General features: G+C 55.9%; 55 protein-coding genes (1 of these 55 only partly in view). 29 read left to right on the top strand and 26 right to left on the bottom strand.

The genetic code is table 11. The annotated features are described in order from the left end of the window. The 5 genes from WFL93_RS00270 to WFL93_RS00250 all read left to right on the top strand — a co-directional run. Positions 1–86, top strand: partial view of a PTS sugar transporter subunit IIC gene (locus tag WFL93_RS00270; protein WP_008110085.1) — the end only. 1288 nt of this gene lie to the left of the window's left edge; only the last 86 of its 1374 coding nucleotides appear in the window; its start codon lies beyond the left edge, outside the window; its stop codon occupies positions 84–86. Beyond that, positions 73–915, top strand: coding sequence for a class II fructose-bisphosphate aldolase (locus tag WFL93_RS00265; RefSeq protein WP_009128201.1), 843 nt, complete (start codon positions 73–75; stop codon positions 913–915). The genes WFL93_RS00270 and WFL93_RS00265 overlap by 14 nt, the downstream gene beginning before the upstream one ends. Positions 916–977: 62 nt before the next feature. Beyond that, positions 978–1247 carry a hypothetical protein gene (locus tag WFL93_RS00260; RefSeq protein ID WP_336777036.1) on the top strand — a complete coding sequence of 90 codons (270 nt, stop codon included), beginning with the start codon at positions 978–980 and terminating at the stop codon, positions 1245–1247. An 8-nt stretch (positions 1248–1255) separates the two neighbouring features. Further along, positions 1256–1693 (top strand): PTS sugar transporter subunit IIA, encoded by a 438-nt coding sequence (locus tag WFL93_RS00255; protein WP_336777035.1) that lies wholly within the window; start codon positions 1256–1258, stop codon positions 1691–1693. Next, positions 1690–2274, top strand: a complete 585-nt coding sequence (locus tag WFL93_RS00250) for an AAA family ATPase (protein WP_049851766.1) — start codon at positions 1690–1692, stop codon at positions 2272–2274. Before WFL93_RS00255 ends, WFL93_RS00250 begins: the two co-directional genes overlap by 4 nt. On the opposite strand, the gene WFL93_RS00245 is transcribed toward WFL93_RS00250, so the two are convergent. Then, on the bottom strand, positions 2223–3152 hold the full coding sequence (locus tag WFL93_RS00245; protein ID WP_336777034.1) for a LysR family transcriptional regulator: 930 nt from the start codon (positions 3150–3152) through the stop codon (positions 2223–2225). The genes WFL93_RS00250 and WFL93_RS00245 overlap by 52 nt on opposite strands. A 181-nt stretch (positions 3153–3333) precedes the next feature. On the opposite strand from WFL93_RS00245, the gene WFL93_RS00240 reads away from it, so the two are divergent. From WFL93_RS00240 to WFL93_RS00215, 6 genes are all read left to right on the top strand, one after another. Further along, on the top strand, positions 3334–4503 hold the full coding sequence (locus WFL93_RS00240; protein ID WP_336777033.1) for an MFS transporter: 1170 nt from the start codon (positions 3334–3336) through the stop codon (positions 4501–4503). A 79-nt stretch (positions 4504–4582) separates the two neighbouring features. Next, complete coding sequence (locus WFL93_RS00235) at positions 4583–5377, top strand: SDR family NAD(P)-dependent oxidoreductase (protein ID WP_336777032.1); 795 nt, start codon at positions 4583–4585, stop codon at positions 5375–5377. A gap of 275 nt (positions 5378–5652) precedes the next feature. Then, entirely contained in the window at positions 5653–6009 is a 357-nt protein-coding gene (locus WFL93_RS00230; RefSeq protein WP_336777031.1) for a hypothetical protein, read from the top strand. A gap of 49 nt (positions 6010–6058) precedes the next feature. Then, positions 6059–8059 (top strand): protein-disulfide reductase DsbD family protein, encoded by a 2001-nt coding sequence (locus WFL93_RS00225; RefSeq protein WP_336777030.1) that lies wholly within the window; start codon positions 6059–6061, stop codon positions 8057–8059. Next, positions 8059–8781, top strand: coding sequence for a DsbA family protein (locus WFL93_RS00220; protein ID WP_336777029.1), 723 nt, complete (start codon positions 8059–8061; stop codon positions 8779–8781). The genes WFL93_RS00225 and WFL93_RS00220 overlap by 1 nt, the downstream gene beginning before the upstream one ends. Then, positions 8778–9275, top strand: coding sequence for a protein disulfide oxidoreductase (locus WFL93_RS00215; RefSeq protein WP_049851760.1), 498 nt, complete (start codon positions 8778–8780; stop codon positions 9273–9275). Before WFL93_RS00220 ends, WFL93_RS00215 begins: the two co-directional genes overlap by 4 nt. Positions 9276–9291: 16 nt before the next feature. On the opposite strand, the gene WFL93_RS00210 is transcribed toward WFL93_RS00215, so the two are convergent. After that, complete coding sequence (locus WFL93_RS00210; protein ID WP_336777028.1) at positions 9292–9621, bottom strand: cupin domain-containing protein; 330 nt, start codon at positions 9619–9621, stop codon at positions 9292–9294. A gap of 128 nt (positions 9622–9749) precedes the next feature. Between WFL93_RS00210 and WFL93_RS00205 the strand changes: the two genes are divergently transcribed. Further along, positions 9750–10388 carry an RpiB/LacA/LacB family sugar-phosphate isomerase gene (locus WFL93_RS00205; RefSeq protein ID WP_180823554.1) on the top strand — a complete coding sequence of 213 codons (639 nt, stop codon included), beginning with the start codon at positions 9750–9752 and terminating at the stop codon, positions 10386–10388. Between the two features lie 52 nt (positions 10389–10440). Here WFL93_RS00205 and WFL93_RS00200 read toward each other — a convergent pair whose 3' ends face one another. The 6 genes from WFL93_RS00200 to WFL93_RS00175 are packed head-to-tail and all read right to left on the bottom strand — an operon-like array spanning position 10441 to position 16841. Then, positions 10441–11196: an ABC transporter ATP-binding protein gene (locus WFL93_RS00200; RefSeq protein ID WP_161804877.1), complete on the bottom strand. Its 756-nt coding sequence runs from the start codon at positions 11194–11196 to the stop codon at positions 10441–10443. Positions 11197–11214: 18 nt separating this feature from the next. Next, positions 11215–12081 carry an ABC transporter ATP-binding protein gene (locus WFL93_RS00195; RefSeq protein ID WP_049851755.1) on the bottom strand — a complete coding sequence of 289 codons (867 nt, stop codon included), beginning with the start codon at positions 12079–12081 and terminating at the stop codon, positions 11215–11217. After that, complete coding sequence (locus tag WFL93_RS00190; RefSeq protein ID WP_176972282.1) at positions 12053–12958, bottom strand: ABC transporter permease; 906 nt, start codon at positions 12956–12958, stop codon at positions 12053–12055. Before WFL93_RS00190 ends, WFL93_RS00195 begins: the two co-directional genes overlap by 29 nt. After that, positions 12955–13980, bottom strand: a complete 1026-nt coding sequence (locus tag WFL93_RS00185; RefSeq protein ID WP_336777027.1) for an ABC transporter permease — start codon at positions 13978–13980, stop codon at positions 12955–12957. The genes WFL93_RS00190 and WFL93_RS00185 overlap by 4 nt, the downstream gene beginning before the upstream one ends. Next, a complete protein-coding gene (locus WFL93_RS00180; protein WP_336777026.1) occupies positions 13977–15608 on the bottom strand; it encodes an ABC transporter substrate-binding protein in 1632 nt (543 codons plus the stop codon). Before WFL93_RS00180 ends, WFL93_RS00185 begins: the two co-directional genes overlap by 4 nt. A 60-nt stretch (positions 15609–15668) precedes the next feature. After that, positions 15669–16841: a mandelate racemase family protein gene (locus tag WFL93_RS00175; protein WP_442955873.1), complete on the bottom strand. Its 1173-nt coding sequence runs from the start codon at positions 16839–16841 to the stop codon at positions 15669–15671. Between the two features lie 306 nt (positions 16842–17147). Between WFL93_RS00175 and WFL93_RS00170 the strand changes: the two genes are divergently transcribed. The 4 genes from WFL93_RS00170 to WFL93_RS00155 all read left to right on the top strand — a co-directional run bounded on the left by WFL93_RS00170 (position 17148) and on the right by WFL93_RS00155 (position 22082). Next, positions 17148–18263, top strand: coding sequence for an ABC transporter substrate-binding protein (locus tag WFL93_RS00170; protein ID WP_336777024.1), 1116 nt, complete (start codon positions 17148–17150; stop codon positions 18261–18263). A gap of 131 nt (positions 18264–18394) precedes the next feature. Next, on the top strand, positions 18395–18817 hold the full coding sequence (locus tag WFL93_RS00165) for a DUF2231 domain-containing protein (protein WP_049851752.1): 423 nt from the start codon (positions 18395–18397) through the stop codon (positions 18815–18817). Beyond that, complete coding sequence (locus tag WFL93_RS00160) at positions 18814–20106, top strand: PQQ-dependent sugar dehydrogenase (RefSeq protein WP_336777023.1); 1293 nt, start codon at positions 18814–18816, stop codon at positions 20104–20106. Before WFL93_RS00165 ends, WFL93_RS00160 begins: the two co-directional genes overlap by 4 nt. A gap of 593 nt (positions 20107–20699) precedes the next feature. Beyond that, positions 20700–22082 (top strand): M24 family metallopeptidase, encoded by a 1383-nt coding sequence (locus WFL93_RS00155; RefSeq protein WP_336777022.1) that lies wholly within the window; start codon positions 20700–20702, stop codon positions 22080–22082. A gap of 19 nt (positions 22083–22101) precedes the next feature. On the opposite strand, the gene WFL93_RS00150 is transcribed toward WFL93_RS00155, so the two are convergent. From WFL93_RS00150 to uxuA, 4 genes are all read right to left on the bottom strand, one after another. Further along, positions 22102–22995, bottom strand: a complete 894-nt coding sequence (locus WFL93_RS00150) for a LysR family transcriptional regulator (RefSeq protein ID WP_009128253.1) — start codon at positions 22993–22995, stop codon at positions 22102–22104. A 26-nt stretch (positions 22996–23021) separates the two neighbouring features. Continuing rightward, the gene (gene uxuR / locus WFL93_RS00145; RefSeq protein ID WP_336777021.1) at positions 23022–23798 is read right to left on the bottom strand and encodes a Uxu operon transcriptional regulator; all 777 of its coding nucleotides are present in this window, start codon (positions 23796–23798) and stop codon (positions 23022–23024) included. A gap of 121 nt (positions 23799–23919) precedes the next feature. Continuing rightward, positions 23920–25335 (bottom strand): glucuronate isomerase, encoded by a 1416-nt coding sequence (gene uxaC, locus WFL93_RS00140; RefSeq protein ID WP_336777020.1) that lies wholly within the window; start codon positions 25333–25335, stop codon positions 23920–23922. Next, entirely contained in the window at positions 25335–26537 is a 1203-nt protein-coding gene (gene uxuA, locus WFL93_RS00135; protein ID WP_336777019.1) for a mannonate dehydratase, read from the bottom strand. The genes uxaC and uxuA overlap by 1 nt, the downstream gene beginning before the upstream one ends. A gap of 229 nt (positions 26538–26766) precedes the next feature. On the opposite strand from uxuA, the gene WFL93_RS00130 reads away from it, so the two are divergent. Continuing rightward, positions 26767–28068, top strand: a complete 1302-nt coding sequence (locus tag WFL93_RS00130) for an MFS transporter (RefSeq protein WP_336777018.1) — start codon at positions 26767–26769, stop codon at positions 28066–28068. A 14-nt stretch (positions 28069–28082) separates the two neighbouring features. Continuing rightward, positions 28083–30476 carry a glycoside hydrolase family 31 protein gene (locus WFL93_RS00125; RefSeq protein ID WP_336777017.1) on the top strand — a complete coding sequence of 798 codons (2394 nt, stop codon included), beginning with the start codon at positions 28083–28085 and terminating at the stop codon, positions 30474–30476. A 143-nt stretch (positions 30477–30619) separates the two neighbouring features. Here the strand turns inward: WFL93_RS00125 and WFL93_RS00120 are convergent, their stop codons facing one another. Beyond that, complete coding sequence (locus WFL93_RS00120) at positions 30620–31165, bottom strand: NUDIX domain-containing protein (protein ID WP_082204280.1); 546 nt, start codon at positions 31163–31165, stop codon at positions 30620–30622. A gap of 65 nt (positions 31166–31230) precedes the next feature. Further along, positions 31231–32115 (bottom strand): LysR family transcriptional regulator, encoded by an 885-nt coding sequence (locus WFL93_RS00115; protein ID WP_336777016.1) that lies wholly within the window; start codon positions 32113–32115, stop codon positions 31231–31233. Positions 32116–32217: 102 nt separating this feature from the next. On the opposite strand from WFL93_RS00115, the gene WFL93_RS00110 reads away from it, so the two are divergent. Both WFL93_RS00110 and WFL93_RS00105 read left to right on the top strand, forming a co-directional pair. Further along, complete coding sequence (locus WFL93_RS00110) at positions 32218–33312, top strand: NADH:flavin oxidoreductase (protein ID WP_336777015.1); 1095 nt, start codon at positions 32218–32220, stop codon at positions 33310–33312. A 126-nt stretch (positions 33313–33438) separates the two neighbouring features. Then, positions 33439–35385, top strand: a complete 1947-nt coding sequence (locus WFL93_RS00105) for a TonB-dependent receptor domain-containing protein (protein ID WP_336777014.1) — start codon at positions 33439–33441, stop codon at positions 35383–35385. Here the strand turns inward: WFL93_RS00105 and WFL93_RS00100 are convergent. From WFL93_RS00100 to WFL93_RS00090, 3 genes are all read right to left on the bottom strand, one after another. Then, positions 35375–36739 (bottom strand): ATP-binding protein, encoded by a 1365-nt coding sequence (locus tag WFL93_RS00100; RefSeq protein ID WP_336777013.1) that lies wholly within the window; start codon positions 36737–36739, stop codon positions 35375–35377. The genes WFL93_RS00105 and WFL93_RS00100 overlap by 11 nt on opposite strands. After that, the gene (locus WFL93_RS00095) at positions 36736–37476 is read right to left on the bottom strand and encodes a response regulator transcription factor (RefSeq protein ID WP_336777012.1); all 741 of its coding nucleotides are present in this window, start codon (positions 37474–37476) and stop codon (positions 36736–36738) included. The genes WFL93_RS00100 and WFL93_RS00095 overlap by 4 nt, the downstream gene beginning before the upstream one ends. Before the next feature lie 121 nt (positions 37477–37597). Beyond that, the gene (locus WFL93_RS00090) at positions 37598–38503 is read right to left on the bottom strand and encodes a ParB/Srx family N-terminal domain-containing protein (protein ID WP_336777011.1); all 906 of its coding nucleotides are present in this window, start codon (positions 38501–38503) and stop codon (positions 37598–37600) included. A gap of 133 nt (positions 38504–38636) precedes the next feature. Between WFL93_RS00090 and WFL93_RS00085 the strand changes: the two genes are divergently transcribed. Then, positions 38637–39269 (top strand): DapH/DapD/GlmU-related protein, encoded by a 633-nt coding sequence (locus WFL93_RS00085; RefSeq protein ID WP_180823571.1) that lies wholly within the window; start codon positions 38637–38639, stop codon positions 39267–39269. Positions 39270–39353: 84 nt separating this feature from the next. Here WFL93_RS00085 and WFL93_RS00080 read toward each other — a convergent pair whose 3' ends face one another. The 3 genes from WFL93_RS00080 to WFL93_RS00070 all read right to left on the bottom strand — a co-directional run bounded on the left by WFL93_RS00080 (position 39354) and on the right by WFL93_RS00070 (position 42827). Beyond that, complete coding sequence (locus WFL93_RS00080; protein WP_336777389.1) at positions 39354–40322, bottom strand: GT-D fold domain-containing glycosyltransferase; 969 nt, start codon at positions 40320–40322, stop codon at positions 39354–39356. Positions 40323–40578: 256 nt separating this feature from the next. Beyond that, entirely contained in the window at positions 40579–41901 is a 1323-nt protein-coding gene (locus WFL93_RS00075) for an NtaA/DmoA family FMN-dependent monooxygenase (RefSeq protein WP_336777010.1), read from the bottom strand. Then, positions 41898–42827 carry an aliphatic sulfonate ABC transporter substrate-binding protein gene (locus tag WFL93_RS00070; RefSeq protein ID WP_049851739.1) on the bottom strand — a complete coding sequence of 310 codons (930 nt, stop codon included), beginning with the start codon at positions 42825–42827 and terminating at the stop codon, positions 41898–41900. Before WFL93_RS00070 ends, WFL93_RS00075 begins: the two co-directional genes overlap by 4 nt. Before the next feature lie 368 nt (positions 42828–43195). On the opposite strand from WFL93_RS00070, the gene WFL93_RS00065 reads away from it, so the two are divergent. Then, positions 43196–45556, top strand: a complete 2361-nt coding sequence (locus WFL93_RS00065; protein WP_336777009.1) for a membrane-bound PQQ-dependent dehydrogenase, glucose/quinate/shikimate family — start codon at positions 43196–43198, stop codon at positions 45554–45556. 40 nt (positions 45557–45596) lie between these two features. Here the strand turns inward: WFL93_RS00065 and WFL93_RS00060 are convergent, their stop codons facing one another. Next, the gene (locus WFL93_RS00060) at positions 45597–46148 is read right to left on the bottom strand and encodes an AAA family ATPase (protein WP_336777008.1); all 552 of its coding nucleotides are present in this window, start codon (positions 46146–46148) and stop codon (positions 45597–45599) included. A 104-nt stretch (positions 46149–46252) separates the two neighbouring features. Here WFL93_RS00060 and WFL93_RS00055 point away from each other — a divergent pair, with 104 nt between their 5' ends. After that, the gene (locus WFL93_RS00055) at positions 46253–46894 is read left to right on the top strand and encodes a glutamate racemase (protein WP_336777007.1); all 642 of its coding nucleotides are present in this window, start codon (positions 46253–46255) and stop codon (positions 46892–46894) included. A gap of 44 nt (positions 46895–46938) precedes the next feature. Here WFL93_RS00055 and WFL93_RS00050 read toward each other — a convergent pair whose 3' ends face one another. Further along, complete coding sequence (locus WFL93_RS00050) at positions 46939–47328, bottom strand: VOC family protein (RefSeq protein ID WP_336777006.1); 390 nt, start codon at positions 47326–47328, stop codon at positions 46939–46941. Then, a complete protein-coding gene (locus WFL93_RS00045; RefSeq protein WP_336777005.1) occupies positions 47325–48488 on the bottom strand; it encodes an MFS transporter in 1164 nt (387 codons plus the stop codon). The genes WFL93_RS00050 and WFL93_RS00045 overlap by 4 nt, the downstream gene beginning before the upstream one ends. A gap of 141 nt (positions 48489–48629) precedes the next feature. Here WFL93_RS00045 and WFL93_RS00040 point away from each other — a divergent pair, with 141 nt between their 5' ends. The 3 genes from WFL93_RS00040 (at position 48630) to WFL93_RS00030 (ending at position 51060) form a co-directional block, all read left to right on the top strand. Continuing rightward, positions 48630–49400 carry a DeoR/GlpR family DNA-binding transcription regulator gene (locus WFL93_RS00040; protein WP_336777004.1) on the top strand — a complete coding sequence of 257 codons (771 nt, stop codon included), beginning with the start codon at positions 48630–48632 and terminating at the stop codon, positions 49398–49400. Between the two features lie 171 nt (positions 49401–49571). Then, positions 49572–50276, top strand: coding sequence for a pirin family protein (locus WFL93_RS00035; RefSeq protein ID WP_336777003.1), 705 nt, complete (start codon positions 49572–49574; stop codon positions 50274–50276). 67 nt (positions 50277–50343) lie between these two features. Further along, positions 50344–51060 carry a GntR family transcriptional regulator gene (locus WFL93_RS00030; protein WP_336777002.1) on the top strand — a complete coding sequence of 239 codons (717 nt, stop codon included), beginning with the start codon at positions 50344–50346 and terminating at the stop codon, positions 51058–51060. A 1-nt stretch (position 51061) separates the two neighbouring features. Here the strand turns inward: WFL93_RS00030 and WFL93_RS00025 are convergent, their stop codons facing one another. Further along, positions 51062–52261 (bottom strand): enolase C-terminal domain-like protein, encoded by a 1200-nt coding sequence (locus WFL93_RS00025; protein WP_336777001.1) that lies wholly within the window; start codon positions 52259–52261, stop codon positions 51062–51064. Between the two features lie 304 nt (positions 52262–52565). Between WFL93_RS00025 and WFL93_RS00020 the strand changes: the two genes are divergently transcribed. After that, positions 52566–53957, top strand: coding sequence for a PTS transporter subunit EIIC (locus WFL93_RS00020; protein WP_336777000.1), 1392 nt, complete (start codon positions 52566–52568; stop codon positions 53955–53957). Between the two features lie 37 nt (positions 53958–53994). Here WFL93_RS00020 and WFL93_RS00015 read toward each other — a convergent pair whose 3' ends face one another. Beyond that, the gene (locus tag WFL93_RS00015; protein ID WP_336776999.1) at positions 53995–55011 is read right to left on the bottom strand and encodes a lipoate--protein ligase A; all 1017 of its coding nucleotides are present in this window, start codon (positions 55009–55011) and stop codon (positions 53995–53997) included. A gap of 202 nt (positions 55012–55213) precedes the next feature. Here WFL93_RS00015 and WFL93_RS00010 point away from each other — a divergent pair, with 202 nt between their 5' ends. Together WFL93_RS00010 and WFL93_RS00005 are read left to right on the top strand one after the other, a co-directional pair. Next, positions 55214–55894 (top strand): type 1 glutamine amidotransferase domain-containing protein, encoded by a 681-nt coding sequence (locus WFL93_RS00010; RefSeq protein WP_007888309.1) that lies wholly within the window; start codon positions 55214–55216, stop codon positions 55892–55894. Positions 55895–56084: 190 nt separating this feature from the next. Beyond that, entirely contained in the window at positions 56085–56690 is a 606-nt protein-coding gene (locus WFL93_RS00005) for a TetR/AcrR family transcriptional regulator (protein WP_007888312.1), read from the top strand. Between the two features lie 35 nt (positions 56691–56725). Here the strand turns inward: WFL93_RS00005 and WFL93_RS24265 are convergent. Then, the coding region (locus tag WFL93_RS24265; protein ID WP_442955877.1) for a transketolase-like TK C-terminal-containing protein at positions 56726–56889 on the bottom strand (164 nt) is incomplete at its 5' end.

Raw genomic sequence — 56889 nt, 5'->3', positions numbered from 1 at the left:
CCTTTATTACCCTTATCGCCTGGTTTGTTAACGGAAAATCCACCAAGTCTAAATCCCATGAGGAAAAGCTCCATGAAACTTTATAACTTTACCGATCTGTTACAGGTGGCTAAAGAACGTGATTTTAAAGCGCTGGGTTCCTTTAATTTGCACTGCCTGGAGATGTTGCCGGCCTTTTTTAGCGCGGCAGAAAAAACCAATAGTCCATTAATGATTCAGATATCTACCGGCACCGCGAAATATCTGGGACATAAATTATTGGTGGATGCCATTCGTTCATTATCAGAGAGCCGCAATGTCCCAACCTGCTTGCATCTCGATCACTGTTCCGATTTAGCCGCGATTCAAACCGCCCTGGATGCCGGCTTCAGTTCGATTATGTACGACGGCTCACATTTACCGATTGAAGAGAACATTGCCAATACGCGTCGGGTTATTGATATGGCACGTCCGCTGGATGTCTCAGTGGAAGCGGAACTTGGCGCCATTGGCGGCTCTGAAGATGGCAAAGTGGTGGCGATGAGCGAAACGGCTTTCACCACGGTAGACGATGCCAAACGCTTCGTGGAGGAGACCGGCGTCGACATGTTAGCCATCTCCATCGGCACGGTACACGGCTTGTACACCGGCAAAGCGCACATTCAGCATCAGCGCCTGGCGGATATCACTGACGCCACGCATACGCCGCTGGTGTTGCACGGTGGCACCGGCGTCAGCGATGAAGATATGCGTCTTGCGGTGCGCAGCGGCATCGAGAAAGTGAATGTCGGCACTGAGATGAATGTGCAGTGGGTAGCCAACTGTAAGCAGACGTTTGAAAAGGGCAAGGTCAACGATAGCGTGCGCAATTTCCTCGTGCCAGCTAACGACGCGGTGACCAATGTTCTGGTAGAAAAGATTCAGCTGTTCCGCTAATTCCGACTCACTCATGACGTAATAACCTGAGGTGCCCGGCGCCATTCGGGGCAGGAGACGCTATGTTTGGATTCTTGAAAAAGGGCTCGGATAATAAGAGCCAGGATTCACAGGAAATAGATCTTCAGGCTGAAACCATCAGCGATAAAATAAGCCAGCTAGAGCAACAGCTGGCAAATAATCCGCAGGCGACAGATACGCAAAAACAATTAATGCTAGAGTATAATCGTGCATTAAATATCTTTGCTAAAAGCCGTCGTTTTCGTCAGGAAATTGATCCGCTGTTTGTCAAAATTGATGAACTGCGCAACACCATTCGCAAATCAATTTAGGAGGCAGTATGAGTATTAAACAGCTGCTGCAGGAGGCAAGTGCGATTCAGGTGGGGATCAGCGCCAGGGATTGGCGCGAGGTGATTGCGCTGGCTGCGCTTCCACTGGTTAACGGCGGTTACATCAAAGCCAGCTATCCGGAAGCGGTGATCGCCAATACGCTGGAACATGGCGCGTACTACGTGTTTGAAGAGGGCATTGCCATCCCTCACGCCCGGCCAGAAGCCGGCGTGCTGAAAGATTGTTTTAGCATGATTGTGCTGGATGAGCCGATTTCGTTCGACGGCAGCGACAAAGCCGACATCGTGATTATGTTCGGCGCGCGTGATAGCAATGCCCACATTGAAGAGGGCATTCGCGCAATTGTGACGCTGCTGGAAGATGAAGAGACGCTGGTGCGACTGCGCAACGCCAGCAGTGCCGCGGAGGTGATAGACATCCTATGACAACCGACACTGAAGAGAAGGTGGTGGTGCTGGTGAATGGCATTCCGGCGTCGGGCAAAAGCACCCTGACGCGCGCGCTGGCCGAGCAGTTCGGCTTGCCGGTGCTGACGCTGGATAGCCTGAAAGAGCCGTTTATGGCCAGCTTTGCGCCGGTGGATCGCCAGCGCAATCGACAACTGGGCTGTGCTGCTTATCAGGCGATCTGGAAAGTGGTGGCGCAAGCCCCGGCGCGCTGCACCTATGTGATCGATGCCTGGTTTGGCTTTCAACCGCGCGAAGTATTGCAGCAGGGATTGCAGCACGCCGGCGTGACGCGGGTGCTGGAGCTGTGGCTGGCGATTTCGCCCGATGATGCGGTGGCACGCTATCAGTCGCGATTGACGGATCGTATGCCCGGTCATCCCGGCGCCGAGTATTTGCCGGAGCTGCGCAAGCTGGCCGAAAGCGCGCAGCCGATGGCGCTGGGTCCGGTGTTGCAACTGGATGCACGCAATCCAGACCAGGCGGCCGCCTTTGCCTGGTTGCAGCGTCAGTTGCGACGGCCAATCGCTGCCCGGCCGGCGTTATCCGCTTCTGGTTGAAAAACGCGTGCGCTGAGGAAGTCGATCAGCGCGCGCACTTTCGGCGACGGATGTTTACTGGCGGGCCACAACAGGTGAAACACGTTGCGATGGCAGGCGAAGTCACCTAATACCTCGCGTAGCGTACCTTGTGCCAGTGCTTCGCGAATCGAGAAATCAGGTAGCATGGCGATTCCTAATCCACGCAGCGCAAAGCAGACGCGTGTCTCAATGTTGTTACAGATCATGGTGGTGGGCAGCGTCAGCTCCTGTTCATCCTCGTAGCCGCGCAGCACCCAGCGCTCCAGCTTACCGGTGGTGTTAAAGCGATAGTGCAGACAAGCGTGCTGCGTCAACGCTTCGGGTGTTTTAGGTTCACCATAACGGGCCAGATAGTCTGGCGAGGCCACCGCGATGGAGTAGGCATAACCCAGCTTGCGCGCCGAGAGGCGTGAATCCGTCGGCGGTCCAGCGCGCATCACCACGTCATATCCTTCGGCAATGACATCGACAACGCGATCGCTAAAGTCGAGATCGAGCTGAATGTCCGGATAGGCCTGCATAAAGTCGCCTAACACCGGCAAGATCAGCGAACCCACAATCGGCAGGCTCAGTTTCAAACGCCCGGCGGGACGGCCTGCTGCCTGCGACAGCTCGCTTTCGGCAGCTTCAATTTCGGCCAGAATACGGCGGCAGCGCTGCAGAAACAGCGCGCCTTCGGCGGTCAGCGTGATGCTGCGCGTGCTGCGGTGAAATAGCCGCACGCCAAGTTTATCCTCCAGCCGGGCAATGCTTTTGCCCACCGCAGAGGCGGAAAGCCCTAAATGCCGCCCTGCAGCCACAAAGCTGCGGGTTTCCGCCACCTGCACGAACACCACAATACTGTTCAGACTGTCCATGTTGCCTCGCGATTGCGGACATAAATGTCCGTTAAGTCGAGAAATATACCCCGCTTTTTCCGCAATTGAGAAGTGACTACTGTGAAGCTATTAATTATTCACGAGAGAAAAGCATGCAGGATTTACTTCAGGCGGTGATGCCGCAGGCGCTGGATGAGCCGCAGGGAATGCGGGAGGCGTTATGAGCGATCGTTTACCTTTGATTCCGCTGCTGGCATTAAGCCTGGCAGCGTTTGTCACCATCGTTACCGAGGCGCTTCCCGCCGGATTGCTGACGCCGATGGCGCAGGAGTTATCCATTTCAGTGGCGGCAGCCGGGCAGAGCGTTACGGTGTATGCGGTGGGCTCCTTCCTGGCGGCGATCCCGTTGATGACGCTATTGCAAGGCGTGCGGCGCCGTCGTTTGTTGCTATTCACCCTGGCCGGTTTTACCGCAGCAAATCTGATCACCGCCATGGCTAATGACTACCTTTTACTACTAATCGCGCGCGGTGTCGCGGGTGCTGCTGCTGGCGTCTTGTGGGCGTTGCTGGCCGGTTATGCCGCGTCGATGGCGCCAGTGGAAAAAAAAGGCAAAGCGATTGCGATAGCGATGGCAGGCACGCCGCTGGCGCTATCGATTGGCGTGCCGCTCGGGACCTTTGTGGGTAACGCCATCGGCTGGCGCCTGAGTTTTATGGCGTTAAGTGGGCTGTCACTGCTGCTGATGCTGGTGCTGCGTCTCACTGCCCCAGAACAGCCCGGGCAAGCGGCACGGCAGCGTTTGTCTCTGGCCACCGTTGCGCGCTTGCCCGGCGTGCGTAGCGTGCTGGCGCTGGTGCTGTGTTTCGTGCTGGCGCATAACATTCTCTACACCTATATCTCACCGTTCCTGCAGCCGGCTGGGTTAATGGCGCGTACCGACGCGATCCTGCTGCTGTTTGGCAGCGGCTCGCTGGTCAGTATCGTCATCACCGGCGTATTAGTGGACCGATATCTCCAGCCGCTAACGCTTAGTTGCATCGGCCTTTTCATCGCTGCAGCGCTGCTGCTGCAACTGAATGTGTCCAGTGCGCTGCTGGTATGGCTGGCGGTGGGATTGTGGGGATTGGCCTTTGGTGGTGCGGCAACGCTGTTTCAAACCGCGATGGTGCAGCGGGCGAGTTCCGCGACTGATGTCGCACAATCGATGTTGGTAACAGTATGGAATCTGGCGATTGCGGGTGGCGGCATGCTGGGCGGCATGTTATTGCAGAGTTTCGGTATCGCCAGTTTCACGCCGGTGTTGCTGCTGTTGTTGATTGTGGCTTTTGCAGTGGCATGGCGGACGGGACAACGTGCCGTTCGGGCCGCCGTTAATCCCTCGTCGTGATAATAACCGCATGATTTGTCAATGCATATTTGGCGGCATCAACCAGGCTTTTGTGATAACGATCGCATAGGAGAGTTCCATGAACATCGATTTACACGGAAAAACAGCACTGGTTACCGCGTCAACCGGCGGCATTGGTTTTGCTATTGCGCAGGGCTTAGCCGCCAGCGGGGCGGAAGTGGTGTTGAATGGGCGCAGCGAAGCCTCGGTCAGTCGCGCGCGTGAAAAGCTAAACGGTTTGGTGGCGGGGGCAAAAATCCACACCTTCATCGCCGACCTTGGCAGTGCGCAGGGCGTCAAACAGCTGCTCAACGGCTTGCCGCCCATCGATATTCTGGTCAATAACGCCGGGATTTACGGCCCGCAGGACTTTTATGAAGTGGACGATGAAACCTGGGAAGCCTATTGGCAAACCAACGTGATGTCTGGCGTGCGCCTGTCGCGGGCACTGTTGCCGGAGATGGTGAAGCGTGGCTGGGGGCGAGTGGTATTTATCTCCTCGGAGTCGGCGCTGAACATTCCTGCCGAAATGCTGCACTACGGCGTCAGTAAAACCGCGCAACTGTCGCTGGCGCGCGGACTGGCGAAGGTGGTGGCGGGCAGTGGTGTGACGGTCAACAGCGTGCTGCCGGGCCCTACGCTTTCCGATGGCTTTGCCGCGATGATGGAAGATGAAGTGAAACGCACCGGCAAGCCGCTGGAAGAGTTAGCGAAAGCGTTTGTGATGGCCCATCGGCCAAGCTCCATCATTCAGCGTGCCGCTACGGTGGAAGAGGTGGCGAATATGGTGGTGTATGTCTGTTCCAAACAGGCATCAGCCACGTCGGGCGCCGCGCTGCGCGTTGATGGCGGCGTCGTAGATGATATTGTTTAGCCGCATGCCGTGATTGACCTGGTCGCCATGCATGTGAGTTCTGAAGCAGCATATGGCTGCGTCTCCTTCCCCCGCTTGCGGGGGAAGGCCGGGATGGGGGACAGCAAGCACCTTTAACTACAGCGAGCAAACTGTTCCCCATCAGCCCGGTTGGTACCCTTATGCCACCGGCTCAAAGTAAGCTCCGCACAACAAAGACAAAAGTTTACACTGCAAAGCTTGGTGTTTCTGCTGTCGATGCTTAAAATGCCCGCACTTTTCTCTGAGGCTGCGGCATGACGATATCGCTATCACGCGCAAAATGGATTCTGGCACTGGTTTGTCTGGTGCTGGCGTTTTGTCTCGTCCAGCGCAGCTTCAATTTGCCATCTGCGCCGCTGGCGCAAGTCAGCGCGTCCACGCAGGTAAACGGTAATGACGATGCCAGCGGCAGCGAAAAGCCCTGTGCCCTGAGCGCGAAATCGTTGAGTGCCGCCGCGCCGATCCTGGATACCGCACTGCCTTTCCTGCTGTTGCTGCTGGCGTTGATTGCCACCTTTACGCAACGCTCTACCTCCTTCTGCTATCGCCGGACACCGCTGTTTACGCCACTGCGACGGCGGCATCTGACCCTCTGCGTCTTCCGGGAATAACACTTACGCGTTGCATCGCGTAAACCCTGTTATTCACTGGAGAATCACCATGTCTATATTTATCAGGAGCCTGCTGCTCCTGCTGGCGAGCTGTGCGATCACCGCGCAGGCGGCAGATACTGGCTGGCTGCGCAATGCGCAAAACAGTCACGCGGAAGTGCGTCTACGTAGCGCCAGCCACAATAATGATCAGCAACTGCTGCTGGATATCCGCTTGCAACCTGGCTGGAAAACCTACTGGCGCACGCCGGGTGAAGGCGGCGTAGCACCGGAAATTCGTTGGCAAACGCCAGAGGTTAATGCGCAATGGTTTTGGCCAGCGCCCGCGCGTTTTGACGTCAGCGGTTTGACCACGCAAGGCTACAAAGGCGATATCACGCTGCCAATCACACTGGCAAAACTGTCGAGCCAGCGGCTGGCAGGTACGCTGACGCTCTCGACCTGTAGCGACGTCTGCATTCTTACCGACTTCCCGTTCAGCCTCGACCTGACGCAGCCCGCTGACGCCGATTTTCCGCGCGATTTCGCCGAGGCGATGGGAAAAATTCCGGCGGCAAGCGGCTTAACCGATCAACTCGCCGCCAGCTTCATCAACGGTGAGCTGCAAATCCGTGCCGAGCGTCAGGGTGGCTGGCAAAAGCCAGAGCTGTTCTTCGACTATCCGCCGGGCAGCATGCTGGCGGCACCGCACATCAATGTTAATGGCGATACGCTCAGCGCGCGCGTGGCGGTAACCGATGAGTGGGGGGAAGCGGCACCGGATCTGCGCGGCAAAACGCTGTCGCTGGTGGTGGCCGATGCGGGCATCGCGCAGCAAAGTTCGTTAACCATCGGCGCGGAAACGCTGGTGTCGGGCGAGGCAGCGCAGACCTTCTGGTCCGTGCTGCTGCTGGCGCTGCTGGGCGGTTTAATCCTCAATCTGATGCCCTGCGTGTTGCCGGTGCTGGCGATCAAGCTCAGCAGTTTGGTGCAGCAGCAGGGGCAAACCCAGCGTCAAACGCGCAAGCAGTTCCTGGCTTCCAGCGCCGGCATTATCTTCTCCTTCCTGCTGCTGGCGCTGCTGATGACGGGGCTGCGACTGAGCGGCCAGGCGCTGGGCTGGGGCATCCAGTTCCAGAGTAGCGGTTTCCTGCTGGTGATGGTGCTGGTGATGTTCCTGTTCAGCGCCAGCCTGTTTGATCTGCTGCACTTCCGCTTGCCGTCGGGCCTGAATACTAAACTGGCGACCCAGGGCGGTGAGGGTCTGCTCGGACACTTCGGACAGGGCGCATTTGCCACCTTGCTGGCCACGCCGTGCAGCGCACCGTTTCTTGGTACCGCCGTGGCTTACGCGCTGACGGCGCCGCTGCCGCAGCTGTGGCTGCTGTTTGTCGCGCTGGGTGTGGGCATGAGCCTGCCGTGGCTGCTGGTTGCGGCGTTGCCGGGTATGGCGCGTTGCTTGCCGCGTCCCGGTCGCTGGATGGTGCATCTGCGCACTGTGCTCGGTTTGTTGATGCTGCTTGCCACCTTCTGGCTGGTGACGCTGCTGGTACCGCATTGGGGCAGCACGGTTGCGCTAGTGCTGGCGGTGGCGCTGCTGCTGGTGCTGTGTGTCTGGCTGATTAAACGCCGTGCGCTGCAACAGGCGGGCCTGGTGTTTATCACGCTGACGCTGGCCGGTGCGTTACTGCTTATGACGCGCATCGAGCCGGAAGAGGATGCGCTGCACTGGCAGCCGCTGACCGAAGCCGCTATCCATCAGGCGCTCGAGCAGGACAAACGGGTGTTTGTTGATGTCACCGCAGACTGGTGCATTACCTGCAAAGTGAATAAATCCCGCGTGCTTAATCAGCCGGATGTGCGTGCTGCGCTGAAGGCCGATGATGTGGTGCTGCTGCGCGGCGACTGGACGCAACCCGATCCCGCTATCGGTGAGTTCCTGCGTCGCCGCGATCGCGTAGCGATTCCTTTTAACCAAATTTATGGCCCGGCACTGCCGCAAGGCCAGATTTTGTCACCGCTGCTGAGTCGTGAAGCGGTGATCTCCACTCTCTCTGAGGCGAAAAAATAATGAAGAAATCCCTGTTACTGCCATTGATGTTCCTTGCTATGCCTGCACTTGCGGCTGCGCCTTTTACTCCTGAGCAGGAAGTGCGCATTAAGGAGCTGATTCGTGAAACATTAGTCCAGAACCCAGCGATTTTGGCGGAAGCGGCTGATGCATTCGATAAAGAAGCGGCACAGCAGCAGCAAAATGTGGTCGCGCAGATGGTGAAGAAAAACCATGATGTGCTGTTCAACGATGCCGGTTCACCGCGCATCGGTGCTGAGAAGCCCGCGCTGACGCTGGTTTACTTCACCGATTACAACTGCGTGTTCTGTAAAAAGTTTGAAGCAGACATAGAAAAGCTGATGAAAGCCTATCCGCAGGTGGCGGTGGTGATTAAGCCGCTGCCGTATCGCGCGGAAACCTCGCTGACCTCGGCACGTCTGGCGCTTACCGTCTGGGAGCAGCAGCCAAAGAACTTCCTCAAGCTGCATGAGCGTTTAATGGCGAAGAAGGGCAATCACGATGAAGCCAGTATCGATGCGGCGCTAGAGAAAACCGGCATTACGCTGAAACAGCCAAGCAAAGCCAGCCTCGATACCATCAACAGTAATCTGACGCTGGCGCAGCAGTTGGGTGTGCAGGGCACGCCAGCCACGCTGGTGGGCGATCAGATGATCAGCGGTGCGGTGCCGTATGAACAGCTGGAAGCCGCAGTGAAAGGCGCGCTGCAGGCGAAGCAATGAGTCGCGTGAAGCGCGGGTTACGTGAGGCGCTTTTTCTGGTGTTGATTGTCGCTGCGGCGCTGTGGGGCATGGATTGGCTGCGCGCGCCGCAGCTGCCCGTTGATTTGGCGCAACAGCCGCTAACCGCGCTGCAGGGCGAGGTTAATCTTGCCGAACTCAGTCAGCATCAGCCGCTGCTGGTCTACGTGTGGGCCACGTGGTGCGGCGTATGCAAGCTCACCACACCCACCGTGGCATCGTTAAGCCAGCAAGGCGTAAAAGTGGTGAGCGTGGCGCTGCGTTCCGGCAATGATGCGCGGGTTGCGACCTGGCTGGAGAAGAAAGGGCTGCAAGGTGTGGCGATCAATGATGAAAGCGGGGCGATCGGCCAGCGCTGGGATATCAACGCTACACCGACCTTTATCGTGCTGCATCAAGGTAAAGTCATCAGCACCAGCAGCGGCTGGACCAGCGGGTGGGGCCTCAAGCTGCGCTTGTGGTGGGCCGCCCGCTGATTTCACTGGCGGCGCGTTACGGTGCCGCCAGAAAATCCTCACGCTGGGGCGTAAAGGTATCCAGCAGCACGCCGGCCTCCAGGCAAACGCAGCCGTGGACAATATTGGGCGCTTTATACAGCGTATCCCCCGCGCCGACCTCCTGTGTCTTACCATCAATGGTAAAGGCAAAACGTCCCGACAACACGTAGGTAAGCTGCTCATGCGCATGATGATGCAGCGGACCAACGGCACCCTGCGCAAAGGTCACTTCCACCGCCATCATACTGCCGCCGTGCGCCAGCACCCTGCGGGTGACGCCGTTGCCGAGATCCTCTAATTGCGTGGTGTTTTTATAGATAAACATGTTTTCTCCTTGCCGGTTGCATGGTGAATGTGTGACATAACTCACAGTCAAAAAGGCATTTAAAGGCTGCATTTTACCGTTCTTTGATTAAAATGAAACGGTGTTTCAATTTAATCTGAGGATGGATCATGAAAATCGCTTTGATGATGGAAAACAGCCAGGCTGCGAAGAACGCAACGGTGTTGAAAGAGCTTCAGTCCGTGGCGCAACCGCTCGGACATCAGGTGTTTAACGTCGGTATGAGCGACGAGCAAGATCATCATCTGACCTACATTCACCTCGGCATCATGGCCAACGTGCTGCTGAACAGCCAAGCCGTGGATTTCGTGGTAGCCGGCTGCGGCACCGGACAGGGCGCCTTAATGTCGCTTAACCTGCATCCCGGCGTGGTGTGCGGTTACTGCATCGATCCCGCCGATGCCTACCTGTTTGCGCAAATCAATAACGGCAATGCGCTGTCGCTGCCGTTCGCCAAAGGCTTCGGCTGGGGCGCGGAATTGAACCTGCGCTTTATCTTCGAAAAAGCCTTCACCGGCGAGAAAGGGCACGGCTATCCGCCAGAGCGTAAAGAGCCGCAGGTGCGCAATGCCGGATTGCTTAATCAGGTGAAAGCGGCATTGCTGAAAGAGAACTACCTCGATTCACTGCGCGCCATCGACCCTGAACTGGTCAAAACCGCGTTGAGCGGCCCACGTCTGCAGCATGCACTGTTTGAGCATGGTCAGAGTGAGGAAATTGCGCGCTTTGTGCGTGAACTGACGCAGTAATTTGTTCGTAGGGTGCGCATTGATGCGCACCTGGTCACCATCAATGGCGAACCTACGCCAAAACCCCATTATCCTGCCGGCTCGCATCGACCAGCATCTGTGTATAGGCCACTTGCGCGCGGTTGTTTACCAGCGCATCGACATCCAGTGTCTCCAGCACTTTGCCATGCTGCATGACCGCCACGCGATGGCACAGATGCGCTACCACGCCGAGATCGTGCGTGACCATCAAATAGGTCAGCTTCTCCTGCTGCTGCAAGTCGCTGAGCAGGTTGAGGATCTCCGCCTGCACCGATACATCCAGCGCCGACGTCGGTTCATCCAGCAGCAATACGCGCGGCTCAAGGATCAGCGCACGAGCAATGGCGACGCGCTGTCGCTGACCGCCGGAGAGCTGATGCGGATAGCGCGTTTGCCACGCGCGATTGAGGCCCACTTTTTCCAGCATCGCGATCACCCGTTGCTGGCGCTGTCCGATACCGTGAATCTGCAGCGGCTCCTCAAGAATATCGCCGATAGTGTGGCGCGGATGGAGCGATCCGTAAGGATCCTGAAACACCATCTGCACGCTGCGGCAACGCTCGCGGGCGATACGATGCTCCAGCGCGACGCCGTCAATCGCCAGCTCGCCCTGCCAGTGGGTAAACAGCCCGGCCAGGCATTTCAGCACCGTGGTTTTGCCCGATCCCGACTCGCCGACCAAACCAAAAATCTCGCCCTGGCGAATCGATAAATTGACGTCAAACAGTACCTGATTACAGCGCTCCTCCTCGCCAAAACTGAGGTTGAGATTACTGACGCGGATCATCTCGTTCATCGTTGCTCCTTAAGGTTGCAGCCAGCTGGCCTGACGTTGCAGCACCGGCAGCCGTGCGCGACGCTGATCCATATCCGGCAGCGCGGCCAGTAAGCCTTGCGTATAGGGATGCTGTGCGCGATCGAGTTCGCTGGCGGCCAGCGACTCCACCACGCGCCCGGCATACATCACCAGCACGCGATCGCAGAAGCGCCGCACCAGATTGATGTCGTGGCTGATAAAGATCAGCCCCAGCCCGCGCTGTTTCACCAAATCATCCAGCAGCGCCAGCACCTGCAGGCGCACTGAAACGTCCAGCGCCGAGGTGGGTTCATCGGCAATCAGCAACTCGGGATCGGTAATCAGCATCATGGCGATCATCACGCGCTGGCCCTGACCGCCAGAAATTTCGTGCGGATAACACTGATAAATACGCCCGGGATCGCGCACCTGCACCACCTCAAGCATCTCCATCGCTCGCTGACGCGCCACTTCGCGCTGTCCAGGATGATGGCTGCGCCAGGCTTCGGCTATCTGCTCACCAACCCGCACCACCGGATTTAGCGAGTATTTCGGATCCTGCATAATCATTGAAATGCGTTTACCGCGAATGGCGCGCATCTGCGCGGGCGTGGCGCGCAGCAGATCAATCTCGCCAAACTGCATACGCTGTGCGGTGACTTGTGCGCTGCGCGGATGCAGTTGCAGTAGCGCACGACCTACGGTGGATTTGCCGGAGCCGGATTCGCCGACAATCGCCAGTTTCTCTTTGCCTAACTGGAAGGAGATGCCGCGCACCGCGGGTGTGACGAGGCGACCATTGACGAAATTGACCTGTAAATCCTGTACGTCGAGCAACGGTGCAGCGCTATTCGCTGCGGGGATCGAGGATGTCACGTAAGCCATCTCCTAAGAAGTTGAACGCTAAGCTGTTGATCAGAATTGCCAGACCCGGCACCGTCACCACCCACCAACACTCGAGCATATAGGTACGGCCGCTGGCGATCATCGCGCCCCATTCAGGATCCGGCGGCTGCGCGCCCAATCCGAGAAAACCCAGTCCGGCCGCAGTGAGAATGATGCCGGCCATATTCATGGTGATGCGGATAATCACCGACGGCAGGCACAGCGGCACGATGTGTTTCCACAAAATGCGCAGTGAAGAGGCGCCCTGTAAGCGCACCGCCGAAACAAAATCGGCCTGGCGCAGCGACAGCGCTTCAGCACGCGCCAGACGGGCAATCGGCGGCCAGGCGGTGAGCGTGATGGCAATCACCACATGCTCCAGTCCCGGACCGAGCGCGGCGACAAACGCCAGCGCCAGCACCAGACTCGGAAAGGAGATGAAGATGTCGGTGACGCGCATTAATACGCTATCAACTTTGCCGCCGAAATAACCGGCGGTGACGCCGAGCAGCAGGCCCAGCGGGCCAACGGTGATTGACACCAGCAGCACGATATACAGCGTGATGCGCGCGCCCCAGACGAGGCGACTGAAAATATCGCGACCAAACTCATCGGTACCAAACCAGTGCTGCGCATTCGGCGGCGTCAGCGCATTGTTGAGGTCCTGAATCAGCGGGTGATAGGGCGCAATCCACGGTGCAAACAGCGCCACCACCAGCAGCAGCAGAATAATCCCGCCGCCAATCGCGGTTAACGGGTTGCGCGCCATTTGCCAGAGAAAATGGCCAATGCGCGCGCCGGTGCGGCGACAGCGCGCCAGCCGTTCGCGCGTCTGGCTGGCTAACGGCGTATCGAGAGAAATCGTCATACTTTGGTCCTCGGATCGAACACCTGATAAAGCAGGTCAGAGAGCAGGTTAAGCAGCACGAAAATCAGGCCGACTACCAATACGCAGCCCATCACCGCATTCATATCGCCGAGCATCAGGCTGCCGGTGAGATAAGAACCAAAACCGGGCCACGAGAAGACGGTTTCGATTAGCACCGCGCCTTCCAGTAGCGAGCCGTAGGCCAGCGCCACCACCGTCAGCAACTGCACCAGAATATTGCGGAATGCGTGCTGCCAAATCACTTGCCACTCGCTAAGGCCTTTTACCCGCGCCGTCAGAATGAACTCCTGCGACAGCTGCGCCAGCATGAAGCTGCGCGTCATGCGGCTGATGTAAGCCAGCGAGTGAAAGCCGAGCAGGAAAGCGGGCAGAATCAAGTGGTTAAGCGCATTACTGAACACCGTGAAGTTGCCTACCAGCAACGCATCAATCAGCAGGAAACCGGTGCGGCGCGGCACAATGCCATCAAGGCTGAAGTCAACGCGACCCGCGCCACCCACCCAGCCGAGATGGGCATAAAACAGCAGCAGGCCGACCATGCCGACCCAGAAGATGGGGGTGGAATAGCCCGCCAGACTGATGATGCGCACCAGATAATCAATCAGGCTGTTGCGACGGGCGGCAGCCCACACGCCGAGCGGAACGCCGAGCCCGGTGCCAATCACAATCGCCAGCGTCGCCAGTTCCACCGTGGCCGGGAAGACGCGCAGGATATCGTGAATGACCGGTTGTCCGGTGAGCAGCGCCAGCCCGAGATTGCCGTGCAGCAAGCCCTGCAGATAGATGCCAAACTGCACCCACAGCGGTTTATCAAAGCCCAGCTGATGATAAACCTGCTGGTAGGTATTGTGGTCAGCATCCGGCCCGACAATCGCCAGCACCGGGTCGAGCGGCATCACGCGACCAATAAAGAAGGTCAGCAGCAGCAGGCCAAACAGGGTGATCGCCACCTGCAACGTGCGGCTGCGCAGACGACGCCAGTGACTTTTGCTTAGCTTCATTGCGTACCTCCTGCCTGGCTATCTGGCGTTTTCCACACGTCGCGCAGGAAAGTGGTAGCCGACGGATGCGGCACGTAATCCTGCACCCGATGGTTCACCACCACCGAATCGGTCATTTGCGAAATCGGCATCAGCGCCGGAATCAGCTGGTCGTAACGTTGCTGGATGGCAAAGTAATCCTGCTGCTGCTGTTTGGCATCGCGCTCCAGCAGCGCTTTGTCGATCATGCTGTTCAGCTGCGCATCATAAAAGCCAGTGCGCCAGCCCTGAAAATTGGTGAGACGCGCGCTGTCGGCATTGTTGGGGTTGTAAACCAGCGCGCGCAGGCTGGAGTGCGGATGGGGCTCCACGCCGCTGCCGCCGCGTCCCACCAGCAAATTGAACTGGCGATCGCGCATCGCACCATAAATCTGGTTGCCGGTGCCGGTAATAATTTTGGCGCGAATGCCGCCCTGCATCAGCGTGGATTGAATGGCGATGGCGACATTGAGGAACGGCTGATCGGCCAGCACGCGCAGTGTGGTATCAAAACCGTTGGGATAACCCGCAGCCGCCAGCAGCGCTTTGGCACGCGGCACATCGAGCTTGTAACCCGGATCGGGCAGCGTCGCCGGCATGCCGGATTGAATCGGACGCTGGTGCAGCGTGCCGTAACCGGCCATTAGCGTTTTGTTGATGCCCTGATAATCCACCAGATAGCGTAACGCTTCGCGCACCTGCGGATTGGCGAAGTGATCGTCCTTCATGCTCATCGCCAGGTAATAAATCGTGCCTTTTTGCACGGCATCAATGGAGAGGTCGGGATCGTGACGCAATGCCTTCACATCGGGAATCGCCATGTTGCTGGCGATATCAAGGTCGCCTTTCTCCATCATCAGGCGCAGAGTTTGCGACTCCTGCAGATGACGGAACACTACGCGCTGCAGCTTGGGTGCACCGCGCCAGTAGTGGGGATCGCGGCTGATGCGCAGCACATCTTTGGCTTGCCACACGTCCAGACGAAACGGTCCTGACCCTGCTTCATGGGTGGTGAGCCAGCGATTGCCCCAATCGTTATTTACCGCCTGCGCCTGCACGGTTTTGCTGTCAAGCACCACCATGCTGCCGAGCGCCGCCAGCGAATAGAGCACCAGTTTGGGATCGTTAGGCTTAGGCAAGCGAATCACTACCGTGCGCGCATCCGGCGCGCTGATCATCTGGTCGACGTTCTCTTTGCTGAAGCCGTAAGATTTCCACACCGACGCCTGCGCCAGATTGAGGTGTAGCACGCGGCGCATCGACCAAATCACATCGGCGCTGCTCAACGCATTGCCGGAGTGGAAGGTGACATTGTCACGCAAATGGAAGGTGAGCTGACGATTGTCGGGGCTGATCTCCCAACGTTCCGCCAGCGCCGGGCGCACGTTGGTGAGCTGTTGCGGATCTAACTCAACCAAACCGTCATAGAGATTGACCACAATGCCGACCACTTCGTTGCCGGTCATGGCTGCGGGATCGAGAGTGAGGAGATTGTTCATGTTCATGCCCACAATCAGCTGGTCGTCTGGCGTGGCGGCCAGCAGCGACGGGCTACAGGTGAGCAGCAGCAGCGCGGCGCACCACGCTCTGCATCGGTTCACTACGTTCATAAGCAAAGTCCAGCAGGTCAGAGGTTTATAGTTTTTTGCCGTACTGCTTGTGTCAGGCGCTTACCAGCGATTTAGCGTGTGTGTCTCAATCCACGAGAAATTGATGTCCTCACCGAGTCCCGGTCGCGTGGGCAGATGCACGAAACCGTCGGCATCCATCGGATCGACCAGCGCGTTGAGATAGGCCGGCGGCTGTTCATAATCGAGGAATGGGTGCAACAGGCCGCGCTCGTACCAGCGACAGTTGCGGATGGCACCGACCACCGCGATGCTGGCCGCGCCATTACCGTGCACTTCGCAATCCATGCCGAAGGCTTCGGCCAGGCTAGCGACCTTCATAGTGGCCGAAATACCGCCGACGCCGTTGGCACCGGCGCGCAGAATGTCGCAGGCGCCGGCGCGTACCCAATCGGCGCGGCTATGGTGTTTGCCGCCGAGGCTTTCCGGGCCCAGTACGTCGATGCTGAGGTTTTCCGCCAGCCAGGCATAAGACGCCATGCTCTCCTCTTCCATCGGCTCTTCGAACCAGGCGAAGTTGAGTTTTTCCAGCGCTTTACCAATGGTGAGCGCATCGCTGCGGCTGTACCAGTGATAGCCGTCAAGCATCAGCGCGATGTCCGGGCCGACCGCTTCACGTACCGCGGCGCAGGCTTTAATGTCCATTTGTGGGCTGGGGGCGAACGAGACGGGTGGCATCCAGGTGTGCAGTTTGATGGCCTGATAACCGCGCGCCACCAGCTTTTCGGCAAACTGGGCATATTCGTCGGGCGTCGATAAACCGCCTTCCAGCTCATCGCCACACATGGTGCTGCCGTAGGCCGGGATCTTCTCGCGATAGCCGCCAAGCAATTTGTGCACCGGCTGCTTGAGCTTGCGACCAATCAAATCCCATAGCGCCTGTTCCACGGCGGATAACGCACGTTCGGTGAGCTGGTGGGCGCTACCGCGCTGCCAGTGCACCAGATCCTGCCACAGCCGTTCGCGATCAAAGGCGTTTTGCCCAATCAGCACCTTGCGGAAGAAGGCGTTTACCACGTGTGGACGAATCACCTCAGCCGGTGCGAAGGCATAACCGCAATCCCCATCCTCGCTGGTCAGGGTCAGCAGCGCCATTTGCGCATCGGTCTCGGCGCCGGGATGCGAGTGCCCGGCGCTGTCCGAGACGCGGCGGGTTGGGTAGCTAAACAGGGTCACATCAATGGCACTGATCTTCACGGTTACTCCTCCGTTCATGCTTGGCGCTCCCACGATGGGCATTAACATAAAAAATAAAACGCCGTTTCATTTTGTAATTTAGCGTTCACATTTTGTTTACGCATTAGCCAAAGCGCAGGAAACAACGGCGATAAATTGGGCATTTGCATAGTTCGCTGTGAGCGTTTTCACGAATGACTGGCGTTTTGTGAGCGATTGCACAGTGAAAAGCGCTGGGCGGAATGTAAAAAAATGTGTTGCTGGGGGCTTTTTATTTCCCGTCAGCCAGGTAATAGTGACGCCGCGAAAATTAAATAATAATCATTATCATTCTGGGTAGGTAACATGAAAGCATGGCTGTTTGCACTGGGGTTACTGGCGGTAACGCATCACGCTGCCGCAAAAATCATTACGGATGTCGCTGGACGTCAGGTCGAGGTCAAAGAGGAGTCCAAACGCATCATTTTGGGCGAAGGGCGTCAGATGTATCTGCTGGCCGCTTTTGATACCGCCGCGCCGTTCCAGCGCGTGGTCGGCTGGCGCGATGATTTCCATAAAGCGGATTACGACGGCTACATGGCGTATGAGAAGAAATATCCGCAGATTAAAACGTTGCCGACCTTTGGCGGCGCGAAGGATGGCACCTTCAACGTTGAGCAGGCGCTGACGCTGAAGCCCGATTTAGTGCTGATGAACCTTGAATCCAAAGCGGCCACCGATGAAGGCAAGCTGATTGAGAAGTTACAGGCAGTGGGCGTGCCGGTGGTGTTTATCGATTTCCGTGAGAAGCCGATGGAACACGCTGAGCAAAGCATCCGCATCATGGGCGAGCTGGTGAATAATCCGCAGCGTGCCGAAGAGATTGTGACGTTCCGCCGGGCACAAATTGAAAAGGTGACCGATCGCCTGAAGAATTTTAGCGGCACGCGCCCAAAAGTGATGATTGACCGCGCTGGCGGCTACAGCGATGAGTGCTGCATGTCGTTTGGCAACGAGAACTTTGGTCAGATGGTGGAAATTGCGGGCGGCCGCAATATCGCCAAGGATCTGATTCCAGGCACCTTTGGCACGCTCAACCCAGAACAGATCATCGCCAGCCGTCCGGATGTGGTGGTGGTGACTGGTGCCAACTGGAAAAACTACAATACCGTCGGCAAATGGGTGGGTGTCGGTCCCGGTGCGGATGTGAAAGAAGCCACTGCGCGGCTGCAACTGCTGATGATGCGCGATGCCTTCAAAACCCTGCCGGTAGCCCATAACGGCAAGGCGCATGCAATCTGGCATCAGTTCTACGATAGCCCGTACCAGTTTGTGGCGATTCAGGCGCTGGCGAAGTGGCTGCATCCCGAATTGTTTGCCGATCTCGATCCGGACGCCACTTTCCGCGAGTTCCACCAGAAGTTTCTGCCATTGCCTTATCAGCCGGGATATTGGGTAACCCTGCCGGCAGATAAGTCATAAGTTTGAGCAAGTTAGATAAGTGTTAAACGTTACTGTTTATCTTTACTAATATTTCACAGGTGGTGGCACGTTGTTGCAAAAAGCGCAACGCGTGCGCCATCTGATGATAATTCGGTAAAAGGGAGAGAGTAATGTTTCATACCTCAGGAAGATCGGTGTTCGGCGTGACGTTGTATACGCTGCTGGAACCGCTGCCGCTGGGCTTTTTTGTCGCCGCCTGGTTTTTCGATATCCTCTATCTGCAAACCTTCGTCATCATGTGGACCAAATCGGCCAGTTGGCTGATTACCCTTGGTCTGGTGCTGGCCATCCTGCCACGTTTAATTAGCCTGGTTTATTTATTTCGCGGTGCCCGGCCAAATGAGAAAACCCACTTCTGGCTGTCGCTACTGGCAATGGTGCTGGCGGTGGTGAACGCCTTTATTCACAGCCGCGATGCCTACGCGGTGGTGCCCATGGGCGTGACGCTCTCGACGCTGGTAGTGGCGCTGCTGCTGATTGCCAACGTACAGCTGGTGCTGCGCGAACGTCGCACACAGGGAGGTCGCGTATGAAACACCTACTTAGTGCGGTAGCGATCGCCATGCTGCTCAGTGCCTGTGACGACGGGGCGCTGATCGATCCGCAAAAGCAAATCGGTCCCAATCCTGAGCTGCCGCAGGCGCAGAACTTCTTTATGCCACCGATGCAAGTACCGGAAGGCACGCCGTGGAAAACCGGGGAAATGCCGAAAGTGGCGGAGGGTTTAAAGATCGAAAAGATCGCCGAAAACCTGCAGCATCCACGTCAGGTATTGGTGTTGCCTAATAATGATGTGCTGGTGGCGGAATCCAATGGCATGCCGAAACCGACCACCGCGCCGAAGCAGCTGATTATGGGCATTGTGCAGAAAGCCTCAGGCAAAGGCGGTGAGGGCGGCAATCGCATCACGCTGCTGCGCAACGTTAACGGCAAATGGGAGCAGCATCGCTTTATCGATAACCTGACGGCGCCGTTTGGCATGCAGCTGGTGGGGAATACCTTATATGTGGCGAACGCCGATAGCCTGGTGAAGTTCCCTTACGAAACCGGGCAAACCGAGATTCGTACGCCGCCGGTGGAAGTCACCGAGTTGCCGGGCGGTCCGATTAACCATCACTGGACTAAATCACTGCTCGCCAGCCCGGATGGCAGCAAGCTGTATGTTGGGGTGGGATCCAACAGTAACGTAACGGAAAACGGCATTGGCGAAGAGTATCGCCGCGCGGCGGTGCTGGAAGTGGATGCGGCGAGCGGTGCCAGCCGGATCTATGCCAGCGGCCTGCGCAATCCTACCGGCTTACAGTGGGAGCCACAGAGCGGCAAGCTGTGGGCTATCGTCAATGAGCGTGACGAGATTGGTTCCGATCTGGTTCCGGATTACATGACCTCGGTGCAGGACAAAGGCTTCTACGGCTGGCCGTATAGCTATTATGGTCAGCACGTGGATGAGCGTGCCCAGCCACAAAGGCCGGATTTGGTGGAGAAGGCCATCAAGCCTGATTACGCACTGAGCTCGCATGTCGCACCGCTCGGCCTGTTGTTCTATGGCGCGGATAACATGCCGCAGTATCGTGGCGGGGCGTTTATCAGCGAGCATGGTAGCTGGAACCGTACGCCGCTGAATGGCTATCAGGTGGTGTGGGTGAAATTCGAGAACGGTAAACCGGTGGGGCAGCCGCAGCCGGTGGTGACGGGCTTCCTCACCGACGATCAGAAGCAGGTGCGTGGTTTACCGGTCGGTTTAGCTACCGATCGCCAGGGCGGCGTGTTGATTGCCGATGATGCGGGTAATACTATCTGGCGCATCAGTTCCGCGCGGTAATTAAACGCCGGCAATAAAAAAGGATTTGGCAGTAAAGCCAAATCCTTTTTTTTATGCTCGCTAATCGGCTGGTAACCGCGCCGCGAACGGGGTGCTCAGCACTCCTCACACCCGCGATAATAAAATGTGCGGCGAGATATTTCAAGTTTTGCCATAATACTGTATGGTTATACAGGCGTTGAGTGACGGGCGAAGCCTCATTGTTTTGCTGATGACTCCAGGGGCGCGGATAGTCAAATCCCGGCAGGTTTCAGGTGGTGCTGGCCTGTGGCTTCCACAATGAGAGCCGCTCAGCACTCCTCACAATTGTGCTTAGGCGGTCGGCGGGTGGAGTCAAAGCCTCGGCAGCTGAACGGCGCGCTCCTCTCAGAGGAGAAGGAAAGTGATGGAAATTGTTCGATTGCTGCTGGACATCGTCCGCATCATTCTTCAAATCATCGTTGCCCTTATGCAACTGACCGGTCAGGCGCACTGACCGGAACTTGAAACAAGGCGGAGCTCACCCCTCCGCCTTTTTTCGTGCTGTGTCAAAACGCCCTGCGGTGAAAGACGCTACTATCCTCAACACATTATGCAATGTGAGGAGGTTAACGATGGCGATCGCGCTTGGCTGCGTCACCGAGCCAGTGAAGTTCACTGGGGTGGAAGCAGTCGTTCTCTCTGATGAGACCCTGCTGGAACGAAAACACACCTTGTTGAACGCAATGAAACAGCACGGTTTTGACACGCTGGTCATCTACGCGGACAAGGAACACGGCAGCAATTTCGAATATCTCACCGGATTTATACCGCGTTTCGAAGAGGGGCTACTGCTGCTGGACAAGTCCGGGCATGCCACGTTGGTGCTGGGTAACGAAAACCTGAAAATGGCACGTTTCTCGCGCATTGAGGCCACGCTGGCTCACTCGCCGTACTTCTCGCTGCCTAATCAGCCGATGGATAATGAAGTGCCGCTGGAAACGCTTTTCAAGGACGCGGGCCTGGACAGCAGCAATAAAGTCGGTCTGATTGGCTGGAAAATGTTCACGCCAGCCGCCGGCAATGGGCGCGCGATGTTCGATTTACCCTACTTTATTGTCGACGCGATTAAGCGCACGCTCAAAGATGACGCGCTGTTAGAAAATGCTATCCCTTTGTTAATTGGTGATAACGGCGCACGTACCCGCTGCAATGCCAATGAAATCGCGCATTACGAATATGGTGCCAATCTCGCCTCCAACTGCATGCTGGACGCGCTCAATGCGATTGAGGTTGGCGTGCGTGAAACCGAGTTGGGCGCGTTACTCACCGCTGAAGGGCAGTACAACACCGTGGTGACCATCGCGGCCACCGGCACGCGTTTCGAAAACGCGAATCTTTATCCCAGCGCGAAAACCGTGCGGCGCGGCGATCCGCTTTCCCTGACCACCGCCTACAAAGGTGGCCTTTCCAGCCGCAGCGGTTTCGTGATTGCCAGTGAAAGTGAGTTGCCAGCAACCCAGCAGGATTATCTCGATCGCATCGCCAAACCCTATTTCTCGGCGGTGGTGAGCTGGCTGGAAACGATTCACGTCGGCATGCGCGGCGGCGCGCTTTACCAACTGATTGAACAGGTTTTGCCTAAAGCGCGTTTTGGCTGGCACCTGAATCCCGGCCATCTGGTGGCGGATGAAGAGTGGATGTCGTCGCCGATTTATCACGGTTCCACTGAGCTCCTGAAAAGCGGCATGATGCTACAAATTGATATCATCCCGTCCGTGCCGGGCTACAACGGTGCCAGCGCCGAAGAGTGCGTGGTGCTGGCCGATGCGGCACTGCAGGCGACGATTCGCCACGCCTATCCGGCGCTGTGGCAGCGTATCGAAACGCGTCGTGAGTATCTGCGCGCGGAGATCGGTATCCAGCTAAGCGATGACGTTTTGCCACTGTCAAATACCGTGGCTTATTTAAGGCCGTTCTTCCTGGCCAGGCAGCTTGCGCTGAAAATTGAACGTTAATCATCCACGATCGAAGCCATTATCCCCGGTATTTAATGGCTTCGATCAGTTTCTCAAACGCAGCGGTATGTTGTTTGCGGCTGGGATAATAGAGGTAATATCCGCTGAACGGTTCACACCAGTCAGCCAGAATGGCTTGCAGGTCGCCGTTGGCAATATGCTGTTTGACGGTGTCTTCGGGCACATAGGCAATACCCATGCCGGAAAGCACCGCATCAATACGGGATGCCAGATTATTAAATATCAGCTGACCTTCAACTTTGACGCGAATATCTTTGCCGTCCTTACTGAACTCCCAGCTGTATAATCCGCCGAGTGTGGGAAGGCGCATGTTAATACAGTTATGATTTTGCAATTCATAAGGCGTCTGCGGGATGCCGTGTTTTTGCAGGTATTCAGGTGCTGCAACCGCAACCATTTTCCAGTCCGGGCCAATCCGCACCGCTACCATATCTTTTTCAATACTTTCGCCCAGTCGTACACCTGCATCGAAACGCCCGCTGACAATATCGGTTAAGGTATTGTCGACAGAGAGTTCGACGTTCACGTCAGGATAGGTTTGCAGAAAGGGCTTCAGCAGCGGCCACAGCGTGGATGACAACGCATGTTCCCCGGCGGTGATACGAATGTTCCCCGACGGTTTGCCCTGATTATCGGCCAGCTGTAGCAGGGCTTTTTCCATATCCGCCATCATTGGCGCAACGCTTTTAATCAGATTTTCACCGGCTTCGGTCGGCGCCACGCTGCGCGTGGTGCGCGTCAATAATCGGGTATTTAAACGCTCTTCCAGACCGCGTATTGAATGACTCAATGCCGATTGTGATACGCCTAATTTGGCGGCGGCGCGCGTGAAGCTACATTCGCGTGCCACCATCACTAAATAGATCAGGTCGTTGAAATTTTCCCGAAGCATGCGGTTGACCCTTTTCTATAACGGCATCAATTATTAGGATTGCTGGCGACATACAGCGGCCAGGATTCGAACAGGTAACCATCAAAATCAATATCATCGACGTCAGAGAATTCCAGCAGGCGTTGTTTCACATTCTCAAGGTGCTGCCACATCGCCTGTTTGGCAGCGCGCGCGTCTTTTTTGATCAGCGTGGCGAGAATTTTCTTGTGATCGTCGAGCCACTGTTTGCGGTAATCGTTGTTGACCAGATGGCGATGCAGCTGGCTCCACATCACGTTGTCTTCACGCCACTGCCAGGATTGCTTAAACAGCTCAACCAGCATGCTGTTGTGCGTGGCTTCGGCAATCGCCAGATGGAAGTTGCGATCGCCATTTTCACTTTGGTTGACCGCGCCTGAGGCGAGCTCTTTCTCCTCCAGCTCCAGCGCCTGACGCATTTTCATGATGTCTTCACGCGTCGCCTGCAGTGCGGCAAATTCAGCGATGTTGCTCTCCAGCAGCTGACGCGCCTGCAGCATCTCAAACGGTCCGGCATCATTGCTGGCTTTGTGCTGCGGAGCCGGTGGCTGCGGCGAGTCGTGAATCACGTAGATTCCCGCGCCACGACGCACCTCGATTAAGCCTTCCAGCTCCAGCATGATCAGCGCTTCACGCACCAGCGTACGCGTCACATTCAGCAGCGCCGCGAGCTCACGCTCCGGTGGTAGCCGCTGGCCCACCGCATACTGTTTTTGCGAGATCATCTGACGGAGCATTTCCCCGACTTCCTGATAGGGACGCTGTGCTGAAGTTTGCGTTTTCATCGTGTTAGTTATCTTTGCGTTAAGGGATGCATAACCTCTGCTACTGCCAGGTCAGAGACGCGCACTATAGCATAGCGATTAAGAATCGGCCTGGTCATGGCGTGCAATGACCAGGCTGCCATCACGTCACATTAAGGGCAAAATAGCGCTCGGCATTGTTGAAGCAGATATCGCGCACCATGCTCCCCAGCAGCGGCTCATCAGCAGGCACAATGCCGTCTTTAACCCATTGCGCCAGCAGATTGCACAGAATGCGGCGAAAGTATTCGTGGCGCGTGTAGGAGAGGAAGCTGCGCGAATCGGTCAGCATGCCGACAAACTGGCTGAGCAGGCCGATTTGCGACAGCTGTTCCAGCTGACGCAGCATGCCGTCACGCTGATCGTTAAACCACCAGCCTGAACCGAACTGCACTTTGCCGGCAATGCTCGCGCCCTGGAAGTTGCCCGCCATGGTGGCCAGCACTTCGTTATCGCGCGGATTCAGGCAGTAGAGGATGGTTTTCGGCAGTTGATCGTTGATGTCCATCGCATCCAGCAGGCGCGCTAGCGGCCAGGCAATATTGTTATCACCAATCGAATCAAAACCACTATCCGGCCCGAGCTGACGGAACATGCGCGTGCTGTTATTGCGGATGGCGCCAATGTGCAGCTGCATCACCCAGCCGCGTCGTGCATATTCACTGCCGAGCCACACCAGCACCGCGCTGCTGAATTGGGCGATTTCAGTTTCATCCAGCAGATCGCCACGGCGACGTTTCGCCAAAATAGTATCAAGCACGCTGTCGTCCGGCACCGGCGCAAAGCGCAGGGTTTCGATGCCATGATCTGATGCGCGGCAGCCGTGGGCGGAGAAGTGATCAAGGCGACGCAGCAGCGCCCGGCGCAATGCATCAAAGCTGTCGATAGCCACATCGGCGGCGGCTTCCAGGCGAGCCAGATACGCAACAAAACCCTCCAGCTCGATCTTAAACACCTTGTCAGGACGCCAGCTCGGCGCAACCTCAATATCAAAGCTGGCGTCATCGGCGATCTGGCGATGGTAGCGCAGTGAATCGACCGGATCGTCGGTGGTGCCGACCATGCGCACCTTCATCTGGCGCATGATGCCGCGCGCAGAGAATTCAGGCTGCGCCAGCTTTTCGGCACAGCGGTGCCAAATGTCCGGCGCGGTGGCCGGGCCAAATAGCGTATCAGTGATGCCAAACGGACGACGCAGTTCCAGGTGCGTCCAGTGATAGAGCGGGTTGCCAAGGGTTTTTGGCACCGTTTCGGCCCAGGCGAGATACTTATCGTAATCACTGCGTGCGCTGCCGGTGATCAAAGATTCATCCACGCCCGCGGCACGCATCGCACGCCATTTATAGTGATCGCCTTCGAGCCAAATCTGGCCGAGATTGGCAAACTGGCGATCCTGCGCAATCTCCTGCGGATTCAGATGGCAGTGATAGTCGTAGATGGGCATATCTGCGGCGAAATCATGATATAAACGCCGCGCGGTATCGCTTTGCAGCAGAAAATTTTCGTCCATAAAGCGCATTACTCGGCTCCCTGAGTTGGCTCGCTAAAATAGGCGCGGTGGATCGCCAGCTCAACGCCGCGAATTTCAGCCAGCCCTTTCAGTCGACCAATCGCCGAGTAGCCAGGATTGGTTTTTTTCTTCAGGTCATCCAGCATTTGGTGGCCGTGATCGGGACGCATCGGAATTAAATCTTGCTGGCCTGCGGCTTTACGCCGCTGCTCCTCTGCGGCAATCGCCTTAATCACCGCAAACATATCGACATCGCCAGCTAAATGCGCGGCTTCGTGGAAGCTGTTGGGATTCGCTTCACGTTTGGTAGAGCGCAGATGTGCGAAGTAGATACGCGGGCCAAAGCGTTGCACCATGCCGGCCAGATCATTCTCTGCCAGCACCCCGTACGAACCGGTACACAGGGTAAAACCGTTGGCCGGGCTGCTGACGGTATCAATCATCCACTGCAGATCGTCAGCGTTAGAGACGATGCGCGGCAAGCCGAGAATCGGGCGCGGTGGATCGTCCGGATGTACCGCCATGCGCACGCCCACCTCTTCGGCAACCGCAATAATCGCGCGCAGGAAGGTGGCAAAATTCTCCCGTAGCTCGGCCTTACCGATGCCGTCATAACGCGCCAGCTGGGCGCGGAATTGGTCGAGGGTATAACCCTCTTCGGCGCCGGGTAAGCCGGCAATAATGTTGCGCACCAGGCGGTCACGATGTTCTCGACTCATCTGGCTAAAACGCTCGGCAGCCTCAGCAATCTCTTCGGCACTGTAGTCCTGCTCCGCGCCTGCGCGTTGCAGAATGTGCAGTTCAAACACCGCGAACTCAATCTGATCGAAGCGCAGCGCTTTGGCCCCATCGGGCAGCAGATACTCAAGGTCGGTGCGCGTCCAGTCGAGAATCGGCATGAAGTTGTAGCACACGGTGGTGATGCCGCACTGCGCCAGATTACGCAGCGACTGCTGATAATTGCTGATCCAGTGCTGGCAGCGGCCACTGCCGGTTTTGATCTCTTCGTGAATCGGCACGCTTTCCACCACCGACCAGACCAATCCAGCGGCTTCCACCAGCGCCTTACGCTGCATGATTTCGTCAACTGTCCACACTTCACCATTGGGAATGTGATGGAGCGCCGTGACGATGCCGGTGGCGCCCGCCTGGCGCGCATCGGCCAGAGAGACAGGATCGTTCGGGCCATACCAGCGCCAGGTCTGCTTCATGTTGTTACCTCACTCATTATTGGTTGACCAATATTATCTTTAGCGCGTTTCATTATGACGTTATCACGCCACTTGCACGTAAAACTCTGCTCTTTGTCGGGTTAAGTCAACCTGGTCGATGATTTTGGTTAACCAGATCACAAATGATGCATCAAGCTGGCGACCACTTTTCGCAACTGTGTTTCACTCCTGGCGGATAGTTAGCAATGACTGATAAATGGAGAAGCCGATGAACCGCAGTTTGAATCCAGGGATAACCGCCGCAGGCAGCAAACGCACCTTGCGTAATTTGCGCTGGTGGGTGTTGGTGCTGTTCTTAGCGGGCGTTACGGTTAACTACATCACCCGTAACTCGCTAGGCCTGCTGGCACCGGAACTCAAAACCAGCCTCAATATCACCACCGAACAATATTCATGGATCGTCGGCGCGTTCCAGCTGGCGTATACCTTCTTTCAACCGATTTGCGGCTGGTTGATCGATGTCATCGGCCTGAAGGTTGGCTTCCTGGTCTGCGCCACGATTTGGGCTGTCGCCTGTTTGTTCCACGCCGGCGCGGCAAGTTGGGTGCACCTGGCAATTCTGCGCTTTGTCATGGGCGGCGCCGAAGCCGCTGCCACACCGGCTAACGCCAAGGTGATTGGCGAATGGTTCCCGAAAAAAGAGCGTCCGATTGCTGCCGGATGGGCCGGTGTGGGTTTCTCCCTGGGCGCGATGCTGGCCCCGCCGATTATCTACTTCGCACATGCCTCGTTTGGCTGGCAGGGTGCGTTCCTGTTCACCGGCTGCCTGGCGCTCGGATGGGTGGTGCTGTGGTGGCTGTTGTATCGCGATCCAGAGCAGCATCCCAATCTGCAGCCGTCTGAACTGGAATTTATTCGTCAGGACAACGAGCCACCGGCGGTAAAACTGCCGTTCTTTACCGCGCTGAAAACCGTGTCAAAAAACAAGCGTTTCTACGGCATCGCCATTCCCGCCTTTATGGCCGAGCCTGCGTGGGGGGTGCTGAGCTTCTGGGTACCGCTCTATCTGGCAAAAGAGCTGGGCATGGACCTGAAACAGATCGCCATGTTCGCCTGGCTGCCATTCCTCGCGGCAGATTTAGGCAGCGCCGCCAGCGGTTATCTGACGCGCCTTTACACCAAAATTTTTGGCTTTACCCAGGTTAACTCGGTGGTAGCGAGTTCGGTAACCGGCGCATTCCTGATGCTGTCGCTGGCGATGGTGGCGGTCACCAAAGATCCTTACGTGGCCATTGCGCTGATCTCAATTGGCGGTTTCGGTCACCAAATCATCTCCTGCATGCTGAGCGCGCTGGTGGTAGAGAAGTTTGATAAAGGGCAAATGGCGACGGTCAACGGCATGCGCGGCTCATTCGCCTGGATCTCCAGCTTCCTGTTTTCGCTGCTGATCGGCGTCACCGCCGACACCATTGGTTTCAATCCCTTGTTCGTCGCCATGGGCTTCTTTGACCTGATTGGCGCGGTATTCCTGATTGCTTTTATTGCTGAACGTCGCGCACAGCGCGCCTGAAAAAGTAGGTAACGATGAAAACGTTAAAAAATTGGTCTTTAGCGGCGTCCGATGCCCACCACGTGGCGTTAACCGTCGACGGCAAACACATGCTGTGCCTGTATGTGCTGGAATCGGGTCTGTTCCGCGTGGCGATTAAACCTCAGGGCGCCTATACCCTCGACAGAACCTGGAGCATAGCGCCGCAGAGTGATGTGCCGTGGGAAGGGCGTCAGCGTGACAGTCTGGCGGGCTTCTCGTTGCCGGGCTTTACGCTTGAGGAGGAGGGCAGCACGTTGGTGATCGCCACCGATAAGCTACGGGTAATCGTGCATCAGCCGCTGGCGCTGGAGTGGCAATATTGCGACAGCGCCGGCGCGTGGCAACTGCTGACCTGCGATCGCCCGACCAGCGCCTATCAAATCAATGCGCACGGCGATGGCGTGGCGCACTATCAGCGCCGCATGCACGATGACCGTTATTATGGTCTGGGTGAGAAGAGCGGTGATCTGCAGCGCAACGGCAAGCGCTATGAGATGCGCAACCTTGATGCCATGGGTTACAACGCGGCCTCCACCGACCCGCTGTACAAACACGTGCCGTTCACCATTACGCGCCGCAACAACGTTAGCTTTGGCCTCTATTACGATAACCTCAGCAGCAGCTGGTTTGATCTCGGCAATGAGCTCGACAACTATCATCAGCCGTATCGCCGCTGGCAGGCTGAGAGCGGCGATATCGACTATTACCTGTTTGTCGGCGACAAGGTGCTGGATATCACCAAAGCCTTTGTGCGTCTGACCGGTAAAACCCTGTTCGGCCCGAAATGGAGCCTCGGCTACAGCGGCTCAACCATGCATTACACCGACGCACCAGACGCACAGCATCAGCTAATGAACTTCATTCGCCTGTGCGAAGAGCACGATATTCCGTGTGATTCCTTTCAGCTCTCCTCCGGCTATACCTCGATCAACAACAAGCGTTACGTATTTAACTGGAATTACGACAAAGTGCCGCAGCCTGAAGTGATGAGTCAGGCGTTTCACGACGCCGGCTTGCGCCTCGCCGCCAATATCAAACCGTGTTTGTTGCAGGATCATCCGCGCTACCACGAGGTGGCGGAACAAGGGTTGTTTATTCGCGACTCCGAAGAGGATGCGCCGGAGCGTTCGGTGTTCTGGGATGATGAAGGTTCGCATCTCGATTTCACTCATCCGCAAGCCGTGGCGTGGTGGCAGGAAAACGTCACCAAACAGTTGCTGGAGAAGGGCATCGATTCCACCTGGAACGACAACAACGAATACGAAGTGTGGGATGGCGAAGCGCGCTGTCACGGTTTTGGCACGCCGATAGCGATTAAACATATCCGTCCGGTCATGCCGCTGCTGATGATGCGTGCCTCAATGGAAGCGCAGCAGCGCTTTGCACCGGACAAGCGTCCATTCCTGATCTCCCGTTCGGGCTGCGCCGGGATGCAGCGCTATGTGCAGACCTGGAGCGGCGACAACCGCACCAACTGGAACACGCTGCGCTACAACATCCGCATGGGATTAGGCATGAGCTTGTCCGGGTTGTACAACGTGGGACATGATGTCGGCGGTTTTTCCGGCGATAAGCCGGACGCAGAACTGTTTGTGCGCTGGGTACAAAATGGCGTGCTGCATCCGCGTTTTACCATCCACTCCTGGAATGATGATCACACGGTTAACGAACCCTGGATGTATCCGGCGGCGACGCCTGCGATCCGTGCGGCCATTGCGCTGCGCTATCGTCTGCTGCCGTATCTCTACACCCTGCTGTGGCAGGCACATGCGGACGAGGAGCCGATGCTGCGTCCAACCTTCCTCGATCACGAGCAGGATGCGCAGACGTTTGCCGAGTGCGATGAGTTTATGCTGGGACGCGATCTGCTGGTGGCCAGCGTGGTCGAACCCGGCCAGCGTCAACGTCGTCTATGGTTGCCCGACAACCAATCTGGCTGGTATGACTTTGCCAGCCAGCAATGGTACAGCGGCGGTCAGTGGATCACCCTGGATGCGCCGCTGGAAACTCAGCCGATGCTGGTGCGTGCCGGTGCCGCTTTGCCGCTGAGTGAACGTCTGCGCCACGTTGATGCCCAGGCGGACGATTGCCGCACGCTGCAGCTGTTCCCGCTGCAAGGCAAAGGGATAACAACCGGCGTGCTGTTTGAGGATGATGGCGAATCCTGGGGCTATCAGCAGGGCGATGCGCTGTGGCTTAACTGGGAAATGCGCAGCGACGCTGAGGCGATTCACCTTAACTTCACCCGCAAAGGCAGTTTCCTGCCGGGATGGAAAACGCTGAAAGTGGCATTGCCGGTGGGTGAAAAGCGCAAGCTGTATATTGATGGCGTGGCAGTTGATGGCACCCAGGCTGAAGCGGTATTGGCGAGTATGACAGCGGCGTAACAGTGCTAAGGCACGTGCGAACATTAACTCTCGCACGTGCCGTAGCGGCGCGATTTATCGCGCATTTCTAATGCTGGTAATTTGGTCATCCGGTTATGACTGCGCAATAAATTGCGCCGCTACACAATATGCCGTTTATGACATCAATCGATTAACTTTTTTGCCCGTGCCAGCAGAAACGCAGTCACCGATGTTGCATCGCTGATCTTGCCGGCCAGAATTAATTCAAGAAACGCATCGATTTTGATTTTTCTGGCGGTTAATCCCACTTCTTCGGCATCAAGGTTTTGCCCTTGGTACGTCAAATCGCGTGCCAGGTAAATGTGATAACCCTGGGCGGAGTAGCCTTGCGCTAACTTTTGATAACCCACGTAATCAAGCTGTCCGGCAAGTAACCCGGTTTCTTCTAACAGCTCCCCGGCAGCCAGATCTTCGGGAGAGGCATCCGGCGCAAGCTCCCAACTGCCCTGAGGCAGCTCAACGGTGCGCTCACCGAGCGGATAGCGATACTGTTCAACCACATAAATGTGGTCATCTTCCACCGGCAACACCACCACAAAATCACTCTTCTCAATCACCGAATAGATGCCTTCGCTGCCATCGGCGCGCTGAATTTTATCCTCTTTCAGCGTTAACCAGCGATTGCGGTAGATTTCAGTTGACGCGAGCGTATGGATTTCAGGTTTCACTGTCGGCCTCCATGATGTTGATGAGTGAATAACTATACCCATGATAAGCCTGCGCATTATCCGAATTATTGCGCGGCCGCCTGCATCGCCTGTTTCAGGGCGTGCAGAAACACCGTCACCCGTGTCGGTAAATGGCGGGTGGTGGGAAACAGCGCCCAGACGCCCAGAATCTGCGGTTGTGCATCGCGCAGGGCAATTTCGACCAGCTCACCGCTCGCTAACTCCTCCTGCACATCCCACGCCGAGAGCTGTGCGATGCCGCTCCCGGCGACACACAAGGTGCGCACGCCCTCGACGTTGCTGCCGCTAAAACGCCCTTCGACGCTCAATGTGGAAATATGGTCATCAACCATAAAGCTCCACTGCAGCACGCCAGATAAGCGCAGGCAGTTATGTTGATGCAGGTCGGCCAGCGTCTGCGGTGTGCCGCAGCGGGTTAAATAGTCCGGTGAAGCACACAATACGCGCGGATTATCCGCCAGCCGCTGCGCCACTAAGCGGGAATCGCGCAGCGGCGCAATGCGGATCGCCACATCGTAGCCGAGCCCGACAATATCCGTGACGTTATCGCTGAGCTGAAACTCAATCCGCAGCTCGGGATTCTCCGCCATCAGCGCGGGCAGCAACGGGATAATGGTGCGGCGGCCAAAGCCAGAAGGGGCAGTAATGCGCAGCTGGCCGGTGGCACCTTGCTTATCCGGCGAGAACAAATTGCGCGCGCTTTGCTCGGTCTCTGCCAGCGTTTTAGCGTAGGGCAGAAACTCTTCACCTTCATCGGTCAACGCAATGGCGCGCGTGGTGCGATGCAGCAGGCGTACGCCGAGATCCTCCTCCAGCGAAGCGAGCCGGCGCGATACGGTCATCGGGGTGGTATTCAGTCGCCGCGCCGCCTGCGTCAGACTGCGCGTCTGCGACACCATCAGGAAAACCTCAACATCTTTTGAGTTCATTGTAACGATTTCCGTTATACAGACGTATCATCATCGGCCATTTTTGTCATTATGGCCATCCACTATACTGCGCTCTGTAGATAATTCTCCTGCGAGCGCAATATGAGTGATAAACATCTTTTCCAGAGCGGGACGCTGAATCGCCTGGTGCTGAAAAATCGCATCATGGTGGCGCCCATGACGCGCATCTCTGCAAGCGTCGACGGCGTGCCGGGCGAACGTATGCGGCACTATTATCAACGCTTCGTGCGCGGTGGCTTTGGCGCCATCATCACCGAAGGCATGTACATCGATGAAGCCTGGTCGCAGACCTATGCGTTTCAGGCCGGCCTGGTGAATGCCAGACAGAGTGCGGGATGGCGCGCCATCACCGATCAAGTGCATCAGCGCGGCGGCAAAATCATTGCGCAGCTGATGCATGCCGGTGCGATTTCCCAGGGCAATATTTATCGCTCAAACACCCTTGCACCATCAGCGCTAGCGCCGCGTGGCGAGCAACTGAGCTTTTACCACGGACATGGCGCGTATCCGTTGCCAGACGCAATCGATGAAGCGCAGATCCAGCAGGTGATCGACAGTTTTGCGCAAGCTGCCGCGCGGGCCATCGGCGAGGCGGGTTTTGATGGCATCGAGATTCACGCGGCCAACGGCTATCTGCTCGACCAGTTCTTTACCGACTACACCAACCAGCGCAGCGATCGCTGGGGCGGCAACATCGCGCAACGTCTGTCGCTGACGCTGGCGGTGATTGCGGCAGTGCGGCAGCGCGTTGGCAACGACGCCACCCTTGGCGTGCGTATTTCGCAGGGCAAAGTGAATGATTTCCACCACAAATGGCGGGAGGGCGAAGCGGGTGCGCGCCAGGTGTTTGCCTTGCTGGCGGAGGCGGGCGTGGATTATCTGCATCTCACCGAATATGACGCGCTGCAGCCGGCATTTGCAGATTCAGCCTACTCGCTGGTGCAGCTGGCGCGTCAGGCCGCGCCTAATCTGACTATCGTTGCCAATGGTTCGTTAGGTGATGCCAGCCGCGCCGCGCAGGCATTGGAGCAGGGGGCAGATTATGTCTCAATCGGTAAAAGTGCGCTGGCCAATCCTGACTGGCCGATGCGGATTCGTGATGGCGCAGAGCTGCGTGAGTTTGACAAAAATCTGCTGGCGCCATCTGCAGATGTGAAAAACTGCGAACTGGTATAAACCTGTTAGTCGGCGCCCGACCCGCGCCTGATCTCTTTCCCTGCGGTGGAAGTTGTCCAACATTGTCCAACTTCCACCGATGCGCATGAGTATGATTCGCGTTTTCAACTACGACTCTATTCGATCATGCGCACAGCGACTTTTACCCTAAAACCCCTCTCTTTAGCCTTTCTGATGGTGCTGACGCCGACAGCGGCTTTCGCGCTCGACGATGACAGTCGTGCCGACACGCTGGTGGTGACCGCTGCCGGATTTGAACAGCGGCTGGAAGATGCGCCAGCCTCGGTCACGGTGATCAATGGCGACGATCTGCGTAAGCGATCGATCAACAATCTGGCTGATGCGGTACGCGATGTTGAAGGCGTCGCGGTGATTGGCGGCGCCAATGAAAGTGATATCTCCATTCGCGGCATGCCGGGGGATTACACCCTGATTCTGGTGGATGGCATCCGTCAAAGCGGGCGCGATTCGCGCGTAAACGGTAATGGGGGCTACGAACAGAGCTTCATTCCGCCGGCGTCGGCGATCGAGCGCATCGAAGTGATCCGTGGGCCGATGTCATCGCTGTATGGCTCGGATGCCATCGGCGGCGTGATCAACATTATTACCCGCAAAGTCACCCAGCAGTGGAATGGCTCACTTTCATGGGATTATGCCGTCCGCCAGCATAAGGATCAGGGCAACGCCAGCAATAACCAGTTTTACCTGAACGGTCCGCTGATTGCCGAACGGCTCGGTTTACAGCTGTGGGGCCGTTATCTCAGTCGTCAGGGCGACGACAATGTGCAGACCACCAACGGCTATACCCAGGCCGATCACCGTGATATTACCGCTCGCCTTGCGTTTACGCCGAATGCACAGCATGACATTACGCTGGAAGGGGGCGTGAGCCGGTTAAAGAACGGGGAAGGTGAGAGCGCTAACTGGGCGACGCGTGAACAGAAGAACAATCGCGACCACTGGTCACTGGCACATGAAGGGCGCTGGGGCTGGGCGACCTCAACGCTGGCCTTTTCCCAGGAAGAAACCAGCCGCGAAGGGCTTGCCAGCCCTGCGCAAGCCGATGTCTATGGCCGCAAACCGACCATCAAAAACAGCGTGTTTGATGCGAAGTTGGTGATGCCAACCGCCTATCACACCACCACAGCCGGTGCCCAGTGGCAGCAAAATGCGCTCACTGATTGGAATCAGGGCGACGGTACCCGCGTGGACCATCGCTACAGCGTATTGCAGCGCGCGCTGTTCCTCGAAGATGAGTGGCGCATGCTGGAATTCTTCTCGCTTACGGGTGGCTTACGTCTCGATAATCATGAGCAATACGGCAACCATTACAGTCCACGTATTTATGGCATCTGGTATATCAGTGACGAATGGACCTTGAAAGGTGGCGTGGCGCGCGGTTTCAAAGCACCAGAAATTCGAGCGGTGATTGAGGATTATGCGGTGCTACGCCGTAATACCTATGCGATGTTGGGCAATCCTAATCTGAAGCCGGAAACCAGCACCAACTATGAGCTATCGGCGATGTGGTCAAATCGCGACGATCTCTCGGCCAGCGCAACCTTTTTCTACAACGATTTCAAAGACAAACTTTCGACGGTCACCACCGACCAGCGTTGGAACGGCTATATCGTCATGGATCGCGTCAATATCGATAAAGCGGTCATCCGCGGTGTGGAGTTGACCGGCAGCTGGAAAATCACGCCTGAGCTGTCGCTGAAAGGCAACTATACCTGGCTCGACTCCGAGCAGAAAAGTGGCAGCAACCGTGGCGCGCCGCTGGCGTTGACGCCGAAGCACAAAGCGAGTCTGCGCAGTGAATGGCGTGTCAGCGCCGCTACTCAGCTGTGGGCGGCCGGAAATTACTATGGCAAAGAGTATGGCACTAGCGTTACGGCGGAAGCGGCACCGGATTACATCACGGCTGATGTGGGTGTGTCGCATCAGTTAACGCACAACCTGACGTTAAACGGCGCCATTTATAATCTTGGCGACAAGCGTCTGGACGACGAAACCTATGGCACGGTTAACTATGGCCGTACTTTCTGGGGGGGCGTGACGCTCAGCTTCTGACACCGTCTGGCAGCATGACGGTGGCACATAAACCGGCCGGGGGACGATTCGCCAGAATCAGTTCCCCGCCGTGCGCGTGAATGTTTGATTGGGCGATGGCTAATCCCAGGCCCAAACCGCCGCCTGCAGTGTTATCGGCACGTGCGGTTTCGCTGAAGCGCACGAAGGGTTCACAGGCCTGTGCCAACTGTTCAGTGGGTAACCCCGCGCCCTGATCCAGCACTTCAATCCACACCCATCCGGGGTGATGAATGAGCGTCACTTCAGCTTCGCCGCCATACAACAGCGCGTTTTCGATCAGGTTGCTCAGCGCGCGCTTAATCGCCAGCGGGCGACACATCAATTCACTGTGCGGCTCGCCTTGCCAGCGCACGCGTTTCCCCAGCGAGAGATAACGGCGCGTCAACTCCTCCAGCATCTGGCTGAGGTTGCAACGCTGCGGTAGCTCCTGCTGCACGTCGCCGCGAATGAAATGCAGGGTTTCACTCACCATGGCGCGCAGCTCGTTCAGGCTCTCCAGCATATCGTCACGCGCGTCACCGTCGGGCATCAATTCCACCTGCAAACGCAGTTCCGTCATCGGCGTGTTGAGATCGTGACTCATGGCGGCCAGCATGCGCGTGCGGCTATCAAGATGGCGCGCCAGCCGAAGCTGCATCAGGTTGAAAGCCTGGGTTAACTCCCGCGACTCCTGCGGTCCGCTGAGCGGCAGCGTGCTGCTCCCTTCGCCGCGGCTGATTGCCTCTGCGGCAGTTGCCAGGCGACGAATCGGCCTGACAACGCGATAGATAAAATAGAGGCTGAGCAACAGCAGCGGCACGCTGACAATCGGCAGAGAAAATGACAAGAGTTGCGTCCACTCGTAGGCGGGCATCACCGATTGCACGCTATTAAAGAAACGGCCATCGGGCAGGGCAAGGGTCGCGCGCAGGCGCAGCGGCTGGTGGCGCGCGGCGCTGAAGATGTGTCTGCGCGCCAGGCCGCCATCGGCACTTTCGAGCTGCAGGGTTACGCTTGCAGGATGGCTTAATGCCAGCTGGCTCATTAGCGAGTCGCGCAGGCGTTGCTCCTCCTCGCGCATACTAAAGCCCAACACTTCCGGATGCGCTGCCAGCCAAAAGCGCGCCCCATCGGCGCGTGTTAACGAGAAGTTCTCTCCGCCGCTCAGACTTTCGTGATAGGCCAGCACCAGGCGCTCGACGGCAATGTTGCGCATTGCAGGCGAGAGCAAATTGCCCAAAAATTGTGTTGCGGTCACGGCGGCGAGGTTGGCAAACAGCAACGCGAGAATCATCAGGCAGGCGAGCTGGCTCATCATGCGCGTCGGCAGCAGCGTACGCAGTTTCTGCATCATGTTGTCAGCTGCACCTCAGCGGTAAAGCGATAACCCTCGCCCCACACGGTATCCAGCAGCACGCTGCCAGGCAGAACCTGTTCCAGTTTGATGCGCAGACGGCTCACCTGGCGATCGATAGCGCGATCAAAGACTTCATTACCTGGCGCTACGCAGTGATCCATCAGCGCTTCGCGACTTAACACCTGATAAGGATGCGCGAGAAAGGCCGTCAGCAGTTTGGATTCCATCGTGCTGAGGCGCACGGCTTGCTGCTGTGGGTTGCTAATCACCCGTGAGGCGGGATTGAATATCAGATCGGAAAAGTGCACCGCGTGCACCACAGGCTGTGGCTTTGCGCGCGGCGTGCTGGGCTGGCGTTCGGCACGTCGCAGCACCGTATGAATGCGTGCCAGTAACTCGCGCGGTTCAAAAGGTTTCACCACATAATCATCGGCACCGCGTTCAAGCCCGGCAACGCGATCGTCCAGGGCATCACGCGCGGTTAACAGGATCACCGGCGTTCGGTAGTGACGTTGAATCTGCTGGCAAAGCTGCATGCCGTCGCCGTCGGGTAACATCACGTCCAACACAATCAGATCAAAGCGTGTGGTGCGCAACAAGGTCCAAAGTGAGGCAGCATCTTCGGCGGTGACCACCGCAAAGTGCTGGCGCCGCAGATAGGTGGCAAGGGGCTCGCGGATTTTACGGTGATCGTCAACCACCAGAATTTTCATCGGTGCTGGCGTAGCGTGCATGGCGGGTGTTCCAGAGAAAAGCGTGCCCAGGCGGCAAAGAGCCGTAGCTTAATTGAGAATGCTTTTCATCTGCAACTACAACTGCGCGCAAAGGCGGAGAGAACCTCCGCCAGGCAAGAAATTAGTGGGCGAAGGCCCAGCTCAATTTGCCGTTATCCGCGGTCAGCTTATCCAATTTCTTTTGATGCACTTTGTTGCGCGCACCAAGACGCTCTGCCGTCAGCGGGCCGCTATCGCTCTGCGCAATTACCGTCTCTTTCGGCACGCGGGTGATCTTCTCAGCGATGATTTCCACGGCTTTGGCATAGCCGTTGCGATTGCTGAGATCAAAGTTCTTCAGCGGTAGCTGAGTTTCCAGCCATTGGCCCCAGAAGAATTCGAGGAACGGCGGCGGATTCTGCTCTTTCTCAAAGCCAATATCGCGCACGAAGTAGACCAGCGAGCGATATTCATCATTCTGCATGTGCTGGCGACCGAGCTCTTTCGGCAGCGCATCCGGGTTAATTTTACCGGATGGCGTATCCAGCCACACCAGATGAGCTGCCGCCATTTTTTGCCAGAACGCCGGCATGGTTTTCAGGCTGCGGAAGTCATCAGTAATGCGCACCTGCACCGGCGTGTTGAGGCCGGCGATATCGGCGAAATTGCTGAAAGTGTGATGACCATCGGTAAGGTACAGCACGTTATCCGGCGCGATTACCGCGGTTTTCATCGGACCCGGATCGCTACCAACCGGCGCTTTACAGCTGAAGCTGCTGGGATGCGAGAGGCGTGATTGCGCATCAAATTTATCCACGCCTTTCTGACCCATGCTTTCGCAATAATCATCAAACAGCTTTTTCGGTTCGGCTTCATAACGATGCTGCTTGTAATCCAGTTGACGATAACCAATCGCCGCCTGCGTGGGATGCAGCTGCGCCAGCTGCACTTGCACAATGTCTCCGGCTTTGATGTCGGCGGGCAGCGCGGCGGATGCCTGTCCGGCTGACCATAACAACGCCAGAATTGACCATGGTGATCTTCTCATTCCCTCTCCTCAAATCGCCTGTCACAGACGCGCACAATAGCATTAGTGTCATCTTGTCGCTGTAGTGTTGTGGCTCGCGGTTGCCCCGCTGCAACCTGTTATCCAGACATCTGACCACGACGGAGCATTGATTATGGCACTCGCTGCTGTGCAACCGGCAAAATTGCAACATACCGTTATCGATCCTAGCGTGCGTATGCGCGAAACCCACATTGGTGAGCAGTGTGAAGTGCTGGCAGAGAGTTATCTTGAGTACAGCGAATTGGGGGATTTCTCCTATCTGGGCGAACACTGCTGCATCGCCGATACCCAGATTGGGCGCTTTACCGCTATTGCCAATCACGTGCGACTGGGCGCGCCCAATCACCCGATGGATCGCGCCTCACAGCATCGATTCACCTATTGCCCGGAATATTATGATGCGCAGGCAGAGCGCGATAATGGCTTCTTCGCCGATCGCCGTGCCGATCGCGTGATTGTGGGTAACGATGTATGGATTGGTCATGGCGTGATTGTGCTGCCAGGCGTGACCATCGGCGATGGTGCGGTGCTGGCGGCGGGCGCGGTGGTCACCAAAGATGTGCCGCCGTATACGATTGTTGGTGGCGTACCCGCCAAAGTGATTCGAATGCGTGTTGCTGCGGACATTGCCGCCCAGCTGCAGGCGATTGCCTGGTGGAACTGGCCGCTGGAGAAGCTCATGGCGAATCTGGCAGATTTTCAGTCATCCGACCTTGCCGCGTTCTGCCAGCGGCATGGCAAGTAACTATCGCGCAAGCGTCATTTGGCGTTGCCGATAATCTCAAGCAATCTCAAAATACCCCCTTTTTGCGATTGCTTGCGAAGTGAATCACACCAGCGGTGGATGGATTACCATCGAGGTTAGCACGGCTTCCTGCGGCAATCCGACGTGCAGCAAGATCTGCTGACGGTAATGCTCATCATCGTTGCGTGGGGCGTCGCTGAGTAGCACGCCGACTTCATTGACGTTTTTACCCGCTACCTGCACTTTGTCGCGCGCGGCACTGCGCATCCACTCGTACTCGATATCGATATGGCCGGTATCAATACAGCGGATGCCGTGCTGGCTGAGGTCGTAAGCCAGCACCGTGGCGGTGGGGCCAAGGGACATCAGCACCATATCGTAGTCACGCGCGTGCGCCAGTACGCTGGTGTAGAGATCGTTGTAAACCGAGAAGGCGTTACGATTAAGTGTAGTGATGCGTTTAATATCGCGGGCGCCGTTGAGTAAATCATTGCCAATTCCCAGCCGCGTGCCGCTCCCTTCAACGATTAAGATCTTTTTATCGCTGAACAGCTGCTTAAACTTGCTGAAGACGCGAGCGGCCTGCTGCTTATCCGTATAATCATGATAGGGGCGGGTAACAGAGGTGTTGCCGTAGCAATAATTTTTCTTTAATAAGCCTTCATAATGACGAAAATAAAACGCTTTATGAAAAAACCAGAATAGGGCCGAACCAAACCGCATATTGCCGGTGCCGCGAAACGCATCCGGCATACATAATAAGCAGGTATTATTTGCCTGACTGCCACGGCGCAGAATATCTTTTAGACGAATAGAGAGACGTTCATCAAAAGATTGAAAACCGATATTTTTGAATAGGGTCATTTCCAGTTCTCCATCGCCGTAGCGGCTTACGGACAGGGCGTCGTTGCTGAGCAGCAGGTCAATGGTTTGCTCGGGCGACATCACCTGATATTGTCTGGCGTGTGCATTGGCAACCGGAAATTTAATAGCAGCATGTGTGAGTTTAAAAGGAAAACGTAATTTTCGAAAAAGGGAATCTGCGCTGATCATCATAACCTTCTTTTTATAAGCGGCATTGCCGCAGAGCAGTTACGTGATTTATATCACGCTGAATCAGGCGTGACAGGCTGAGGAAACTCCCAAAATAACGTTATATAGCGCGGGCTAATCAATTTAAATCGGAATTAAGTCGGGGCCTTAAATAAAATATCAATAAATACGCGCTTATTCGCGCCTTTGCGAACAATCCTGCCAGGACTAATCGCAGAGGCGGCGTCGCTATTAATTAAATTATTTCAATTGATGACTAAGTGTGAAAGCGATTTGCCGGTTTTACTAAACCTAAACGATCGCGTAGCGTGCCCGGTTGATATTCGCTCCGGAATACGCCGGCGTGCTGCAGGCGCGGCACCACCTGTTCCAGAAAGCGATCTTCCCTTTCATCAATATAGGTCGGCAGAATGACGAAACCGTCGCAGGCCTGGTGCTGATACCAGTCAATCATCTGTTTGGCGATGGTATCGGCGGTGCCGGTCGGTGCCGGGAAAGAGAGGCTTTCGGCATAGCGTTTTGCCATCTCTCCCAACGTCAGATTTTGCTCAATGGCGCTGGCAATCACATACTGGAAGCGGCCTTTGCTGCCGGTGATCTGCTCGCGTAAATCGGGAACCGGACCGTCGATAGGATACTGCGACAGGTCGATATTCATGCTGGCCGAGACAAAGCTCAGCCCGGACTCCACGGTGATCAGCGATTTCAAGTATTCAGCGCGCTCCTCGGCATCACGTTGCGTGTTGCCAACAATCGGTACCATGCCGGGCAGAATGCGCAGCTGGTCCGGCTGACGCTGATACTGCAGCGCGCGCTGTTTCAGGGTGTGGTAGAACTGCTGCGCACGTTCCCGCGTCGGTTGCACCACAAACAGCATCTCCGCCTGCTGTGCCGCCAAATCAATAAAGGCATCCGACACGCCGGCCTGAATCACCACCGGATGGCCTTGCGGCGGGCGCGGCAGGTTCAGCGGCCCCTGCACATCGAAGGATTCGCCCTGATGATCGAGCCGATGGAAGCGCGCGGGATCGGCAAAGCGCGCCTGCGCTTTATCCATAATCAGCGCATCTTCCTCAAAGCTGTCCCACAGCGCCTTCATGACCTCAATAAATTCGGCGGCGCGGCGATAGCGTGCTTCATGGCTGAAGTGCTCACTGCGACCAAAGTTGCGCGCTTCGGCGTGGCTTAGCGAGGTCACCACGTTCCACGCCGCGCGTCCGCCGCTGATATGATCAATGTTCGCCAGCTGGCGCGCGGTGGTGTAAGGCACCGAATAGGACGAAGAAACGGTTCCGCCGAGGCCGATATCATCGGTCACGGCTGCCAGCGCGGCCAGTAACGTTAGCGGTTCAGACCAGCCAACCTGGCGTTGCTGCACGGTTTGCGCCAGATGGCCGCCGTACACATCATCAATCGCCAGCTTGTCGGCAACAAAAATCAGATCCAGCTTGGCCGCTTCGGCGCGCTGCGCAATCCTGCGGTATAGCGGCCAGTTGCTGCCGCCGGTGGCCGCTGCATCAGGATGGCGCCAGCCGCCCTGATGGATGCCAGAGTCGAGGTAGAGCGCCAGATTCATCATGGTTTGGCGGCTCCCTGAGTATTAAAAAACGACGCATCCACCAGTTTGTCTGCTTTTAGGCCGGGTTTGATCAGACCGCCGCGCGTGAAGGTATCGATCGCCAGCTGCTGGCGTTTTTCTACCAACGCGTAATCTTCCACCGGCGCGTTGTTTTCGCGCTGCACCTTACTCAGCGCCACCGCTTCCGGCAGACGCAGCAGTTTGGCGATCTCGCTGGCGTACGCTTGTGGATGTGCCACGCCCCAGGCGCGTGCACGAATCAGGCGCTGACGGAAGTCCGCAAGCTGCTCACGCTTGTTGGCAATGGCGCTATCGGTCGCCACCAGATAATTTGAAACCGGCGAGTTTTTGCCATCAATGGCAATACGATCGCCGGATTGCGCTACGGCAAACGACACATAGGGTTCCCAGGTCGCCACCGCATCGACCGCGCCATTGTCCAGCGCCAGCGTGGCTTCCGACGGCGTAGTAAAGACAAAACTCACGCTGTTGTCCGGCAGGCCCGCTTCATGCAGCGCGTTTAGCACCATATTTTGTCCGGCTGAACCTTTGACCGTTGCCACTTTCTTTCCTTTTAGATCGGCGATGGTGTGCAGAGCGCTAGCGTTTTTCACCACGATGGCATTCCCCAGATACTGCGAGGCTTGAATGGCACGGATCTGCGCACCCGCAGCCACCGCAAAGGAGAGCGGGCCATCGCCGACTAAACCGGCATCCAGATGCTGGGAATTGAGCGATTCCAGCAGCGGGGCGGCATTGGGGAACTCATACCATTTGATTTCATAAGGCACATTGTTAAGTTCACCGGCGGCGGACATCACCGCGCGGGCATTGCCTTTTTGATCGCCCACCACCAGCGAGTTGCTGGCCGCGTGTGAAGAGAGAGCGAGGAGGATTAATGAGCTGGCTAATAATGTGAATTTCATAACGTTTCCCGGGTAAAAAGAAAACAGCGTAAGTTTTCTCTTACGACGGGCGTAGTAACAAATCCGCACAAGGTTATGTCCGCGACGCAAAAGCCATCCTGTCGCGCCGTTTCATGGTTTTCCGTTATCAAAAAATGCGAATTTTCTCGCCTAATGATTAATTCTCTCAACGAAAATGAAACGTGATTTCAGTCACACATTGAGCGAGGCGGCAGCTAGCAGCCATTAGCCGAACTACATTCATTAGCGGAGCTAACGACACACCTCGCAACGGGTTTTTACTAAACGGTAACGTAAGTTAAAATTCTGTTGATTTTATGTGGGGTTATTTTTGAGGTTTTTTTGATGAAAATGGTTGAGGGATTAGCATGGTTAACAAACTAACCAGTATCGTGCTCGCGATTCTGGCGATTGCCTTGCTTTACATGGGCGGCAAGCTGTTAATGCTGGGCGGCAGTGCTTTCTATGCGCTGATGGCGGTGGGATTACTGATCACCGCGATTTTACTGTTCCGCAACCAGCGCAGTGCGCTGGCGCTGTATGCGGTGCTGATGTGGATTACGCTGGCCTGGATTATCTGGGAAGTGGGCTTTGATAAGTGGCAGTGGATCCCGCGCGGTGACCTATTCGGCGTGATCGGCCTGTGGCTGGCCATGCCGTGGGTGGTGAAGCCGCTGTATCGCGGTGAGCGCCGTTTCCATGGCTTCCTTGGCGGCACGGTGATTATCATGATTGTGGTGGTGATTGGGCTGTGCTTCTACGATCCGGTTCCGCAACAAGGCACCATCAGCAATGCGCGCGAGCAGAACAGCGAGCAGGGCGCGTCTAACGACTGGACCGCTTATGGCGGATCATCCGATGGCCTGCGTTTCTCCGCGCTGAACCAGATCAGCAAAGAGAACGTCAAAAACCTTGAAGTGGCATGGACCTATCATACTGGCGATCTGCGTCAGGATGCCGATGCGACTGAATACACCTTTGAAGCGACGCCGCTGAAAGCCAACGGCATGCTGTACTTCTGTACGCCGCATAACGAGGTGCACGCGCTCGATCCAGAAACCGGCGCGGTGAAGTGGAAGTTTACGCCGAATAAAGATCGCTCTTACCTGCAGCAGCACCAAACCTGTCGCGGCGTAAGCTATTACGAAGAAGCCCCGGTAGCCGCGCAGGATAGCGCTGCGAATCCGGCCATCTGCCGTAAGCGTATCTTCAATGCGACTACTGATGCTCAACTGATTGCGCTGGATGCGGATACCGGTAAACCGTGCGCTGATTTCGGTCAGAACGGCGTGGTTGATCTGCATGCCAACATGGGCGATGTGCGTCCACATGCGCTGATGCAAACCGCAGCACCGCTGGTGGCGGGCAAGCTGGTGATCGTTGGCGGTTCAGTGATGGACAACGGCTTCAACAGCGGCAACCCGTCAGGCGTGATTCGTGCGTATGACGTGCAATCGGGCCGTTTGGTGTGGAACTTTGATCCGGCTAACCCGGAAAACACCGCACCGATCGCCGCAGGTCAGAACTATCCGCAGGACACGCCAGTGGCGTGGGGCACGCTGAGTGCTGACCTGAAAAACGGCGTAGTCTATGTGCCGTTTGGTAACGCTTCACCGGATGAAGTGGGCATTGAGCGCGATCCGAACAGCAACACCGAGAAGTTCCGCGATGCGCTGGTGGCGCTGGATCTGCAGACCGGTGCGTTCAAATGGCGCTATCAGAGCTCTAACCACGATCTGTGGGACCGCGATAATCCGTCACAGCCTTCGCTGGTGGACATCGATTATCAGGGCCAGAAGCAGCCCGTGGTGATTCTGCCGACCAAAACCGGCAACCTGTTTGTCCTGAATCGTCTTACCGGTCAGCCGGTGTATCCAGTGAATCAGGTGAAAGTGTCTACCGAAGGTGGCGTAGCGGGCGAGAAATTTGCCGCGACTCAGCCGGTATCGAGCCTGAACTTCATTCCACAGCCGTTGACCGAGAAGTCAATGTGGGGCATCACGCCGTTTGACCAGATGTCATGCCGCATGGATTTCCGCAGCCTGCGCTATGACGGCAATCCGTGGACGCCAGCAACCGAAGGCGGTTCACTGATCTTCCCGGGCAACATTGGTGTGTTCAACTGGGGTTCTGTCGCTGTCGATCCGCAGCGTCAAATGCTGATTGCCGCGCCAGTGCGTCTGGCCTACAAGTACAACCTGATCAAACGCAGCGAGCAGACCGCCACCGAGCGCCTGTTCACCAAAGATGGTCAGCCGTACTGGAACGAAAACTTCCACGGTGATTACGCCATTCATATCCAGCAGCTGGCTTCTGGCCTAGGCATTCCGTGTGTTGCGCCACCTTGGGGCCGCATGGTGGGCGTGGATCTGAAGACCGGTAAAACCGAATGGCTGCGCCGCGTCGGTGTCACCAAAAACCTGAAGACCAGCTTCCTGCCTGGCCGCTTCCCAATCGGTTTCCCGATGGGCATGGTGGCGCACGGTGGTCCGTTGCTGACGGCGGGTGATCTGGTGTTCCACGGTGCAACAGCGGATAACTTCTTCCGCGCCTACGACAGCACCACCGGTGAACTGCTGTGGCAGACCGAACTGAGTGCCGGTGCGCAAGCCACGCCATCTACCTTTATGGGTAAAGACGGCAAGCAGTACGTGGTGATTGCCGCTGGCGGTCACGGTTCGCTCGGCACCCAGGCGGGTGACAGCGTTGTCGCGTTCCGACTGAAATAATCGTTACAGAGCAGACTAAGGCGCCCAATGGGCGCCTTTTTTATTTGTCGCGTGACAGTCCCCATGCCTGATAGCAGGTGTTGAGCTGGGAGGGCGAGGTGACAAACAGCTTGGGCAGCGTCCACTGCTCGAACATACGACGATTGCGTTGCCGATGGCCCGGCGTGGTCACCAGCAAATAACGCGTCATCTCCCAGGTCAGGTGCTCGCGCTGATGTGCCGGGACAACACCGCCAATGCGTTGGGCATCAAACAGGGTGCGCCGGATATAACGCAGCAGGCTATGAGCAGGATGAATATCCAATAGAATCAGCCCACTGGCGCGCGCCAAACGTTCAGGCAGACAGCGCACATAGTTGCCGTCCATCACCCATTGCTCACCTGCAATGGCGTCAAGATGCAGCTGACGGAACGCCGCTTCGCTGCGCGGCTGCCAATGTGTATCCGGTAAGTGAAAAAGCTGATCGAGATGAATCAGGGGCAACGCAGTTTTAGCGGCAATGGCCTGCGCCAGCGTCGATTTCCCACTGTTCGATGGACCAAGAATGCAGATGCGCGGGCCCAGGTCGGTCAGCGAAAGAGAGGATGCCATGCTCAAATTCCTTGCAACGTTGCAATTAGCGTTTGAAATAAATGATTGATAATTTTATAAAATAATTCAATAAAGTGAAGCGCAAAAGCTAAACGGGAACAATCATGAACATTGCCTGCCTGCACACCGCTGCCAGTAACATCGCCATTTTCGATAACGCGGCGCATTCACTGGGAATGAAAAATACCGCGCTGAGCCATATCGTCATGCCACATCTGCTGGCTGAAGCCGAGCTAACAGGCGGCATGACGTCTCAGCAGCAGCATAAGCTGGAACAGCTGTTACATAGCCTGACGCCGTGGTTCGATGCCATTTTGATCACCTGCTCCACGCTTGGGCCGGTCGCCGATGGGTTTACTGCCGTGGGGAGCGCGTGTCCGGTCTATCGCACCGATGGTATGTTGGCAGATAAGGTGCATAGCCTGAGCGGTAAGTCGCTGGTGCTGTGCGCGGCAGAATCGACTCTCGCCGCCACGCGTGCACTGTTTTGCCCAGCAAAATTGCCGGCAGAACAGCATCCTGATGTACAGCTCATCCCCGGCGCCTGGACAGCCTTTAAAGCTGGCCAGCAGGAAGCGTATTTACAACTGATCGCCCAGGCAGTGAAAAACGGCAGGCAGCAGGGTGCCGATTATGTGGCGCTGGCGCAGGTGTCCATGGCCGCCGCGACAACGCTGTTTACGCATGATGAGCGGCCATTAACCAGCCCGCATTTGGCGCTCCAGGCGGTTTGGTCAGGAGATTGAAGATGAAAACTGCGCAGCCAGCGAAGGTTGGCTGTGCAGTTGTGTTATTGATCACTGACAATTTCAATCAGATTACCGTCGGGGTCGCGAATGATTGCCTCATAGAACCCATCACCGGTTTGCCGGGCGGCACTGACTAAAATTCCCTGCTCTGATGCGCGTTTCACCATCAAGTCGACCTCTTCTCTGCCGCCCACGTTGATGGCGATATGCGCCCAACCAGTAAGCTCCACGCCGTGCGGCCCTGGCGCTAACGCTTCAAGCGTCATCAGCTCGATGGTGGGTCCCTCCGATAAACTAATGAAGTGAGAGCGAAAACCAGGCCGGTTTTTGCTGACGTACAATGGATTTGAGGTTGCGCCAAAAAACTGATGCCAGAAGTGCTGCTGTGCAGCCAGATTTCGCGTCCATAACGCCACGTGGGCAATTTTCATACGCTTTCCCTTTCTGCCTTGTTTTGACCCAGATTCAGTGTGAGAGACAGCGCGCCAACCATCAGCATCAACACCATGATGAGTGAGAACGCAAAGGCCAGTGAACTGGCGTGCGCGATAAAGCCGATCATCGCTGGGCCGCTTAACACCCCGAGGTAGCCCATGGTGGTGATTGCCGGCACCGCAACGGCTTGCGGCATAACCTTCTGCTGGCCGACAGCAGAGAACATGACCGGTACAATATTGGCACAGCCGCCTCCCACCAGGACGTATCCCAGCAACGCCAACGGCCATGCAGGCGTATAGGTGACCAGCGCCAGTCCTACGGCGGCGGTTAAGGCACCAGCCAGCACCACAGGTAACCGACCCAGCGTGGCAATAATACAGTCACCGGTTAGCCGGGCTAACGTCATCGCAATGGCAAAACAGGTATAACCCAGACCACCGAGTGTCTCAGGGATATTTCTGACCTGCGTCAGGTAGACCGCGCTCCAGTCGAGCACCGTCCCTTCCGTCAGAAATACTGCAAAGCAGATGATGCCGAGCAGTAAAACGTTACCGCGCGGCACGGCAAAGGCGGGCCCCTCTTTGGGATTAGCATAGGTCAGCAGGCCGGGATAACTGAGCAGGGTTAACACTATCACCGCGCCAGTGACCCATAGCGTTGCGGTTAAAACGGACATCCCCAGCGACAGCAGCAGAGTCATGAAACCGGCACCAGCAATCCCCCCAAAGCTGTACATGCCGTGAAAGCCAGACATCAACGGAGCAGAGGATTGTTTCTCGACCAGAATCGCCTGAATGTTCATGGCGCAATCGGTCACGCCAACCCCGACGCCAAACACCAGCAGTACCAGCCCGAGCAGTAACGGATCCGCTATTACAGCCAGCAGTGGCGTGCTCAGGATGATTAAGCCGATGGCCACGATGATCACCCGGCGGCAGCCAAAACGGCTGGTTAATAAACCGGTTACGGGCATAGCGATCAACGCACCAAAACCCAGGCATAACAGCAGAGTACCAAGCATGGCTTCGTTGACGCCGGTATTATTGCGCGCGAAAGGCACAATCACGGCCCAGGTTGCCGTAACGAAGCCCGCCACGAAGAACGTCAGGCGTGTCGCAAGGCCGGAGGAGGTACTAAGGGCTTTTTGTATCATTTCATTCCTCGTTAAAAACGGATCAATGCCCTCTGCGCGAAAGGCAAATTCCCATAGGGTTGCACTTGAAAATTGACAATCACTGCACGTTTGCATGATTATGCTCAGTATAGATCGGTTGTGATGGTTTAAGGAATTAATATGCTCGATTATGCGGCTTTCCCCGAACAGCGACAGGCATTGATACGGCAGATTTTGCGTGAGCAGGGCCGCGTAGTGTGTGTGGATCTCGCCAGGCAAATGCAGGTATCTGAACACACTATCCGGCGCGATTTACATGAGCTGAGTAAAGAGGGGCTGTGCAAAAAAGTGTATGGTGGTGCAGTCTTGCAGCTGCCCGAAGCGGATGCATTTCAACAGCGAAAACAGCAAAACCACGCAGAAAAGGACAGAATCGCGAAACAGTGCGCAGCGCTGGTTAAAAGCGATAGCTGCATATTTGTTGATGCGGGCACCACTAATCTGGCGATGGTGCTGGCGCTGCCGGAGGCGCTCTCATTAACGGTGGCCACCAATGCACCGGATATTGCTGCCGTGCTGTTAAAACATCCCAATATCGACGTCATTATGCTGGGCGGACATATTCAGAAAAAAAGCGGCGGTTGCGTAGGGAATACCGCCATTGAGCAGCTTAGAAATATCATCTTTGACCAGGCCTTTATCGGCGGATGCGCCATGAGTCCCGACTCGGGGCTCACCGGTTTTGACTTTGCAGACTGTGAATTTAAAAAAGCGGCGATCAAGCAAAGCAATCAGACGATCGTTGGACTCACCGCCGATAAAATCCCCGCGGTTGCCAGATTTACAGTTGCAGGTTGCGAACAGATAAATGTGCTGGTGGTTGAAGAGAGTCTGAATAAAGAGTTTTACAACGCCTTTCGTGACGAGAATATCACCCTGATCACCGTATAAACGCGTTATCCGACACCCGCTTATGCATCAATATTGTCTCAGGATGGGCAGGTAAACAGCTGGCTTCCCTTATTCAAAAGTTTTGATGTAAGCGAGCAGTTTTGCCTGCTGTTCAGGATTTTTTCAGCCTCTATGATGGTTGTCAGAGAGAAATCATTGAGGAAAATAGCCATGAACATCTTGCGTGCCGATCGCGATCAACTGTTTGAATATGGCCCATTTACTATTCGGCGTCAGCGTCCTGGCGCAGCGTTCGGGCCGTTAGCGATTATCGACCAGATGACGCTGCAGCTGGGTGCGAAAATCCCGCTGCAAGCTCATCAGGACGACGAGATTTTTAGCTACGTCTGGCGCGGCTCGCTGCTGCACCGTACTGAGAATGGCGCCACTGTTTCACTCAACGCGAAACATGCGCTGATGATGAGTGCGGGCAGCGGTGCGCGTGTTGAACAATCTGCGCCCTTTATCGAAACCGAGATGCTGCAGGCCAGCATTCGCCCGGCCCGGTCTGGTGGCGAAGCACGTATTAATAGCTTTACCCGTGAAGACGGTGCAGCAGTTAACGCCTGGACGCTGCTGGCCGGGCCGCACGGCAGCGAAGCACCGTTGACGCTGGGCCAGGCCGTTTATATTTATGATGTGAAACTGGAACGCGGCGAGCGGGTGCAACTTCCGCAGCGCGCAGGCTATTCCAGCTGGATAACCGTGCTGGACGGTATTGTGAAAATAGATGCTGAGCGCCTGCATAAGGGCGACTCCGTCAGTGCGGCGACGGTATTGTCAGCGCTTACGGGTGAGCGTGATGCCACGCTGGTGGCGTTTATGGTGCAGGATGATGTGCCTGCGGTGCTGAGTGGCACCGTCAGCGGCGCCTAACGCAGCCTGTTGCGTTACCCTCCTCGTGTTATGATCGGCAGAACATCGACCGGAGGAGGGTAATTCAATGAAAAAGAAAGAGTTCATTACCCAGGATTTGCTGAGCAAGATCTATCAGGAAGACACATCGGCACCGCGCAAATTGCCTCCTGAACGCCAACTGGCGGAAGAGTACGGTGTCTCGCGTTTTACCATTCGCCAGGCGCTGGAGAAGTTGGTGAGTATCGGCGCCGTGCGCATCGTGCAGGGCTCAGGTATCTGGATCAATGAAACGGTACGTAATAACCCGCTGGTTTATAATTCCATCACCGAAAAACGCTTCGATCAGATGCATTACCGCGCGATTAGCCTGCGCAAACGACGCCCGGACAGCGATGAGCAGCAAATATTCGCCATCAATGATGACGCGTTTATTTGGGAGTTTTCCCGCCTGCGCTTTGTCGATAATGTCGCGGTGCAGATCGAAATATCACGCTTGCCCGCCAGCTTATTTGCTGACCTTAGCGGTGAAGTGATTGAGCGTTCGATACAGCAATACGTGTTAGCTAAGGGCTACCAGATTTCACATTTGCTCACCAGCTATCGGGCTATTAATGTCAATCGCGAACAGGCGGCTCTGTTGCAGTGTAAAAAAGGCAGCCCGGCGATGCACATTATTAACCGCGGCATTCTACAGGGCGGGCAGGTGTATGAAATCAGTGACATCATTGATATTAACTACACCTGCACCTACCTGATTCCGCACAATTCCGACAATTTGCGCTTCCGTCAGGAACAGCGCTAAATCACGGCGTGTGAATAGTACCATCCGGCAGACGGCTCTGCGTCCATTCATGCGGGCGGTACACCACCGGATATTTTTCTGCCAACGCCTGGTCAAACGTTACGCCAATGCCCGAGGCTTGCGGGGGATAAAGATAGCCCTCTTTGATATCCGGCGCGCCTGGGAAAATGGCATCCGTCAACGCCGAGCGCGGAATAAACTCCTGAATAGCGGCATTGTGAAGATGGATATTTAGATGCGTATTCACCGCGACGCCAATCGGTGTCATATCGCCTGGACCATGCCACGCCAGTCTGACGCCAAACGCCTGACACAGCGTCGCCAGTTTTAAAGCGGGCGTAATGCCACCGATTTGCGAGACGTGGCAGCGAATAAAGTCAATGCGGCGATTTACAATTAAGTCATGCCACTCAGCCGGATTGTTAAAGAGTTCACCTAATGCCAGCGGAACCGCACTTTGCTGACGCAACTGTGCCAGCCAGGCTGTTTGCGCCGGCGGCAGCACATCCTCGAGGAAATAGGGCATATAGGGTTCAAGCTGCTTTGCCAGCTGAATGGCCTGTTGCGGAAACAGGCGTTCATGAACGTCGTGCAGGATTTCAAAACGGTGGGCGTATTTCTCTCGCAACGCGCGGAACATCTCAAGGGTATTTGCCATGTACTCTTGCTGAGAATAATAGGCGCCAGCCGTGCTGTTCTCTGGCGAATTCAGCTCTTTCGCGGTGCCGCCATAAAAACCGAGCTGACAGCGAATATGGCGATAACCTTTTGCCAATGCGTTATCAACCGAACTAAAAAGTTCGGCCAGCGTTTCTCCACTGGCATGGGTATAAGCTGCAATGGCATCGCGCGCTTTACCGCCCCACAGCTGATAGAGAGGCATGTCCGCCAGCTGTGATTTAATATCCCACAACGCCATATCAATCCCTGAAATAGCATTATTGGTTACCGGGCCATTACGCCAATAGGCATTGACGCTCATCATCTGCCATAAATCTTCAATATTATTGGCATCACGTCCCACTAATAACGGTACCAGATACTCATCAACCATGGTTTTCACGGCCAGCGGACGCTGCTGAAAAGTCGCACAGCCATGACCGGTAATGCCTTTATTGGTGGTGACGCGTACGGTAATCAGATTATGGCGATCGGGACGGGTAATAAAACAGCTAATACTCTCAATAATCGTTGGGGTCACGAGAAATACTCCTGCAGCGCAGTGACTGCGTTCGACATCAAAGCAGTATGATAAGAATTTTTTTGCGTATAATTACTGGCTTTTTATTGAGGCGCAAACCCTTTTTTAATAAATAAATATTGGTTAGATAAACTTTAATTTTTCCTTAAAAAAACGGACCAATTAGGAATTTAATGGTTTATTTGTCCTGCTGTGGCAGGTTTTGTGATCTTCATCATGATTTATTGGTTTGTTTTGCACTCTGGCATTTATTACCATCCACGTCAGCTTTTATCACACCATTTTTCTTCCCTCAGGAGCCACTATGGGAACGCAGGAAGTCATAAAAAATATAATCCACTTAGTGGGTGGGAAGAGTAATATTAATAAAGTCTGGCACTGCATGACACGCCTGCGCTTTGATCTGATTGATGACAATAAAGTTAACCAGAGTGAAATTAAAACCTTGCCCGGCGTACTGGGTGCGCAAATGCAGAGCGAGCAGTTTCAAATCATTATTGGTCCGCAGGTGAATAGCTGGTATGAGCAGATCGCTCCGGTATTAAATAGCTATAGCGCACAGACTGCGTCGAGTGAAAAAACACGTAAAAGTGTGGTGTCGATGTTTATGGATACCGTCTCCGGCGTATTCGGGCCTATTGTCCCGGCGATTGCTGGGGCAGGGATGATCAAAGGATTGCTGGCCGGATTAGTGGCGTTAAAACTGATTTCGGCAAAGAGTGATACGGTAATGGTGATTGATTTAATCGCCAGCGGAGTATTCTATTTCCTACCGTTCTTTTTGGCAGTTTCTGCAGCCAAAATATTTAAAACCAATGAGTATCTCGCGGCGGCTGTTGCCGCGTGTTTAATGTATCCCACATTAATTGACGCGGCTAAAACGCTGGCGGCACATCAGGAAGGGGCGGTAAGTGCGTTTTGGCTGATGGGCGTGATTCCGGTTTCGGTGTTTAATTATGCCTCCAGCGTTATTCCGGTGATTTTTTCTATCCTGGCGCTCAGCTATATTCATCGCTGGGTGGATCGTATTATGCCCGAGGTGTTGAAGACCGTCTTTACGCCAACCTTGACCCTGTTCCTCGCGGCACTGACGGCGCTGGTGGTGATTGGCCCGATGGGCATCTGGTTGGGCAAAGGGTTAGCGTTATTTATTGAAGGCTTATTCAGTATTTCTTCCAGCTTTGCCGGCTTGATTGTCGGCGCGATCCGGCCTATTGCGGTGCTAACCGGTATGCACCATGCGATGACACCGATCGCGCTACAAAACTTCAGCGATCGCGGTTATGACATGTTAATGCCCATGATGTTTATGGCCAATATGTCGATTGCCGGCGCGACTTTTGCTATCTGGACATTGAGTAAACATCGCCAGGATAAAGTGGTAACACTTTCAGCCGCCATTTCAGCACTATTAGGCATCACGGAACCGGCGCTGTTTGGCGTATTAACCCGCTACAAAAAAGCCTTTATCGCCGCCACGGTTTCCAGCGCGTTGGCATCCGCGTTTATTGGTTTCTTTGGCGTGCGTTTATATGGCTACATTCTTTCCAGTATCTTTAGTCTGCCAGCCTATATTGGACCGTACTTTATCTGGGCGGTGTCTGGTGTGGCGATTGCCTTAATCATGTCCTTTAGCCTGACGCTGATATTGGTGGGCAAGGAACCTGATTTAGTGGTGCAGACAGAGAGCAAATAAGCGAACAGGTGCGCGCAACGGCGCACCTGAATCATAGTTAACTCACGCTACTGACCAGCCAGCTTTCCAGCTGGCTCAGTTCATTCAGCTGTTCTGGACATTCCGCTTTCAACTGCGCGACTTGCGTCGACATGGTTTCTGGTCGATATACCGCGCCCTGCAGGCGTAACGCCAGCGTCTCTAATGGCGCAGGGTTCAAGCTGTCGGTGAAAATCTGGCAGCGGGAAATCACGCCGCGTTCCACATCGAAATGGATCTCCACGCCGCCCCAGACAAAGCGCTCATTCAGCAAATGCGAGAAATCCGGCGCGTTGCCAAAATTCCACTCCCAGCTGCTTTGACGGGCAAACTGCTGCCTGAAGCCAGGTAAGTCAGGCAGCGCCTCAGGGGAGATATGCTCCGGTTCGCACTGCTCATGGTAGTAAGCGAAGTAGGCGGCAATCACCTCGCGGCATATCGCTGCAAAGCTGATGTCCGGCACCAAATCGGCGATGTTAGCCACACGCGATCGTACCGAACTGATGCCTTTCGCCTGTAATTTTTTGATGTCTGGATTGAGGTAATCGGCGAGACGCGACAGATCAGCATCCATTAAAAAGGTGCCGTGATGAAAACCCCGATCTGGCGTTTCACGGTAGGCGGAACCGGAAATTTTGCGCACGTCACCGTCAACATTCACCACGATATCGTTGCGCCCTGACGCTTCAGCGGCAATGCCGAGCTGCTCAAGCGCACGCAGGATGATCGCGGTAGAGACGGTTTTATCGTATTCCGGTTTGCCGGCCATAAAGGTGAAGCAGCAGTTGCCCAAATCGTGAAACACCGCGCCACCACCGCTACTGCGGCGCGCCAGCTTAATGCCGTCTTCTGCCATGCGCCGCGTATTGCACTCTTTCCATGGATTTTGTGCGCGCCCGATCACCACGGTTTCAGCATTCTGCCAAAGAAACAGCACACGCTGCGTCGTTGGCATCTGGCGGAAAATACACTCTTCCACCGCCAGATTGAACCAGGGATCGTGTGAGTCAGAGATGAGCAAACGTAAGGTGGACATGATTTCTCCAGTTCCATGAGAGAGAGTAAATGGGGATAGATTACCCGCAAGCGGATAGAAAGTAACAAACGCGGGCGCATTTCATTGCAGTAAAAAATGGTTTAACCTCTAGACGACTGGTCTATTTGCTGTTACTTTGAATTCAAGCGCTAGACGACTGGTCTAGTTTAGATGTTTAAATCCAGCAAGCAGGAGATTTACAATGAAGATTCTTATGGTTTTGACCTCACACGATCAATTGGGTAATACCGGTCGCAAAACCGGTTTCTGGCTGGAAGAACTGGCTGCGCCTTACTACGCCTTCAAGGATGCCGGCGCAGAAATCACCCTGGCGTCACCGAAAGGCGGCAACCCGCCGTTAGATCCGAAAAGCAACGAGCCCGATTTTCAGACCGAACAAACCCATCGCTTTGAAGCAGATGCTGCAGCAACCGCACAGCTCGCCGCCACCGTTCGTCTGGATAGCGTTTCACCTGCGGATTTTGACGCGGTGTTTTACCCGGGCGGCCACGGTCCGCTGTGGGATTTAGCCGAAGATAAGCACTCGATTGCCTTGATCGAAGGTTTCCTCGCAGCCAACAAACACGTGGCGCTGGTATGTCATGCGCCGGGCGTGCTGCGCCACGTCAAAACGCCAGCAGGAAAACCGCTGGTAGCAGGGCGCAAAGTCACCGGTTTTACCAATAGCGAAGAGGAAGCTGTCGGCCTGACGAAGGTGGTGCCGTTCCTGGTGGAAGACGAGCTGATCGCTAAGGGCGGTCTGTACTCGAAAGGTGCCGACTGGAGTTCATATGTGGTTAGCGATGGTTTGCTGATTACCGGACAAAACCCAACTTCTTCAGCAGAGACGGCGCAACAGTTAATCAAACAACTGGCGCAATAAACTTATCGGGATGAACCGCTGTCTACTCCCTTGTCGCACGGTGACGGAACTGAAAGGCAATCATGCTTTCTATGCCTCACAGCCAAGGGAAATGGCGGCGGCGATCGAGCAAGCGGCCCGTAGCTTATCGCAGTAATTTGCGTATAATCTGCTCATAGACGACTGGTCTAGTATTTGGTAATCTAACGCTATGACTACTACATCCCAATTACACAGTAATGAAATCCGCGATCACATCCTTGCCACCGGCCAACGTATTATGGCGGGCAAGGGGTTTTCGGCGGTCGGATTGAATGAAATCCTCACCGATGCGGGCGTGCCGAAAGGCTCTTTCTACCATTACTTTAGTTCGAAAGAAGCGTTCGGCGTCGCGATGCTGGCGCGCTATTTTGATGATTATCTGGCTGAGCTTGATACCACGCTTGCTCAGCCGGGGCTCACGATGGCGCAGCGGCTAATGAACTACTGGCAGCTGTGGCGCGAATCGCAATCGTTCTCCGATTGTCAGGGCAAGTGCCTGGCGGTGAAGCTGGGCGCTGAAGTTGCCGATCTGTCGGATTACATGCGCGTTACGTTGCAAAATGGCACCTCGGGTATCATCTCGCGACTGGCGGAAGCGTTGGAAGCGGGCGTTGAAGAGGGTTCACTGGCTATTGATGATACACCCGGCCGGGTAGCGGAAAGCCTGTATCAGCTTTGGGTGGGCGCCAGCGTGATGGTAAAAATCGTGCGCAATACCGGCCCGTTTGATTCAGCCATGAGCATGACGCAAAAAATCATTCGTATTACCGCGTAGTAAGAAGGGCGTCCCGCTGGGACGCCGCTTCACTCTCACAGAATCGATTTCGCCGTTTTAACCACGTTCTCAACGGTGAAGCCAAACGCTTTAAACAGCTGATCCGCTGGCGCTGACTCACCGAAGGTGGTCATGCCGACGATCGCGCCGTTCAGGCCGGTGTATTTGAACCAGTAGTCCGCGATACCCGCTTCGATCG

Origin of the sequence: Pantoea sp. USHLN256 (genome assembly GCF_037149875.1) — a bacterium.
Taxonomy (GTDB): domain Bacteria; phylum Pseudomonadota; class Gammaproteobacteria; order Enterobacterales; family Enterobacteriaceae; genus Pantoea; species Pantoea nemavictus.
Note: the sequence above shows the minus strand (reverse complement) of the source record. Positions and strands in the feature narration are given on the sequence as shown.

Bases quoted from the DNA above. Each gene is read 5' to 3' on its own strand.
- WFL93_RS00100 (WP_336777013.1), bottom strand. From the start codon at position 36,739: ATGATGCAGAAACTGCGTACGCTGCTGCCGACGCGCATGATGAGCCAG.
- WFL93_RS00200 (WP_161804877.1), bottom strand. From the start codon at position 11,196: ATGATCCGCGTCAGTAATCTCAACCTCAGTTTTGGCGAGGAGGAGCGC.
- WFL93_RS00045 (WP_336777005.1), bottom strand. From the start codon at position 48,488: ATGATACAAAAAGCCCTTAGTACCTCCTCCGGCCTTGCGACACGCCTG.
- WFL93_RS00190 (WP_176972282.1), bottom strand. From the start codon at position 12,958: ATGACGATTTCTCTCGATACGCCGTTAGCCAGCCAGACGCGCGAACGG.
- uxuA (WP_336777019.1), bottom strand. From the start codon at position 26,537: ATGAAGCAGACCTGGCGCTGGTATGGCCCGAACGATCCTGTCTCTCTG.
- WFL93_RS00130 (WP_336777018.1), top strand. From the start codon at position 26,767: ATGAACCGCAGTTTGAATCCAGGGATAACCGCCGCAGGCAGCAAACGC.
- WFL93_RS00035 (WP_336777003.1), top strand. From the start codon at position 49,572: ATGAACATCTTGCGTGCCGATCGCGATCAACTGTTTGAATATGGCCCA.
- WFL93_RS00075 (WP_336777010.1), bottom strand. From the start codon at position 41,901: ATGATGAATCTGGCGCTCTACCTCGACTCTGGCATCCATCAGGGCGGC.
- WFL93_RS00180 (WP_336777026.1), bottom strand. From the start codon at position 15,608: ATGAACGTAGTGAACCGATGCAGAGCGTGGTGCGCCGCGCTGCTGCTG.
- WFL93_RS00255 (WP_336777035.1), top strand. From the start codon at position 1,256: ATGAGTATTAAACAGCTGCTGCAGGAGGCAAGTGCGATTCAGGTGGGG.
- WFL93_RS00115 (WP_336777016.1), bottom strand. From the start codon at position 32,115: ATGAACTCAAAAGATGTTGAGGTTTTCCTGATGGTGTCGCAGACGCGC.
- WFL93_RS00055 (WP_336777007.1), top strand. From the start codon at position 46,253: ATGAACATTGCCTGCCTGCACACCGCTGCCAGTAACATCGCCATTTTC.
- WFL93_RS00085 (WP_180823571.1), top strand. From the start codon at position 38,637: ATGGCACTCGCTGCTGTGCAACCGGCAAAATTGCAACATACCGTTATC.
- WFL93_RS00165 (WP_049851752.1), top strand. From the start codon at position 18,395: ATGTTTCATACCTCAGGAAGATCGGTGTTCGGCGTGACGTTGTATACG.
- WFL93_RS00175 (WP_442955873.1), bottom strand. From the start codon at position 16,841: ATGAACGGAGGAGTAACCGTGAAGATCAGTGCCATTGATGTGACCCTG.
- WFL93_RS00235 (WP_336777032.1), top strand. From the start codon at position 4,583: ATGAACATCGATTTACACGGAAAAACAGCACTGGTTACCGCGTCAACC.
- WFL93_RS00210 (WP_336777028.1), bottom strand. From the start codon at position 9,621: ATGTTTATCTATAAAAACACCACGCAATTAGAGGATCTCGGCAACGGC.
- WFL93_RS00150 (WP_009128253.1), bottom strand. From the start codon at position 22,995: ATGCTTCGGGAAAATTTCAACGACCTGATCTATTTAGTGATGGTGGCA.
- WFL93_RS00010 (WP_007888309.1), top strand. From the start codon at position 55,214: ATGAAGATTCTTATGGTTTTGACCTCACACGATCAATTGGGTAATACC.
- WFL93_RS00105 (WP_336777014.1), top strand. From the start codon at position 33,439: ATGCGCACAGCGACTTTTACCCTAAAACCCCTCTCTTTAGCCTTTCTG.
- WFL93_RS00040 (WP_336777004.1), top strand. From the start codon at position 48,630: ATGCTCGATTATGCGGCTTTCCCCGAACAGCGACAGGCATTGATACGG.
- WFL93_RS00015 (WP_336776999.1), bottom strand. From the start codon at position 55,011: ATGTCCACCTTACGTTTGCTCATCTCTGACTCACACGATCCCTGGTTC.
- WFL93_RS00060 (WP_336777008.1), bottom strand. From the start codon at position 46,148: ATGGCATCCTCTCTTTCGCTGACCGACCTGGGCCCGCGCATCTGCATT.
- WFL93_RS00245 (WP_336777034.1), bottom strand. From the start codon at position 3,152: ATGGACAGTCTGAACAGTATTGTGGTGTTCGTGCAGGTGGCGGAAACC.
- WFL93_RS00220 (WP_336777029.1), top strand. From the start codon at position 8,059: ATGAAGAAATCCCTGTTACTGCCATTGATGTTCCTTGCTATGCCTGCA.
- WFL93_RS00185 (WP_336777027.1), bottom strand. From the start codon at position 13,980: ATGAAGCTAAGCAAAAGTCACTGGCGTCGTCTGCGCAGCCGCACGTTG.
- WFL93_RS00170 (WP_336777024.1), top strand. From the start codon at position 17,148: ATGAAAGCATGGCTGTTTGCACTGGGGTTACTGGCGGTAACGCATCAC.
- WFL93_RS00265 (WP_009128201.1), top strand. From the start codon at position 73: ATGAAACTTTATAACTTTACCGATCTGTTACAGGTGGCTAAAGAACGT.
- WFL93_RS00090 (WP_336777011.1), bottom strand. From the start codon at position 38,503: ATGAGAAGATCACCATGGTCAATTCTGGCGTTGTTATGGTCAGCCGGA.
- WFL93_RS00080 (WP_336777389.1), bottom strand. From the start codon at position 40,322: ATGATCAGCGCAGATTCCCTTTTTCGAAAATTACGTTTTCCTTTTAAA.
- WFL93_RS00070 (WP_049851739.1), bottom strand. From the start codon at position 42,827: ATGAAATTCACATTATTAGCCAGCTCATTAATCCTCCTCGCTCTCTCT.
- WFL93_RS00030 (WP_336777002.1), top strand. From the start codon at position 50,344: ATGAAAAAGAAAGAGTTCATTACCCAGGATTTGCTGAGCAAGATCTAT.
- uxaC (WP_336777020.1), bottom strand. From the start codon at position 25,335: ATGCGCTTTATGGACGAAAATTTTCTGCTGCAAAGCGATACCGCGCGG.
- WFL93_RS00160 (WP_336777023.1), top strand. From the start codon at position 18,814: ATGAAACACCTACTTAGTGCGGTAGCGATCGCCATGCTGCTCAGTGCC.
- WFL93_RS00230 (WP_336777031.1), top strand. From the start codon at position 5,653: ATGACGATATCGCTATCACGCGCAAAATGGATTCTGGCACTGGTTTGT.
- WFL93_RS00240 (WP_336777033.1), top strand. From the start codon at position 3,334: ATGAGCGATCGTTTACCTTTGATTCCGCTGCTGGCATTAAGCCTGGCA.
- WFL93_RS00110 (WP_336777015.1), top strand. From the start codon at position 32,218: ATGAGTGATAAACATCTTTTCCAGAGCGGGACGCTGAATCGCCTGGTG.
- WFL93_RS00065 (WP_336777009.1), top strand. From the start codon at position 43,196: ATGGTTAACAAACTAACCAGTATCGTGCTCGCGATTCTGGCGATTGCC.
- WFL93_RS00260 (WP_336777036.1), top strand. From the start codon at position 978: ATGTTTGGATTCTTGAAAAAGGGCTCGGATAATAAGAGCCAGGATTCA.
- WFL93_RS00225 (WP_336777030.1), top strand. From the start codon at position 6,059: ATGTCTATATTTATCAGGAGCCTGCTGCTCCTGCTGGCGAGCTGTGCG.
- WFL93_RS00050 (WP_336777006.1), bottom strand. From the start codon at position 47,328: ATGAAAATTGCCCACGTGGCGTTATGGACGCGAAATCTGGCTGCACAG.
- WFL93_RS00005 (WP_007888312.1), top strand. From the start codon at position 56,085: ATGACTACTACATCCCAATTACACAGTAATGAAATCCGCGATCACATC.
- WFL93_RS00155 (WP_336777022.1), top strand. From the start codon at position 20,700: ATGGCGATCGCGCTTGGCTGCGTCACCGAGCCAGTGAAGTTCACTGGG.
- WFL93_RS00205 (WP_180823554.1), top strand. From the start codon at position 9,750: ATGAAAATCGCTTTGATGATGGAAAACAGCCAGGCTGCGAAGAACGCA.
- WFL93_RS00250 (WP_049851766.1), top strand. From the start codon at position 1,690: ATGACAACCGACACTGAAGAGAAGGTGGTGGTGCTGGTGAATGGCATT.
- WFL93_RS00020 (WP_336777000.1), top strand. From the start codon at position 52,566: ATGGGAACGCAGGAAGTCATAAAAAATATAATCCACTTAGTGGGTGGG.
- WFL93_RS00125 (WP_336777017.1), top strand. From the start codon at position 28,083: ATGAAAACGTTAAAAAATTGGTCTTTAGCGGCGTCCGATGCCCACCAC.
- uxuR (WP_336777021.1), bottom strand. From the start codon at position 23,798: ATGAAAACGCAAACTTCAGCACAGCGTCCCTATCAGGAAGTCGGGGAA.
- WFL93_RS00095 (WP_336777012.1), bottom strand. From the start codon at position 37,476: ATGCACGCTACGCCAGCACCGATGAAAATTCTGGTGGTTGACGATCAC.
- WFL93_RS00215 (WP_049851760.1), top strand. From the start codon at position 8,778: ATGAGTCGCGTGAAGCGCGGGTTACGTGAGGCGCTTTTTCTGGTGTTG.